This is a genomic window from Brevibacterium permense (assembly GCF_025506275.1).
Classification (GTDB): domain Bacteria; phylum Actinomycetota; class Actinomycetes; order Actinomycetales; family Brevibacteriaceae; genus Brevibacterium; species Brevibacterium permense_A.
Map to the genome: position 1 here is coordinate 1 of NZ_QYCP01000076.1, position 57,671 is coordinate 57,671.

The 57,671-nt window shown below is 64.9% G+C and carries 49 protein-coding genes and 1 tRNA gene (1 of these 50 running past the window's edge); 19 read left to right on the forward strand and 31 right to left on the reverse strand.

Annotated features, from left to right (window positions below):
• Positions 1-25 precede the first annotated feature (25 nt).
• Both D3I60_RS04325 and D3I60_RS19135 read left to right on the forward strand, forming a co-directional pair.
• Positions 26-1,084 (forward strand): LysM peptidoglycan-binding domain-containing protein, encoded by a 1,059-nt coding sequence (locus D3I60_RS04325; RefSeq protein WP_262774966.1) that lies wholly within the window; start codon positions 26-28, stop codon positions 1,082-1,084.
• Positions 1,081-3,321: a protein kinase domain-containing protein gene (locus D3I60_RS19135; protein WP_262774909.1), complete on the forward strand. Its 2,241-nt coding sequence runs from the start codon at positions 1,081-1,083 to the stop codon at positions 3,319-3,321. Before D3I60_RS04325 ends, D3I60_RS19135 begins: the two co-directional genes overlap by 4 nt.
• Before the next feature lie 117 nt (positions 3,322-3,438).
• On the opposite strand, the gene D3I60_RS04335 is transcribed toward D3I60_RS19135, so the two are convergent.
• Genes D3I60_RS04335 through gcvH form a run of 4 tightly spaced genes read right to left on the reverse strand, consistent with a single transcriptional unit; the run spans position 3,439 to position 6,919 of the window.
• Positions 3,439-4,833 (reverse strand): class II 3-deoxy-7-phosphoheptulonate synthase, encoded by a 1,395-nt coding sequence (locus D3I60_RS04335; protein ID WP_262774910.1) that lies wholly within the window; start codon positions 4,831-4,833, stop codon positions 3,439-3,441.
• A gap of 10 nt (positions 4,834-4,843) precedes the next feature.
• Positions 4,844-5,329, reverse strand: coding sequence for a bifunctional nuclease family protein (locus tag D3I60_RS04340; protein WP_262774911.1), 486 nt, complete (start codon positions 5,327-5,329; stop codon positions 4,844-4,846).
• A gap of 10 nt (positions 5,330-5,339) precedes the next feature.
• Positions 5,340-6,515: an FHA domain-containing protein gene (locus tag D3I60_RS19140; RefSeq protein ID WP_346659549.1), complete on the reverse strand. Its 1,176-nt coding sequence runs from the start codon at positions 6,513-6,515 to the stop codon at positions 5,340-5,342.
• Complete coding sequence (gene gcvH, locus D3I60_RS04350) at positions 6,515-6,919, reverse strand: glycine cleavage system protein GcvH (RefSeq protein WP_262774912.1); 405 nt, start codon at positions 6,917-6,919, stop codon at positions 6,515-6,517. Before gcvH ends, D3I60_RS19140 begins: the two co-directional genes overlap by 1 nt.
• Before the next feature lie 230 nt (positions 6,920-7,149).
• Here gcvH and D3I60_RS04355 point away from each other — a divergent pair.
• Positions 7,150-7,226: transfer RNA gene (locus D3I60_RS04355), tRNA-Pro, on the forward strand.
• Positions 7,227-7,338: 112 nt separating this feature from the next.
• Here the strand turns inward: D3I60_RS04355 and D3I60_RS04360 are convergent.
• From D3I60_RS04360 to D3I60_RS04370, 3 genes are all read right to left on the reverse strand, one after another.
• Complete coding sequence (locus tag D3I60_RS04360; RefSeq protein ID WP_262774913.1) at positions 7,339-8,682, reverse strand: tyrosine-type recombinase/integrase; 1,344 nt, start codon at positions 8,680-8,682, stop codon at positions 7,339-7,341.
• Positions 8,679-8,966, reverse strand: a complete 288-nt coding sequence (locus D3I60_RS04365) for a hypothetical protein (protein ID WP_262774914.1) — start codon at positions 8,964-8,966, stop codon at positions 8,679-8,681. Before D3I60_RS04365 ends, D3I60_RS04360 begins: the two co-directional genes overlap by 4 nt.
• A 72-nt stretch (positions 8,967-9,038) precedes the next feature.
• Positions 9,039-9,644 (reverse strand): hypothetical protein, encoded by a 606-nt coding sequence (locus D3I60_RS04370; protein WP_262774915.1) that lies wholly within the window; start codon positions 9,642-9,644, stop codon positions 9,039-9,041.
• A 92-nt stretch (positions 9,645-9,736) separates the two neighbouring features.
• Between D3I60_RS04370 and D3I60_RS04375 the strand changes: the two genes are divergently transcribed.
• The 8 genes from D3I60_RS04375 (at position 9,737) to D3I60_RS04410 (ending at position 17,910) form a co-directional block, all read left to right on the forward strand.
• Positions 9,737-9,931, forward strand: coding sequence for a helix-turn-helix domain-containing protein (locus tag D3I60_RS04375; RefSeq protein ID WP_262774916.1), 195 nt, complete (start codon positions 9,737-9,739; stop codon positions 9,929-9,931).
• Between the two features lie 461 nt (positions 9,932-10,392).
• Entirely contained in the window at positions 10,393-12,774 is a 2,382-nt protein-coding gene (locus D3I60_RS04380; protein ID WP_262774917.1) for a bifunctional DNA primase/polymerase, read from the forward strand.
• 397 nt (positions 12,775-13,171) lie between these two features.
• Entirely contained in the window at positions 13,172-13,600 is a 429-nt protein-coding gene (locus D3I60_RS04385; RefSeq protein ID WP_262774918.1) for a hypothetical protein, read from the forward strand.
• Positions 13,601-13,967: 367 nt separating this feature from the next.
• Positions 13,968-14,429, forward strand: a complete 462-nt coding sequence (locus D3I60_RS04390; RefSeq protein ID WP_262774919.1) for a hypothetical protein — start codon at positions 13,968-13,970, stop codon at positions 14,427-14,429.
• Positions 14,422-14,712, forward strand: a complete 291-nt coding sequence (locus tag D3I60_RS04395) for a WhiB family transcriptional regulator (protein WP_262774920.1) — start codon at positions 14,422-14,424, stop codon at positions 14,710-14,712. The genes D3I60_RS04390 and D3I60_RS04395 overlap by 8 nt, the downstream gene beginning before the upstream one ends.
• Positions 14,713-14,798: 86 nt before the next feature.
• Complete coding sequence (locus D3I60_RS04400; RefSeq protein WP_262774921.1) at positions 14,799-15,758, forward strand: hypothetical protein; 960 nt, start codon at positions 14,799-14,801, stop codon at positions 15,756-15,758.
• A complete protein-coding gene (locus D3I60_RS04405) occupies positions 15,755-16,399 on the forward strand; it encodes a hypothetical protein (protein ID WP_262774922.1) in 645 nt (214 codons plus the stop codon). The genes D3I60_RS04400 and D3I60_RS04405 overlap by 4 nt, the downstream gene beginning before the upstream one ends.
• On the forward strand, positions 16,396-17,910 hold the full coding sequence (locus tag D3I60_RS04410; protein ID WP_262774923.1) for a terminase large subunit domain-containing protein: 1,515 nt from the start codon (positions 16,396-16,398) through the stop codon (positions 17,908-17,910). Before D3I60_RS04405 ends, D3I60_RS04410 begins: the two co-directional genes overlap by 4 nt.
• A 16-nt stretch (positions 17,911-17,926) precedes the next feature.
• Here D3I60_RS04410 and D3I60_RS04415 read toward each other — a convergent pair whose 3' ends face one another.
• The 5 genes from D3I60_RS04415 to D3I60_RS04435 form a co-directional block, all read right to left on the reverse strand.
• Complete coding sequence (locus tag D3I60_RS04415) at positions 17,927-18,712, reverse strand: hypothetical protein (protein WP_262774924.1); 786 nt, start codon at positions 18,710-18,712, stop codon at positions 17,927-17,929.
• Between the two features lie 353 nt (positions 18,713-19,065).
• The gene (locus tag D3I60_RS04420; protein WP_262774925.1) at positions 19,066-20,238 is read right to left on the reverse strand and encodes an MFS transporter; all 1,173 of its coding nucleotides are present in this window, start codon (positions 20,236-20,238) and stop codon (positions 19,066-19,068) included.
• Entirely contained in the window at positions 20,235-21,626 is a 1,392-nt protein-coding gene (locus D3I60_RS04425) for a sodium:proton antiporter (protein WP_262774926.1), read from the reverse strand. Before D3I60_RS04425 ends, D3I60_RS04420 begins: the two co-directional genes overlap by 4 nt.
• A 195-nt stretch (positions 21,627-21,821) precedes the next feature.
• Positions 21,822-22,325, reverse strand: a complete 504-nt coding sequence (locus tag D3I60_RS04430) for a DedA family protein (RefSeq protein WP_262774927.1) — start codon at positions 22,323-22,325, stop codon at positions 21,822-21,824.
• 239 nt (positions 22,326-22,564) lie between these two features.
• Entirely contained in the window at positions 22,565-23,779 is a 1,215-nt protein-coding gene (locus D3I60_RS04435) for a metal-dependent hydrolase family protein (RefSeq protein ID WP_262774928.1), read from the reverse strand.
• Positions 23,780-24,035: 256 nt separating this feature from the next.
• On the opposite strand from D3I60_RS04435, the gene D3I60_RS04440 reads away from it, so the two are divergent.
• Together D3I60_RS04440 and D3I60_RS04445 are read left to right on the forward strand one after the other, a co-directional pair.
• Positions 24,036-28,052 carry a Pls/PosA family non-ribosomal peptide synthetase gene (locus D3I60_RS04440; protein ID WP_262774929.1) on the forward strand — a complete coding sequence of 1,339 codons (4,017 nt, stop codon included), beginning with the start codon at positions 24,036-24,038 and terminating at the stop codon, positions 28,050-28,052.
• Positions 28,045-29,499: a M1 family metallopeptidase gene (locus D3I60_RS04445; protein WP_262774967.1), complete on the forward strand. Its 1,455-nt coding sequence runs from the start codon at positions 28,045-28,047 to the stop codon at positions 29,497-29,499. Before D3I60_RS04440 ends, D3I60_RS04445 begins: the two co-directional genes overlap by 8 nt.
• Before the next feature lie 158 nt (positions 29,500-29,657).
• Here D3I60_RS04445 and D3I60_RS04450 read toward each other — a convergent pair whose 3' ends face one another.
• Together D3I60_RS04450 and D3I60_RS04455 are read right to left on the reverse strand one after the other, a co-directional pair.
• Positions 29,658-30,560 carry a GNAT family N-acetyltransferase gene (locus tag D3I60_RS04450; protein ID WP_262774930.1) on the reverse strand — a complete coding sequence of 301 codons (903 nt, stop codon included), beginning with the start codon at positions 30,558-30,560 and terminating at the stop codon, positions 29,658-29,660.
• Positions 30,557-31,873 carry an MATE family efflux transporter gene (locus D3I60_RS04455; RefSeq protein ID WP_262774931.1) on the reverse strand — a complete coding sequence of 439 codons (1,317 nt, stop codon included), beginning with the start codon at positions 31,871-31,873 and terminating at the stop codon, positions 30,557-30,559. Before D3I60_RS04455 ends, D3I60_RS04450 begins: the two co-directional genes overlap by 4 nt.
• A gap of 407 nt (positions 31,874-32,280) precedes the next feature.
• Here D3I60_RS04455 and D3I60_RS04460 point away from each other — a divergent pair, with 407 nt between their 5' ends.
• Positions 32,281-34,830, forward strand: a complete 2,550-nt coding sequence (locus tag D3I60_RS04460; protein ID WP_262774932.1) for a hypothetical protein — start codon at positions 32,281-32,283, stop codon at positions 34,828-34,830.
• A gap of 384 nt (positions 34,831-35,214) precedes the next feature.
• Here the strand turns inward: D3I60_RS04460 and D3I60_RS04465 are convergent, their stop codons facing one another.
• Both D3I60_RS04465 and D3I60_RS04470 read right to left on the reverse strand, forming a co-directional pair.
• Positions 35,215-36,414 (reverse strand): acetyl-CoA C-acyltransferase, encoded by a 1,200-nt coding sequence (locus tag D3I60_RS04465; protein WP_262774933.1) that lies wholly within the window; start codon positions 36,412-36,414, stop codon positions 35,215-35,217.
• A 51-nt stretch (positions 36,415-36,465) separates the two neighbouring features.
• Entirely contained in the window at positions 36,466-37,209 is a 744-nt protein-coding gene (locus D3I60_RS04470; RefSeq protein WP_262774934.1) for an SDR family oxidoreductase, read from the reverse strand.
• A 446-nt stretch (positions 37,210-37,655) separates the two neighbouring features.
• On the opposite strand from D3I60_RS04470, the gene D3I60_RS04475 reads away from it, so the two are divergent.
• The 5 genes from D3I60_RS04475 to D3I60_RS04495 all read left to right on the forward strand — a co-directional run bounded on the left by D3I60_RS04475 (position 37,656) and on the right by D3I60_RS04495 (position 42,407).
• Complete coding sequence (locus D3I60_RS04475) at positions 37,656-38,870, forward strand: ABC transporter substrate-binding protein (protein ID WP_262774935.1); 1,215 nt, start codon at positions 37,656-37,658, stop codon at positions 38,868-38,870.
• 84 nt (positions 38,871-38,954) lie between these two features.
• Positions 38,955-39,821 (forward strand): branched-chain amino acid ABC transporter permease, encoded by an 867-nt coding sequence (locus D3I60_RS04480; RefSeq protein ID WP_139469740.1) that lies wholly within the window; start codon positions 38,955-38,957, stop codon positions 39,819-39,821.
• A 5-nt stretch (positions 39,822-39,826) separates the two neighbouring features.
• Entirely contained in the window at positions 39,827-40,933 is a 1,107-nt protein-coding gene (locus D3I60_RS04485; protein WP_262774936.1) for a branched-chain amino acid ABC transporter permease, read from the forward strand.
• Positions 40,930-41,703: an ABC transporter ATP-binding protein gene (locus D3I60_RS04490; RefSeq protein ID WP_262774937.1), complete on the forward strand. Its 774-nt coding sequence runs from the start codon at positions 40,930-40,932 to the stop codon at positions 41,701-41,703. The genes D3I60_RS04485 and D3I60_RS04490 overlap by 4 nt, the downstream gene beginning before the upstream one ends.
• Entirely contained in the window at positions 41,703-42,407 is a 705-nt protein-coding gene (locus tag D3I60_RS04495) for an ABC transporter ATP-binding protein (protein ID WP_139908273.1), read from the forward strand. Before D3I60_RS04490 ends, D3I60_RS04495 begins: the two co-directional genes overlap by 1 nt.
• Before the next feature lie 159 nt (positions 42,408-42,566).
• On the opposite strand, the gene D3I60_RS04500 is transcribed toward D3I60_RS04495, so the two are convergent.
• The 15 genes from D3I60_RS04500 to murJ form a co-directional block, all read right to left on the reverse strand.
• Entirely contained in the window at positions 42,567-43,193 is a 627-nt protein-coding gene (locus tag D3I60_RS04500; RefSeq protein ID WP_101546252.1) for an L-threonylcarbamoyladenylate synthase, read from the reverse strand.
• A gap of 147 nt (positions 43,194-43,340) precedes the next feature.
• Positions 43,341-44,711, reverse strand: a complete 1,371-nt coding sequence (locus D3I60_RS04505; protein WP_262774938.1) for an AI-2E family transporter — start codon at positions 44,709-44,711, stop codon at positions 43,341-43,343.
• Positions 44,712-46,223 (reverse strand): ribosome biogenesis GTPase Der, encoded by a 1,512-nt coding sequence (der, locus tag D3I60_RS04510; RefSeq protein WP_262774939.1) that lies wholly within the window; start codon positions 46,221-46,223, stop codon positions 44,712-44,714.
• Positions 46,220-46,879, reverse strand: a complete 660-nt coding sequence (gene cmk, locus D3I60_RS04515) for a (d)CMP kinase (RefSeq protein ID WP_262774940.1) — start codon at positions 46,877-46,879, stop codon at positions 46,220-46,222. The genes der and cmk overlap by 4 nt, the downstream gene beginning before the upstream one ends.
• Complete coding sequence (locus D3I60_RS04520) at positions 46,876-48,054, reverse strand: prephenate dehydrogenase (protein WP_262774941.1); 1,179 nt, start codon at positions 48,052-48,054, stop codon at positions 46,876-46,878. Before D3I60_RS04520 ends, cmk begins: the two co-directional genes overlap by 4 nt.
• Positions 48,051-48,911 (reverse strand): pseudouridine synthase, encoded by an 861-nt coding sequence (locus tag D3I60_RS04525; protein ID WP_139908276.1) that lies wholly within the window; start codon positions 48,909-48,911, stop codon positions 48,051-48,053. The genes D3I60_RS04520 and D3I60_RS04525 overlap by 4 nt, the downstream gene beginning before the upstream one ends.
• Positions 48,912-48,928: 17 nt before the next feature.
• Complete coding sequence (scpB, locus tag D3I60_RS04530) at positions 48,929-49,582, reverse strand: SMC-Scp complex subunit ScpB (RefSeq protein ID WP_262774942.1); 654 nt, start codon at positions 49,580-49,582, stop codon at positions 48,929-48,931.
• Complete coding sequence (locus D3I60_RS04535) at positions 49,572-50,540, reverse strand: segregation and condensation protein A (protein ID WP_262774943.1); 969 nt, start codon at positions 50,538-50,540, stop codon at positions 49,572-49,574. The genes scpB and D3I60_RS04535 overlap by 11 nt, the downstream gene beginning before the upstream one ends.
• Positions 50,541-50,557: 17 nt before the next feature.
• A complete protein-coding gene (locus D3I60_RS04540) occupies positions 50,558-51,424 on the reverse strand; it encodes a ParA family protein (protein WP_101546302.1) in 867 nt (288 codons plus the stop codon).
• Positions 51,425-51,462: 38 nt separating this feature from the next.
• Positions 51,463-52,413: a site-specific tyrosine recombinase XerD gene (gene xerD / locus D3I60_RS04545; protein WP_262774944.1), complete on the reverse strand. Its 951-nt coding sequence runs from the start codon at positions 52,411-52,413 to the stop codon at positions 51,463-51,465.
• A gap of 6 nt (positions 52,414-52,419) precedes the next feature.
• Complete coding sequence (locus tag D3I60_RS04550) at positions 52,420-53,184, reverse strand: NUDIX domain-containing protein (RefSeq protein ID WP_262774945.1); 765 nt, start codon at positions 53,182-53,184, stop codon at positions 52,420-52,422.
• 88 nt (positions 53,185-53,272) lie between these two features.
• Positions 53,273-54,952, reverse strand: coding sequence for a CTP synthase (locus tag D3I60_RS04555; RefSeq protein WP_440588558.1), 1,680 nt, complete (start codon positions 54,950-54,952; stop codon positions 53,273-53,275).
• Between the two features lie 8 nt (positions 54,953-54,960).
• A complete protein-coding gene (locus D3I60_RS04560; RefSeq protein WP_139908282.1) occupies positions 54,961-56,097 on the reverse strand; it encodes a glycosyltransferase in 1,137 nt (378 codons plus the stop codon).
• Between the two features lie 33 nt (positions 56,098-56,130).
• Positions 56,131-57,279, reverse strand: coding sequence for a glycosyltransferase family 4 protein (locus D3I60_RS04565; protein ID WP_262774947.1), 1,149 nt, complete (start codon positions 57,277-57,279; stop codon positions 56,131-56,133).
• A protein-coding gene (gene murJ / locus D3I60_RS04570) for a murein biosynthesis integral membrane protein MurJ (protein WP_262774948.1) crosses the window boundary here: on the reverse strand, positions 57,276-57,671 show its 3' end. 1,362 nt of this gene lie beyond the right edge of the window; 396 of the gene's 1,758 nt are visible here — the last part of the coding sequence; the start codon falls outside the window, past its right edge — the gene reads right to left on this strand; its stop codon occupies positions 57,276-57,278. The genes D3I60_RS04565 and murJ overlap by 4 nt, the downstream gene beginning before the upstream one ends.

A 57,671-nucleotide genomic window follows, 5' to 3' on the forward strand; every position in this document is an offset into this window, starting at 1 on the left:
GTATTCATCGGCCGCCTCGGCGACGATGACGGCCCCGGGCTCTACCGCGTCCGCTGATGATCGGTCCCCCGCCGCCGCAGCAGAATCGGCCGTCCCCGACGATCAGTCCGATGACGGCGTCGAGGACACATCCGACCGTCGCTACGCTGACGAGGAAGCAGCCGCCTCGAGCACCGGTCCGCAGTGGATCTCGGGCACCGCGAGTGCCACCGTTCCCGTCACCCACGGCGGCCGCACGTACAAAGTCAAGCAGGGCGACACCCTCTACGGTGTGGCCAGCAAACACGGCGTCTCAGTGCCCGCGTTGGCCGAACTTAACCGCATCTCGCCGCGTCAGAACCTCCACCGGGGGCAGGTCCTGTCCCTGCCGGAGAAGAACGATCTGCCCGATGATGATCCCTCGCATGTCGTTGCCCCGGGTGACACCCTGCAGGGGATCGCGGCGCGGCACGGAATCTCGCCGGCGATCCTGCGGCAGGCCAACGCCATGGGCGATGATTCGTTCATCACGGTCGGCGAACTCCTCCTGCTGCGTCCGTCGAAGGCCCGCCCGCGTCGCACCCCGGCAGAACCGCCGAGCGACGTCCCCCGCGTCGCCGCCAGCGCGCAGGTCGAGGGCATCCGCCCCTCGGTGCTCCACGCGGCGCGACTGAACAAATACACTCTGCTGCACCGCCGCCATCCGGCCCCGGCTCAGGCGAAGCTGCTCGTCGCCTCGCTGGCTGTCGAACTCGGCGCCGATTCCGCCCTCATGCAGGCCGTCGCCGCCGCGGAATCCGGATTCCAGCACACGACTGTCTCGGCCGGCAACGCGATCGGGATCATGCAGATCACTCCCCGATCCGGTCGCTGGGCGTCCGATATCGTCGGTCGCGGACTCGACCTGCTCGACATCGAAGACAATATCGTCGCCGGCACCGTCATCCTCGGCTGGCTCATCGAAACCGCCGAATCGGAGAACGAAGCCATCGCCGGCTACTACCAGGACCTGCGCTCGGTTCGCGCCGACGGACTGCTGCCGGAGACGAAGGCCTTCGTCCGCGCCGTCCAGCTGCAGCGTGCGCGTTTGGAGGAGGCCCTGTGACCGCCCGCCGAGATCCGCTCATCGGCACGGTGCTCAATGACCGCTACCGCATCGATGCCAAGATCGCCCGCGGCGGCATGGCCATGGTCTACCGCGGCACCGACCTGCGACTCGACCGTGAGATCGCGATCAAGGTCATGCACGAGCACCTCATCTCCGATGACACCTTCGTCGAACGCTTCCGCCGGGAGGCCATCAACGCCGGGCGGCTCACCCACCCGAACCTCGTGGCCATCCACGATCAGGCGCGCGACGGCGACATCGTCTACCTCGTCATGGAATACCTGCCGTCGGTGACGCTGCGACGCGAGCTCAAGCACCGCGGCACGTTCACCCCCAGACAGGCGATCGTCGTCCTCGATGCGATCCTCGCCGCGCTCGAGGCCGTGCACTCGACCGGGATCATCCATCGCGATCTCAAACCCGACAATGTGCTGCTGGGCACCGACGGTCAGGTCAAGCTCGCCGACTTCGGTCTGGCCCGAGCCGTGACCACGGCAACGACGACCAAGACCCTCATCGGCACGGTCGGCTATGTTGCTCCCGAACTCGTCACCCGAGCCGGAGCAGATTCCCGCACCGATCTGTACACGGTCGGCATCATGTTCTACGAGATGCTCACCGGTGCTCAGCCGTATACCGACGACGTACCGATCCAGGTCGCGTACCGTCACGTCCACGACACGGTTCCGCCGCCGTCGGACATCGTCACCCGCCTGAGTCCGCGTCTGGACGCGCTCGTGCTGTGGGCGACGTCGAAGGACCCCGAGGACCGACCTGCCGATGCCGCCGAATTCCGCTTAGCCTTGGCGGAAGCGCGTGCGGAGATGTCCGAGGCCGAGCTCGACCTCGGAGATCCGCAGATCGCCACCGGTGAGCACTCCCCCGTGCTCACCGCGAGCATCGACCTCGGCGAAGAGGTGCCGAAGGAGAAGCGCTCCCGCACCGACGAGATCCCGTATCTCGAAGGCGAAGAGGACGGCACCGAGGCGGACACCGGTGCGGCTGATTCCGACGATGCCGATGACGACGAGTCCTCCGCCGAGGCGGCTGCCGCGGAAGCTTCCCACCACGATGCCGACGGGGTCGACGGTACCGAATCGGACGACTCTGATCCTGACGATGACGCCGATCGTGACGATGACGACCACACGGACGGTGCTGCCGGCGCGGCCGCCGTCGCTGCGGCAGGAGTCGGAGTAGCCGGCGCCGCAGTTGCCGGTGCCGGTGCCGCCTCCGATTCCCCCGACGCAGACACGACAGGAGCCAAAGCGGCAGGTGTTGCCGACGACCCTGCAGACTCGGACGATTCCGGTGATCGAGAGGACGCCGACGACGAACCGGAGTCGAAGGAATCGGATTCCGAACGCAACGATAAGGCTGCGGTGGTCGTCGGCTCCGCGGCCGCCTCGGCGGGGGCATCTCCCGTCCGACGTCGCCGACGTCGTGTCCTCACGGGACTCGTCGCCGTGGTCGCCGTCCTCGCTCTGGTCGCCTGGTTCGTGGTGGCGAACCTGCCTACACCGAAATCCATCGTTCCCGGTGAGTTGGCGGGCAAGCCCGTCGAGGAAGTCACATCGCAGCTGGAGGACAACGATCTCAAGGCCGAGCCCAAAGAGGTCTTCGACGACAAGGTTCCCGCCGGGACTGTCATCGGCACCGAACCCGTCAGTGGTGCGGAGCTGGCCCCCGACTCTTCGGTCACGGTCGTCGTGTCCAAGGGTGAGGAGAAGTTCGCGGTTCCGAAGCTCGAGGGCACGAGCCGCGACGAAGCAGAGGCCGCGCTGAAGAAGGTCAACCTCGAGGTCGGCAAGGTCGAGGAGAAGTACAGCGACACTGTCGCCAAGGACTCCGTCATCTCGGCATCGCAGAAAGCCGGAACCAAGCTGTCGAAGGGCGAGAAGATCAATCTCGTCGTGTCCAAGGGCGTCGCGCCGATCCCGGTTCCCAACGTTGAGGGGCTGACCTTCGACGCCGCCTATGCGACCCTGGCCAAACGCGGATTCCGCGTCGGCAAGGACGAAGTGTTCTCCGACGACGTCCCCAAGGGCAAGGTCGTCTCGCAGTTCCCGAAGAGCACCGAGGCGAAGCCCGCGAACTCGCTCATCATCGTCCGCGTGTCCAAGGGCGAGGAGAAGAAGGAAGACTCCGACTCGAAGGATGACAAGAAGGACGAGAAGGACAGCTCGAAGGACAAGAAGCCTGACGACGATAAGAAAGACGACAAAGACAAATAGGACTCGTCGGTCAGGCACGACGGTCGGTCAGACGAAGATGATTCCCGTCGGTCAGACGACAAAGCCGGGGGCTCCGCAGAGATTCTGCGGAGCCCCCGGCTTTGTCAGTGCTGGCGGTTACTGCCGACGGGTGAGGTACTCGGCGACCTGGAACGCCATCTCCAGCGACTGATCGTGGTTGAGGCGCGGGTCGACGAGGGTTTCGTAGCGGCGACGCAGGCCTTCGTCGTCGATCTCGGTGGCCCCGCCCATGATCTCGGTGACGTCATCGCCGGTGAGTTCGATGTGCAGTCCACCGGGGATCGTGCCCGCATCGCGGTGCGCGTTGAAGAATCCTTCGACCTCGGCCATGACGTCTTCGAAGCGGCGGGTCTTGTACCCGGTGTTCGAGGTGATCGTGTTGCCGTGCATCGGGTCGCAGACCCAGGTCACATGCGGCAGACGGTCGCCGATTCCCGACAGCAGAGCCGGCAGCGACTCACCGATCTGACCGGCACCCATGCGGGTGACGAAGGTCAGGCGGCCGGGCTCGGCGTCCGGGTCGAGTTTCTCGGCCAGGGCCAGGGCGTCATCAGCCGTGGCAGTGGGTCCGAGCTTGACGCCGATGGGGTTGCGCACCTTGGACAGGAAGTCGACATGGGCGCCGTCGATCTCGCGGGTGCGTTCGCCTATCCACAGGAAGTGCCCGGACACGTCGTAGGCTTCACCGGTGCGTGAGTCGATGCGAGTCAGTGCACGTTCGTATTCGAGCAGCAGCGCCTCGTGGGCGGCGTAGAACTCGGTGGTCTTGAGCGCATCGAAGTCGGCTCCGCAGGCATCCATGAAGCGGATGGCACGGTCGATCTCGGCAGCGGTCTGCTCGTAGCGCTGGTAGCCGGGGTTCGATGCGAGGAATCCGCGGTTCCAGTCGTGGACGAATCGCAGATCGGCGAAGCCGCCCTGGGTGAACGCACGGATGAGGTTCAGCGTGGAAGCGGAGATGTGGTACGCCTTGAGCAGACGTTCCGGATCGTGTCGGCGGGATTCCTCGGTGAACTCGTAGCCGTTGACGATGTCGCCGCGGAACGACGGCAGAGTTACTCCGTCACGGGTCTCCACATCGGCCGAACGCGGCTTCGCGAACTGACCGGCCATGCGGCCGATCTTCACCACGGGCATCGATCCGCCGTAGGTCAGCACGGCCGCCATCTGCAGAACCGTCTGCACACGAGCCCGGATCTTGTCCGCCTGGGCTCCGTCGAAGGATTCGGCGCAGTCGCCGCCCGCCAGGACGAAGGCTTCTCCGCGCGAGGCGGCGGCGATCCGCTGCTTGAGCACATCGGCTTCACCGGCGAAGACCAGCGGAGGAGAGTTGCGCAGATCGGTGAGCACCTCGTCGAGCGCGGCACTGTCGAGATACGTCGGCTGTTGCTTCGGATCCATCTCTCGCCAGTCGTCGAGACCGCGGAGATTATCGTGGCCGGCAGCGGCGATTTCTCTGTTGGACAGGACCGGATCGGTGTGGAGACTCAATGTTTCGCTTTCATGGGTTTTCGGGGCCGGTCTCGAAGTCCTCGGCCGAGACATTGTCGAGGAAGTCTCTGAACTGTGCGACTTCCTCTTCATCGGCCTCGGGAGCTTCGATTCCGGACTCTTCAAGCAATTGTGTTTCGACGAACACGGGGCAGTCGGCTGTCAGCGCCAGAGTCACCGCGTCCGAAGGACGCGCGGAGATCGACTTCCCGTCATTCGTATGCAGCTCGGCCAGGAAGATCTGACCGTCCTTGCCGGTGATCGTCACGTCCTGCAGCTCGGCCCCGTACTTTTCGAGGACGTCGAGCAGCAGAGCATGCGACATGGGGCGCGGCGGGGTCAGTCCCCGCTGCGCGATCGAGAGCGCATTGGCCTCGATCGCACCGACCCAGATCGGCAGGTAGTAAGCAGGTTCGCTGGCCTTGAGCAGCAGAATCGGTTGATTGGCGGGCATTTCGATGCGGACGCCGACAACCTCGACTTCGACTTTTGACATTATCCCCCGGTCAGGAGCGCGGACGCTGCTGGAAGATCATTCGGAACTTGCCGATCTGCACATCGGCTCCGTTCTGCAGTTCGATGGAGTCGATGAGCTGACGGCCCACATAGGTGCCGTTGAGCGAACCCGTGTCGCGCAGAGTGAACCCGCTGGGAGTGCGGATGAACTCGGCATGCTTACGCGAGACCGTGACGTCATCGAGGAAGATATCGGCGTTCGGGCTGCGACCCACCGTAACCACGTCAGTGTCGAGCAGGATCTGAGAACCGGAGTCCGGTCCGGAGACGACGACGAGCAGAGCATCAGCGTCCTGCAGACCTTCGAGGTCGGGCACCGGGTGGATCTCGCCGGTGTGCGGATCCAGGATTCCCTGGAACTGCTGGCTGCCCGAATCGTTCATCGGGTCCTGTCCGCCGTTCGTCGGAGCGCCCTGTGGCTGGCCAGACTGGGGCTGGCCGGACTGCGGCTGACCATACTGGCCGGGGCCGGGCTGGCCGCCCTGCTGCTGGTTCGGATCGATCTGGCCGTACTGGCCGGCCCCGTTCGAACCGTACTGCTGCTGGCCAACCTGCTGCGGATGGTTACCGTACTGCTGCTGGCCTTGGCTGCCCTGAGGCTGCGCAAACTGACCGGCACCATTGGAGCCGTATTGCGGCTGCCCCTGGCTGTCCTGCGGCTGGCCGTAGTTCTGCGGCGGATACTGATTCTGCTGAGGCTGATACTGCGGCTGCCCCTGGCTGCCCTGACCCTGTCCGGCATACGGCTGATTCGCCGGCTGCGACGCACCATAGTTCTGTCCGCCCTGCGGGGTGCCGCCGAACTGCTGACCGTTGCCGTACTGTCGGCCACCCTGGGGCGTGCCACCGTAGTTCTGTGCTCCCTGGGGCGTTCCGCCGAACTGCTGGCCATTGCCATAGCTCTGACCGCCCTGCGGCGTGCCCCCGTGATTCTGGTCGTTGCCGTACTGCGGTGCCTGCGGGGCGCCGTCGGCAGGCTGCTGACCGTAGGGAGGGGTGTTCCCCTGACCGTTCTGGTCGACCTGAGGGTTCATCCGAGTCGCCGACTCGTCAGCGCCATTGCCGTTTCCGGCCCCGAACGGGAACTTCTTCGACTGTGGGACCTGTCCGTTGTCATACCAGGGCTGCGAGGGGGACGGACGATTCTGATCGTGGTTCTGCGACATTACGCCTCCTCGGTCTGAATGAGCTCTTTGTACGCTTCGCTGTCCATCAGCGATTCGAGCTGTGCGGGGTCACTGAGTTCGACGAGATACATCCACCCGTCTTCGAAGGGAGACGAGTTCACGGTCTCCGGTGAATCGTCGAGTGAGTCGTTGACCTCTGTGACGGTCCCTGACACAGGTGCGATCAGGTCGGAGACACTCTTCGTGCTCTCGACTTCGCCGCAGGACTCCCCTGCGGCGACCGAATCCCCGGCTTCAGGCAGGTCGACATAGACGACGTCACCCAGCTGCTCCTGGGCGAAATCAGTGATACCCACACGGACTACTGCATTGTCTTCCGTGGTCGCAACCCACTCGTGGTCGCGCGAGTACCGCAAAGACACTGGATAATCCAGATCTGCCATGTCGACTCCTCTAGTTTGTCGGTGTACCAAGCATAGCCGCCTGGGCCACTTTCATAACAATCACGAAACGGAAATGTTACTGAGTCACCCTGTCAGGTATCTGCAAGCCCCACTTCTTCGGTATCTACCTGGGATGATACCTGTTTTTCGAAGGTCACGGAACGCGGTTTTGGCAGTTGGCCTCCGATCGGTATAAGCTAGTTCTCGTTGCCCACGAGGGAGTACGGTAACGGGCTATGGCGCAGCTTGGTAGCGCGCTTCACTGGGGGTGAAGAGGTCGTGGGTTCAAATCCCGCTAGCCCGACCACATCAACCGCTCAACTTGCTTGAATTTAAGCGGAAGAATGCCCCGTCACACTTACTATGTGGCGGGGCATTTCGTTTACCTCTCACAGGGCCTCTCACAAACCGCGAGAGCGTCAGCTCGCTTTCCGACGGCGAGCGCCGAGCGTACTGCCCGCCTGCCCGACTCCATCTGACCCAGCATCCTTGAGGTAAGTGCCGATATGGACCTCGACGGTGTGCCCGAGAAACGCGGCGGCGTCGACGGGAGGCACCCCGAGGCGGTGCATGAGGAACGCGAGAGTGTGACGCACGCTGTGGAGGTGGATTACAGGCACCTTGGCCCGCTTGCAGAGTGCACGGAAGTGATCCGAGTAGAGTTCGGGCCGGATCGGGTGCCCTAGCTCATCGACCACGAGATAGCCCGTGTCGGCGTAGGCCGCTCCCGCCTCCATCTTCTCTCGACTCTGCCGAGTCTTGAGCTTCCGCAACAGAGCAAGCGTGCCCGGCTCGACCTCCTCGACCGGAACGGTGCGACGACGCTGAGGGCTTTTCGTCTCCCCCACGGCATCTCCGCTACCTTTGTCCGCGATCACGCGACCTTGTCGAATCGCCACGGTGCCCGTGTCGAGGTCCACGTCGGACCACCTCAGTCCCATCACGTCGGCACGGGTGAGTCCGCACAAGGTGAGTCGCCATGCCCCGGCGAGGCGCACAAGGTCGGCCTTGGCGCGGAACTTGTCGAGGTCGGCGCACATAGCCGCGCTCCCCCGGCCCGTCGTCTTCCAATGTTCCAGATCGACACCGATAACCTGCCGAGCCGTCGGCATGTCTACGACACGAGCAACGTTGCGCGTAATGATGTCGTCACGGATCGCGTAGTCGAGCGCCTGGGCGAGATGCTTGATCGCACCTCTAACTGTCGTCACAGCGTAGGGCTTGCCGTCCCGGCGGGCGATTTTCCCCGACAGGGCATCAGCCTTGAACTCGTCGACGTGCGACGGCCTGAGGTCACGGACGGGGATATCGCCGAGGGCGTCCGTAATCGGCTTGGCCCGATACAGGTAGTTCTCCGCCGTCGTCTTGCGGACGTTCGAGTGCGAGGCGACGAACTTCTCGACGAGCAACTTCACAGTGAGCGTCCGGGAATCCAACCCACCACGCTCAGACACTTCAGCGCGCACTTCAGCGACGAACTGGCGCGCCTCACTGAGACTGTCGAGAGTCTTGGTCGCTTGCTTGCGCTTGGCCGCGCCTCGGGGCGTGGCATCGACGACGACGCGGAAGCGAACGCCGCGTGCAGTCTCGACTCGACGGATCGGCTCATCCCACATCGGGCAATTGGGGCAGGTGTAGCCGACCACCTCATCGCCCTTGTGGATCGGCCCCCAGCCTTGTCGGCGGTTGCCTCGGGACTCTCCGCACGAGGGACACGTCTTGAGAGCGTCGGCGGGGACTGCTCTGCGGTTACCCGTGCTCATGCCGCCACCTCCTCAGAGGTGAAGCGGACAATTCCGCCTCTCAGGGGCAGAGCACCCTCCGCGATGAGCTGAGCGGCCATCTGCCTCACTCGGTCGTCGTCGCGGCGCTGACCGCCGCCGAGACGGTACACGACGGCGCTGTCAGCGATCCTGGTCAACATGAGGCCTGTGGTGGTATCGACTTCACCGAGGCGGTCGACAGGAGCCTCCGAGCTGTAGATCACGCTCAGGTGTGGCTCTATGGCCTCGGCGAGAGTGAGATAGGTAGGGTGATACGTGGTCATGTTTTCTCCGTTCTGAATTCTGACCAGCGGCCTCGGTGACGTTCTTGGCGGGATGCTCCGGGGCCGTTCTAATTACTTACTGGTGGACTTGGGGCCTCTCGTGGCCTCGGGGAACTCGTCAGGCAGTTCGCGCCGTGCTCTGCGCAACCACTGGTCGACCGTCGAGACCTTGCGATCAAATTTCTCGGCGATGCTGTTCCGGGTGTGCTCCTCACGAATGAGCTGGGCGAGTTCCTGGGCGCTCGGCCTATGACCTCGGGCCACGTCATTGCGGTTATCTAGGGTGACACGCCCGCCCTTTGTGGCGGCGACGACCTCGGCAGTCATCGCCGTGAGGAGGCTCGCGGGTACGCGGTAGACGCTCGGGTCCACGACACCCTCATCCGGGATCACCTCGACCGTGCGCAACGACCGATCCCCAGCCTCACCCTGAAGAGTTACCCGATAGGTGACTCCGCGCTCAGGGTCGTACACCTGAGCGCCGGGGAGTGTCTTAGGCGGCGCGAGCGCGTCGAGCAGTTCGCGCACCTGACCGACGGTCATTTGCACCTGCTCATCGTCGTCTCGGCCACCCAACTCACTGCGCAGGGCATCGAGATACTTGCCGGGCGGAGCCTGAGGCCGCGACTCAACGCGATGCCAAGTCATGGCCTTTAAACTGTCTCGTTTTGCAATCATGCATCCAGTTTACGCGCCTCAAAACTGTCTGTAAAGTCAAGGACGCAGACCAACCGAAACCGAGTCAAACACCACAACTTAGGGAGATGACAGTGACCGCAATTTCCGAAGCCCCCACGATTGAGCGGGTGCTCAAGGTGTCCGAGGTGGCCGAACATCTCGGCTGTACGCCAACGACCATTTACCCACTCATCGCTGAAGGCACGCTCCGCGCTATTCGAGTCGGGCGACTCCTCCGAGTGCCCGAGTCCGCCCTCGCCGAGTTCATCGCCGGGGCCGCGCGATGATGAGTCAGGAAGAGCACCGCCGACAGCTACGTCGGGCGGACATGCTCGCCGCCGTGGAGGCTCGACAACAGGAGCGGCGGCGGCAGGCTGAAGCTCGACGGCGGGAAGTCGAGGAACAAGCACGGCAGGCCGAGGAGGCCAGGCGAGCTGTCGAGGCCCGTATGCAGGCCGCGCCGTCGCGCTCGCCCGAGGAGGTCGTTGCCGCGTTCGGTGACTGGGATCGCCGCAGACAGAGGGGCGGGCGACTTGCATCGCAACGATTCTGAGACAGCGCAGACACACAAGCATTTGCCGCTGAGCGTAAGGGCCGGGCAGTCCGACGAGGGCCGCTCGGCCCTCTCACTTCCGGAAAGGACGACATGAGAGCGACACGAATACGAGAAAGGCCTCCCGTCATCACTCGGGAGGCCTCACCCGCTGACGCGGTGTTCATGACCAGCTCCCCCGCGCCATCTCTGAACTTGAGTGAGAGTGAAAGCGCGGCCCAGGCAGAACCGCTCAAAAACGGAGGAGCACGTACCACGCTACCTCTCGCTGACGTCTCCGCAAGTTTCGACCTCGACGACCTGGTCGCCGAGCTTGATGATGGCCTGGCTTCATCGGCGGCACTCAACGCGGCGACAGCGGCAGAGGCGGGCGTGCCCGTGGTGGCGCTGGTGCCTGAGGGCAAGCAACCCACTCACGCTCAGGGCCTGGGATCGAGGTCCCAGCCGTTCAGCCGCGCCGAACAGGTGCTCGACCATGAGATAGAGGTCCAGCGGACGATGGGGCAACGACCGAACTGGGGCCTCCTCTGCGGTCGTGGCCTGGCAGTGCTCGACCTCGACGGCCCTGAGGGCCGAGCGTGGCTCGATGAGCTGGCCGCAAGGCATGCTGAGGTCTCAGTCTGGGCACGCTCGACCCTCAGGGTAACGACCGGACGCACCGACGGAGGCGTGCACCTCTATGCTGCCGTGCCCGAGGGCGTGGACCTGCTCACGGCTTCTGGTGCGGTGGCCCCGCATGTCGATGTGCGAGGCGCTGGCTTCTACGTCGTCGGTCCGGGGTGCCGTCATGCCTCGGGAGCGTTCTACCGCATCACCACCGACCTCGGCTATCACCTCGCCGCCGCTAAGAAGGACACGGGCGCTGTGCGTGACCTGTTCCCCATCGTCGACGACGACGAGGGAGTGACGATGCTGAGCGCGCTCACGGTGCCCGAGGTGCTTCTCGACCTCATGCGCCGCCCTGAGGACATACGTCAGGGGCAGAGAGATCGGCGACACGACTCGGGTGCGTCGGCAACTGTTGACCTCAGCTTGCCTGAGGCCCGCACGACCGTTCCGAGCGCCTACGTCGAGAAGGCCGTCGAGGGTGTACTCGCTGACCTGCGCGACCTGGGCAACCTCGGCGAAGGTCAACGCAATGAGCGCGGCCACGGCTGGGACATGGGCGCATTCGTGGCGGCGGTGCGCCTGGTCGAGCTGAGCAATGCCGACCCCGAAGGGCACCCACTCGACGACGTGCGCAAGCAGTTTCTCGCGGCCTGTCCTCAGAGTCGACAGTTCGGCTCCAGACAAGCTGAGCACAAGTGGGCGAGCGCCTTCCAGCACGTCGGCGACCGTCCCGCCGACATCAAGAGAGTGGGAACCGAAGGGGTCGAAATCGTGACGACCACGGCTGAGCCCTCCGTCGAGGTGGAAATCGTGCCCGAGACGGTCGACGTGGCCGAAGGCGATCCTGTGGATATCTCTGTGGATGAGCTGGCGAGGTGGCGTCCTGTCGACCTCGACACCATCATCACGGGTCTGGAGTCCGGGACGATCACCCGCGAGCGCCCGACGCTCGGGCGGCTGAGCATGGCGCGCGAGGACGGTACCGCACTGTTCTACAAGGGCCGAATCAATGGCCTCGCCGGAGATAGTGGCTCAGGCAAGTCGTGGACCGCGCTCACGGTCGTCGCGCAAGAGCTGGCCGCTGAGCATCACGTCATGTATCTCGACTTGGAGGACTCCGCCGTGGGCATCGTGGGCCGCCTGTTGGAGGCAGGAGTGCCGGGCGCCTCGATCCGCTCGCACCTCGATTACATCTCTCCCTCAGGCAGGCTCACACCCGCGTGGGAGGAGTTCTCGGCCCGGCTTACAGAGGTTGCCCCGTCGCTGGTCGTCATCGACTCCGTGGGTGAGTCCCTGTCCGACCACGGCGGCGACCCGAACGCCGACAAGGATGCGACTCGGTGGTTTGCCGAGGTGCCCAAGCGCATCGCCGAGCACCCCACCGGCCCGTGTGTGCTCATCCTTGATCACATCACGAAGGCGGCGGCCATCGGCGGCACGGGCGACGGGTACGCGGCGGGAAGCTACCGGAAGAAGGCGGCGATCACGGGCGTCCAGGTCATTCAGAAGGTGAAGAAACCGTTCGCCCGTGGCATCAGCGGCGAGGCGCGTCTCAAGGTAGTCAAGGACAGATTGGGCAACTGGGTCGCGGGGTCCGAGGTGGCCGCGCTCATGGTGTCGGCCACTGGAGCGGCTGAGGGCGTGACCGTCGGACTCGACCTAGTCGAGGTGACCGAGGGCGGGGCCGATAGCAACGCTGGAGGGCAGACCGGAGGTTTCCGCCCGACACGGGTGATGGAGGCTGTAGCCCGCTACCTAGCGAGCGCGCACGGCGAGGACGAGCGCACCGGGCGAGAGGTGCGCAAGAACGTTCGCGGGGCCAATGAGACGGTGGGCACGGCACTGGCCGCCTTGGTCGACGAGGGCTATGTGGAGAAGGCCTCCGGGCCTCGACGGCGAGAGACTTTCACGTTGGTTCGACCGTTCGCCGTCAGCACCGACGAAGGTCCGGAAAAGGGGGTCGACTGATGAGAAGTTCGACTGGTCCGGGGACCGGCCCGCGAGTGGTCCTCAGTGGTCCCCACCTAGGGGTGGGGACCACTCGGGACCACTCGAATTGGTGGGGCTGTGAGTGGTCCCGGACCACTCAGGACCACTCAGGACCACTGAAAATCGAGAAGCGCGATCCGCGAGTTCTAGGGGAAGTCGGGCGTTTGAGTGGTCCCGGACCACTCAAAGTGGATAGGGGCGTTTCAGTGGTCCTGACAAGTCAGGACCACTCACGTATTACCGGAACCACTCAAATCGAGATTCCGAAGACAAGAAACCTTGCTCGATGGGCGAGGCACTCCGCCCCAGATCAGAACACCACTGCACTGCTACCGTCCTCGCGCGTGCGCGAGTCCAAGATTCCGAGGAGATCGCAATGACCAACCACGACCTCAACCACACCCCTCTGAGTGGGAACGAGGACCGACCCATCACCCCCATGGAGAACCTGACAGAGGCGGCCACGACCGCGAGAGATGCCCTCAGGCCCCTGCCTGATCTCGCGAGCCTTACCGCCGGGATCGAGTTCTCACGGTTCGTCGCGTCCATCGCTGAGGCCCTTATCGAGGACCTGAGGGCGAACAGGCTCGGCATTGACGGATGGGTGCACCTGGACGATTTCGGCGACTGGTGCGTCCTCGTCGCTCCGGGCGTGTACGTACTGCCCGACGAGGTCATCGCCGTCGAGATGGAGGATGCCCTTGAGCGCTACGTCGAGCGCTATGCCCTCGGGCGTGGGTGGATCGCGCTGGACTCGGACGGCCTCGGTCTCCGCCTCACCCCCGCGATGAGGAGGACACCATGACCACTCCCCCGCATGAGATGGCGGCGACAGTCCTAGTCAACCTCGTCCGCCTGGCAACCGAGTTCGCCTCGACAGTGGCCCGGCCTACTCCACACACCTGCGGTCGCGTGCACCGGTCACATAGGGCGCTCGCACGGTGCCAGTGGCCGCGCGCCGAATGGGTGATGGGCGACGGACCCCACGCCGTCCTGAGCCACTGCGGACGTGGCCTCACGGTTGCCCTGTACGCGACCGAGGCGGACGCGGGGAAGGCGAGGGCATGGCTGGATTCTTCCCGCTGTGGTCACACCTGCAACGGCCCCGCGTGGCATGAGCTGGTGAGCCTGTCTGCTCGACCTGCCGAAACGAAGGCGAGGAGGTACGCGGCATGAGCGCCGAGCATGGCACGTATGCCCCACTTCCCGAGTGGAGAAGTGGGTCCGACAACTCGCCTACGCCCTCACCTGGAGCGATGCCCCATTCGAACCGGTACTTCTCACAGGATCGCTCACAGGTTTGCAGGGAGGAGGGCGAAACGGCCCCGTCGACCCACGTCCCGAAGCGCTCGAAGCTGTTCGACCTCGTCGAGACGGCGAAGGACACGCCCTGCCCGATCTGCCGGTCGAAGCGCGGTAGCTGGTGCCGAGGAAACCTCGGCTACCCCGCTCGCATTTTCAACGACTGCCACCTGCACGTGATGAGGCTTGAGGCGGCGATCCTGGCCGATGACAGCCGGAGGTCGGGGCAGTCGACCGTCGCGGCGGTGGTGGCCTCGGCAAGCGCCCCACTCGGCGCACAGGGCGCGCAGGACCGAACCGACGCGAGGCTCGGAGGCGAGGACCATGCCTAGACCAAGAATCGGCCCCACGGTGGCATTCTCGCCGCTGTACGACGCGATGGCCGAGGAGCGTCCCGCCTGCGAGGGGGACGAGCGGTTCATCTCAGACCGCACACGGCGCGATGGCGGTCTCCGCGACCACGTCGAGATGAGGCAGACCTGCCGATCCTGCCCACTGCTGGAGTTGTGCCGGGAGTTCGCCACCACGGCGAGACCAGAAGCGGGATTCTGGGCGGGCAAATGGCGCGGCGGGGAGCCTCGACCGCTGAGCCGCAATGGCGGGGATCCGCTGTGATCCACCCCCACGCCGACACCATCAACAATTTGCCACGGCTGACGAGGCTGTGGCGACGACTCACCACCACGACGAAAGGCCCCACCATGATCCAGACCAACCCCTACGCTGAGAACTTCACCCCCATCGTCGAGCTGGCCGACGGCTGGCTCGCCTGCCGCGTCTGCGGTGTGGCGACCGCGCCCACTGTCCAGCACGGGCAGGACACCATCACTTCGTGGGGCAGGGAGTACCGGGGCAATTCCCCGACCCTGCAACGGCAAGCCGCGCAGGAGTTCGAGACCACCATGACCAGGTGCACCACCTGCGAGGAGCGCCGGGAGCAGGCCGTGGCGGTCAACATCGAGCACCCGACAGGGAGAGGGCAGTACCTCGCCGACGCAATAGCGAACACCGCCGTCGAGCGTGCCCTCGCCGTTGCCGCCGTGGCCGAGACCGACCTCAAGCTGACCTCGGCGCGACGAGTCCGCCTCGCCATCCGTCATCTCACGCCCGAGGCCCTGGGCCTGGTGTGGGAGAGCAGATTCGCCCCCGTCGCCGAGGCCGAGGCCAAGGAAGACAGCGGCGCGGCTCTGCCGTGGGCGCACGTGCCCGAGGAGCGGAGGGCGGAGGCCCGTCGTGCAGTGGCCTCCTACTTGCGCGCCCTGACCGAGCGGCCCCAGCCGATCACCGCGCCGACGGGCGGCGGGTGTTACCTCTGCGGGGTCGCCTCGGTCGAGGCCCTGCCCTCGCGGGCATCGAGAGTCTGGGCCGAGGCTCGGGTGTCGCCGTCCTCGCTCGGCGGCACCTCGACCGCCCACCTGAGCGTGTCGGTGTGCCGGACGTGCGCCGATGCCGCTGAGGCGTACGGGGCCTATGGGCAGTCGATGATGGCGCGTCTCGTGCTGGAGGCGGCAGGCATCTCGCGCAAGCTCGGCATCGAGAACGTGCGCCTCGATCCTCCAGCCTGGGGCGTGCTCGACATCGAGCCGAACCCGACCCCCTGGGCACATATCGACCTCGCTGACCTGCGGGAGAAGTTCGAGAGCGGCAGGATCGGGCGATGAGCAGGAAAACGAACAAGGGTCTGACCGCCGCTGAGGTCGCCAAGCTCCCGCCCGAGCAGTGGCCCGGCTGGTACCGCCCGGCGAAAGGTGCAGGCAATGGCTCACCGAAACACCCGGACTTCTCTGAGAACAACGTCGTGAGTCTTCAGAGAGGGCACAGGTCCCCGAGGGTCTACTCGGCTGTGTCCGCCGCCCTCGTGGCGGGCATCGTCGACGACAGGCCCGACCTGAAGAAATACCCCGAGGCCCTGGCGGCATGGGCGGATGCCGAGGCGAGGGCCGCGCTCCTGCGTCGTCACCTCGACGAGGTGGGCATCATCGACGAGGACGGCCTACCGCGCACGTCGCAGGTGCATATGCTCAAGTGGTTCGAGAACAGTGCCACAGCCGCCCGAGACCGCCTCGGGCTGGACCCCCGCTCTGAGGCCGAGCTGTCCTTGCTCAGGGCGAAGGCACTGCGCGAGGGCACTGGCGTGGGCGGCGGCGGTGCCGAACTCGACGCGCTGGTCGAGCAGGGTCGAGCGGTGCTCGACGCTGGCCCCGACCCCGTGATCGCGGCACTTGACCGTGTGCGGGCCGAGGGTGAGGCAGTCGCCACGACATCCACCACCACACCTGAGCAAGAGGAGGATGGCCGATGAGCAGGACACCGACCACCGCCACCGATCCCGCCGCGCTCGACCTCCTCGCGGCCCTGCCGCTGGAGAACGGCGCGAGGTGGGGCGAGAAGGCGTACCCGTTCCAACTGGCTGATGCTCGGGCAGTGCTCGATTCCGGGCCGTCGGCTCCTCGACGGCACTACCTCCTGCGAGGACGAGGGATGAGCAAGACGACCGACATCGCCGGGATCACCCTCGCCCTCCTCCTCACCGAGGCCCCAGCAAACTCAACCTCACTGGTCTATGCCTCAGACGCGGATCAGGCCGAACTGACCATGGAGGCGCTGAGCGGATTCGTCGACCGCGCCGGACTCCGGTCGAGGGCGAGAGTCCTGGGCCGGACGGTCGAGAACACCGCGACGGGTGCCACCCTGACCGTCGAGACCTCCGACGGGGCCTCAGCGTTCGGTAAACGGCCATGGCTCCAGATCGTCGACGAGCTGGCCGTGTGGCCGAACACACCGAACCACAGAACGCTGTGGTCGGCCATCTCCTCAGCGGTGCCGAAGGTGCCAGGGTCGAGGCTGATCGTCATCACGACGGCAGGAAGTCCCACGGGCATCGGTGCCAAGAAGTGGCAGAAGGCCCTGACCTCTCCAGCGTGGAACACCTCCCTCCACCCTGGCCCCTCGCCCTGGTGGTCCGAGGAGGACATCGCCGAGGTGAAAGACGACCTCACCCCCTCGGAGTGGCGGCGGCTGATCCTGTGCGAGTGGTCCGAGGCCGACGACGCGCTGACCACGCCCGCCGACATCGAGGCCGTCATCCGTCCCGGCGACCAGGTGCTCGCCCCCGATCCTCGCCGTGAGTATGTTGCGGCCCTGGACGTGGGCACCCGGCGAGACTTGACCGCCCTCGCGGTCGGCCACGCCGAGGAGCGCACGACGGGCCGGGAGTTCATCATCGACAAGGTCATGAGCTGGCGACCGTCGGACAGCGGGGGTCGCGTGGACCTCGGCGAGGTTGAGGCGGCGACCCTCCGAGTCTGCCGTGAGTACGGCGCGAAACTGAGGTTCGACCGGATGCAGGCCGAACAGCTCACCACCTCACTGGAGCGGCAGGGCATCCGCACCGAGGAATTCGTCTTCTCCTCGGCAGGGGCGAACCGCCTCGCCCGGTCGTTGTGGGGAGCACTCCGGGACCGCTCAGTGTCCCTGCCCGACGATGAGGAGGTGAGGCAGGAGTTCATGAGCGCCCGCATGGTCGAGACCGGCCCCTCGACCGTGAAGCTCCAGAACCCGCCCGGTACCCATGACGACCTCGTGGTCGCTGTGGGCATGATCGTCGCCGATCTCTCATCGCGTCCTGCCGCGCTGACTGGTGGGATCAGTATTCCGGGCAGGACTCCGCCCCCGCCTCCGGACGATGAACACCGTCTACCGACCCCGCAGAGCATCACCCGAGCGCGGCAGAAGTCCACACCGACGGGCGGCCTGATCGGCAGTCCCTACCGGCAGAACACGAGGTACCTCGTCCCACCGCGACGGAGGTAGCCTCGCCCTGAGGCGGCTAGGCGGTGCCGTTCTGGACGGGGTACTCCGTCGGCGAGACGCTGACCTCGGGTAACTTGCCGCTCAAAATCTGAGTGGTGAAGTATGCGATATTCGCCTGGACCGAGGGATCGGTGCATAACATGCCTCTTACTTCCATCTCACGTTGCAGATGCCGGTGCAAGTCGACAAGGCCTTTTCCCTCGCGTTGTCGGTGGACAATTTTTACAGCTTGTTCGACAGCCACTTGGCCCGCGAGGGCGACAATTTCGTCCAAGAACATGAAGTACTCATACGGTCCAACCTTAGTGAAGGTGGCGCGGGAACCGTGGAGCGTATTGTCTAGGCTGACGTGCCGGGTATAGGCAGGATGCAGAGGCTCGCCCTTCTTGAAGTTCCACCGATCACCATGAGCGGCGGCATTTCTGAAATGCCGGGCAAACTGTGTAAGTGGTCGATGCCCTTGACCGAGACCATACCGTTGCACGAGTTCACCAATTTTCATTGCCCCGATGAGCATCGGCCCTGAGAGCAGGTCTTTTTGCACCTCCACACTTGGAAGCTCTTGGACCCTTTCAAACGCCTGTTTGGCTGAAACTCGAAGACCCTCTTGCTCGTCTTGCCTGAGCAGGTCCATCGGGATGTCGGAGTCCTCCGATATACCAGACAACCGGCAGTACCAAGACAAGATTGGAGTGCTTGGATGACGCATTGCGAACAACGCGAGGTACTGAGTGATGAAGACGGCCTTGAGAGAATTGGCCGCTTCCGCGACGTCCATGACGCGTTTGGGATTCTTACTCATCTATGGAGTGTACTCGCCCTCTCACAAACCTCTCACAGAAGGCACGGAACGAGGCAGAATGAGACACGACGAGATAGGTCGGTAGGCCGAGAGAACCGCATGAAATTGGGTCGGACGCGCCGAGGGGCTACGCCTGGTCTTCACTGGGGGTGAAGAGGTCGTGGGTTCAAATCCCGCTAGCCCGACCACTTGGGTCACGACCCGCTTGCAATAGAATGTGTCGCCACTTCGCTGAAACGAAGGAGCGGCACATTTTTCGTTCCCCGAACCTGTCTGCCCCGCGTTACGGCGTCGTCTATTCAGTTCAGGCCAGGGGACTTGACTCGAGCCAGGGAACATCCCGCCCGCACTCGTCAGGTCCGACGGACGTCCAAGCGGTTCGCGAAGACCACCGTCAGGAGGCCGACGAGCACGAGGATGCCGAGTCCCCACCGCAGTCCCCCTCCGGTGGCGATGACCCCGACCAGCGGACTCGTCCCGAGGTACCCCACCCGCATCAGCCAATTCACCAGCGTCACTCCCCCGGCACGCCCGACCCCGGGCAGACGACCTGCCGCTCCCAGTGCTCCGGGTACGAGCGTCGCTGACCCGAATCCGAGCGCTCCCATCGAGACGAGCAGCAGAACGGGCTCCTGGGCTGCGATGACGCCGATTCCGCCGCATGCGATGAGACCGCCACCGAAGCCCGCGATCCTGCCGGCTCCGAACCTCGTCACGAGCACGTCCCCGCTGAATCGTCCGAGGCATTGGCTGCCGATGACGACGCTGAAGGCGATCCCCGCCGAGGCGGCCGGAACTCCTGCGAATTCGACCGCGGCCAGCCCCGCCCAGTTGTTCGCAATGTCCTCGACCGCGGCACCGCAGATCGCGACGATCGCCAAGGGCAGCGCCGCCCAGAGGACCATCCGTTTCGATCGCCCTACGGCCCCGTCTCCGCCACGGCCTTCCGGAGCGGCATCGGAATCGGCGATCCGCCTCGGCGAGGCATAGTCTCCGATGAGGCGGCGTCCCACGATCGTGATGACCACGGCGGCTACGCCGATGAGCCCCAGCCACGCTCGCATATCGGCACCGGAGCTGGCGGCCGCGGTTGCAGCGGCTCCGCTGAGCAGACCGCCGAGGCTCCACAGCGCATGCATCGACGACAGGATCGTGCGACCGGCCCGTTCCTGGACGGAGATGCCGACGACGTTCTGCGCGACATCGACGATGGCATCGCAGCACCCTAACAGGAGCAGACAGATCGCCATCATCACGCCGTTGACCGACCATGCCGTCGCCGAGGCGGCCACACCGAGCATCACCGTCCCGCCGATGACGACTCGGTGCGCTCTGAATCGGGCGATGAGGGCGGCGGGCAGGACCGAGGACAGCAGCGACCCGCCGGCGAAGCAGGCGACGACGAGGCCGAACTGCCAGGAACTCAGTCCGAGTCGGTCGACAAGCAGCGGATACCATGGCAGGAGAGCGGCGAAGACGGCACCATTGCCGGTGAAGTAGAGGCCGACCCCGGCTGCGGCCCTCACTCTGCCTTGACGACTTTCGCCGCGCGCAGGTCACGTCCGGCCTGACCGAGGATCACGAGGGCGACCAGGACTCCGAGCAGAATCCACCACAGCGAACCGGTCATGAAGATGAGCACCATCGAGGCGAGGATCGGCACCAGGCGGCGCAGCGACCACCACACGTAGCCGCCGAAGCTCGGCATCGCGACGTTCGCCGAATCTGCGACGGACTTGACCATGAAGTTCGGTCCGTTGCCGATGTAGGTGATGGCCCCACCCATGACGGCGCCGAGCGAGACCGCGATGAGCAGCGTCTCGGGCACTCCCGCCACCTTCGGTTCGCCCGGAACCTGGGCGGCCATCTCGAAGAAGGTCACATAGGTGGGAGCATTGTCGAGCACGGAGGAGAGTCCGCCGGTGAAGATGAACAGGGAGATCTCGCCCAGCGGGATCTTGTGGGCGATCTGCCCCAGGTACTGCAGGGCCGGCATCATCGTGAGGAAGATGCCGATGAAGAGCGACCCGACCTCGAGGATCGGCGTCCAGGTGAACTTGTTGAGGTTGAACCGGGCACCGCGGTCGCCGACGAGGAATGACGTCATCGCGGAGACGAGCATGACGAGCTCACGCCACGGCACGAAGTCCGAGGCGCTCGCGTGTCCTGTTTCGATCGCATGCATGTCGACTGAGGGGATGAACGCGACGGCCACGATGATGATCGCGAGGAACAGCAGACCGCTGGCGCCGCGCAGGCCGAGCTTCGTCGCATATTCGGCGTCCTTGGCCAGCGCCTCGGCGGGTTCCTTCGCATACATCTTCTTATCGAGCGCGAAGTAGCTGATGAGCAGCAGGGCATTGACGAACAGCCAGTACGGCCAGAGCCCGAACGTCCATTCGAAGGGCACTCCGCGCAGCATGCCGAGGAACAGCGGCGGGTCACCCAGCGGTGTCAGCAGACCGCCGCAGTTCGCGACGATGAAGATCGTATAGATGACCGTGTGGGTGCGGTGCTTGCGGTCCTGGTTCGTGTTGAGGATCGGGCGGATGAGCAGCATCGCCGCACCTGTGGTGCCGATGAACGAGGCGAGCACACCGCCGACAGCCAGGAAGATCGTGTTGTTCCGAGGTGTCGCCTCGATGTCGCCGACGAGGAAGATTCCGCCCGAGGCGACGAAGAGGCTGCCGATGAGCATGATGAATTGGAAGTACTCGAGCAGCGCGTGGATGACGGTCGTCGACTCTCCGCTGAGCAGGAACCACACGGCGATCGGCACACCGAGGATGAGCGCGACGATGAGCTTGACGAGGTTGCGATCCCAGATCTTCTCCGTGGCCGGAATGAGCGGGAGCACCGCGATGCACCCGAGCAGCAGAACGAACGGAATGATGCTCCACCAGGCCACGACCATCCGGGGACTCCTTTACTCAGTGTCGACGAGCAGTCTCGTCCTGTCGACGTTGACGCTGTCTTACTCTACTGAACCCGCGCAGCGCATCGGACCACGGTCTGCCACACGGACGCAGCTTGCCGCACGGACGCAGAGAGTCTCGGGCGAAGATCGTTCAGTTCGCCGAGGCGGCCGGCAAGTCAGCAAGGGTGCCGTTCAGTTCGTCGAGGCGGAGGCCGATTCCTCGGCGGGAGTGCGATCCTTGCGCAGTCCGATGAGCAGACCGCCGATCGCGACGACGAAGACGAGACCGAGCCCGACGGTCAGTCCCGGTTCGGCCTGGTAGGCCTTGGCCACCGCCTTGAAGCCGAGGAACCCGACGGTCGAATAGATGAGCGCCCACAGCGATCCGCCGACGGCGAGAGCCGGGACGTAGCGGCGGTAGCGCATCCCCGTGGTTCCGGCAGCGAGGTTGACCACGGTCTGCAGCCCGACGGTGAGGAAGCTCAGGGCCACGACGGGTGCCCCGAAGCGGTCGATGGTGTCCTCGGCGCGGCGGTATTTGGGTCCGGCCATGATCTTCTCGACCCGGTGGAACTTGCGGATTCCCTTGCGGGCGAAACGGCCGATGACGAATGTGCCGCCGGCGCGGACGATGATGATGCCGAACATGATCAGCCATGTCACTGCGATCGGAAACGACCAGTCGAGCGGATTCATCGGTTCGGCGCATTCCTCTCTCTGGGCATTGCGCTGCGCGGACGCACTGCGGCTTCACGGATCGGTCTCTCTCATCATAGCCCCGTTAGGTTAGGTTTCCCTCACAGAGCGGCCGGTCGAGACCGATCTCACCCACCGAGGCGACTGTGCCGTCAGGCGCCCACGAAGCGGTGCAGTCGGAGCGCCCGAGGCGGTGCCGGAGAATGCCCGGCACCGCCTCGGCGGCGTGCCTCAACCGCTCAGATGAGCCCACCATCGAGGTAGACCGAGTTGACCCGGTCCTCGATTCCACGGACGTCGGCGGTGCGCAGGTCGCCGTCCACGACGACGAGGTCGGCCAGTCCGCCCTCGCTGATTCGGCCGACCCGATCGTCATCGAGCAGGCGGGCGGCCACGGAGGTTCCGGCGGCGAGCGCCTCCGTCGTGGACAGTCCCACCTCGGCCAACAGGCTGATCTCCTCGAGGTTCTCCCCGTGCGGTCCGACTCCGGCATCCGTGCCCAGCGCGATCGGGACTCCCGCCTCGTAGGCACGGGCGATCGACTGCTGGTGCGCCTCGACGACGCGACGGGCTTTGTCCACGACGGAGGCGGGCAGTCCGGCACCGGCGTCGGCGGCCTTGATGACGGCCTGCGGGGCCTGCAGGGTCGGCACGAGGTAGGTGCCGTGTTCGAGCATGAGGTCGATGGCTTCGTCGTCGAGATAGATTCCGTGTTCGATCGAGCGCACCCCGGCGCGGACGGCGTTCTTGATTCCCGGTGCGCCCTGCGCGTGGGACATGACGGACGCACCTTGGGCGGCCGCCTCGGCGACGATGACGGAGATCTCGGCTTCTGTGAACTGGGAGTGGCGCGGGTCGTCACGCGGGGAGAGCACTCCCCCGGTCGAGCAGATCTTGATGTGGTCGGCCCCGGCCCGCAGCAGTTCGCGGGCCGTCTTCCGCACCTCCTCGATGCCGTCCGCGACTCCCGACGGCCTGCCCGGGTGCGGGGCCAAGAACGGCGATTCGGCTCCGGAGACGAGGTGGAAGTCTCCGTGCCCACCGGTCTGGGACATGATGTTGACCGCGATCGTCATTCGCGGACCGCGCACCACGCCGGTCTCCACGGCCACCTTCGCACCGAGGTCGGTGCCGCCGGCGTCGCGCACCGTCGTGACTCCGCCCTTGAGGGTGGCTTCCATGTTCTTCACGGACGTATAGAACTGCAGCGAGAACGGATCGTGGAAGTTCGAGGTGGCTGCCGCGCCGGAGCTCGTGAGGTGGACGTGGCAGTCGATGACTCCGGGGATGATCGTCTTCCCCGTGCAGTCCACGTAGTCGTCACCTGCGTTGTGCGAACCCTGCCCTCCTTCCGCCACCGAGGCGATCCGCCTGCCGTCGATGACGACGTCCCGGGTGCCGGGCAGGAAGCGGGTTCCGTCGAAGACCGTGGCGTGGGTGAGAACTGTGACCATGGATGTGCTCCTCATCGTTGAAAATCAGCTGGTCGACCGCGAACGATCGTCTACTCACATCTATCACGGACGACCGCTTCGTGACGATCAGGGCGGTGACGCGGAGAACAGTGACTTAAGATCAGACATCGGAACCGGAATGCGCACTGTTCGCGCCCCGACCCGTGTTCATGTCCGCGACACCTTCTTGAGTTAGGGTCACCGGCGGCACCGGTCGGCCCGGCGCCGATCAGCTCCCGAACGACCCGGAAGACACGTGAGAGAATACGCGCCGCAGTTCCCGTCCCCCGAACGGCCCCGTGAGGACCGCACCCTCATCGACGTCCTCCTCGAGTCGGCCGCCGCGCATCCCGATCAGCCGGCTCTCGACGACGGCACCCGGGTGCTCAGCTATTCAGAGCTCATCACCGCGATCCGCGATCTCGCACTGGAGATGGCCGAGACCGGGATCGGCCCCGGTGACAAGGTCGGCGTCCGTGTCCCTTCGGGGTCGGTGGATCTGTACCTGGCGATCCTCGCCACGCTCATGCTCGGCGCGGCCTACGTTCCCGTCGACGTCGACGATCCGGATGAGCGGGCGCGCACCGTGTTCGCCGAGGCGGCCGTGACCGGGGTGATCACCGCCGGACCGCACATCGAATCCCGCACCGACCGCGGCCCCCTCGACCGTTCCGAGCTGCGGTCTCCCACTCCCGATGACGACTGCTGGGTGATCTTCACCTCCGGGTCGACGGGCACCCCGAAGGGCGTTGCCGTCACCCACCGTTCGGCCGCGGCCTTCGTCGACGCCGAGGCGGCCCTCTTCTGCGTCGAGGAGCCGCTGGGTCCGGGGGATCGCGTTCTCGCGGGACTCTCCGTGGCCTTCGACGCCAGCTGCGAGGAGATGTGGTTGGCATGGCGGCACGGCGCATGCCTGGTCCCGGCCCCGCGTGCACTGGTGAAGTCCGGGATGGATCTGGGTCCGTGGCTGTCGTCTCGGCAGATCACCGTCGTCTCGACCGTGCCCACTTTGGCCGCGCTGTGGCCGGCGGAGAGCCTCGACAATGTCCGCCTCCTCATCTTCGGCGGCGAGGCCTGTCCGCCCGAGCTCGGGCGCCGGCTCAGTGATGATGACCGCGAGGTGTGGAACACCTATGGTCCCACCGAGGCGACCGTCGTCGCCTGTGCCGCCAAGCTCGACGGATTCGAGCCGGTGCGCATCGGCCTGCCGCTCAAGGGCTGGGACCTGGCCGTCGTCGATGCCGAAGGCGTGCCCGTCGCCGATGGTGAGACCGGTGAGCTCCTCATCGGCGGGGTCGGTCTTGCCCGCTATCTCGATCCGGCCAAGGACGCCGAGAAGTTCGCCCCCATGCCGAGTCTCGGCTGGGAGAGGGCGTATCGGTCGGGCGATCTCGTCGTCAACGATCCGGCCGGTCTCAGCTTCGTCGGTCGCGCCGATGAACAGATCAAGCTCGGGGGCAGGCGCATCGAGCTCGGTGAGATCGATGCCGCCCTGCAGGCTCTGCCCGGTGTCGAAGGAGCTGCGGCGGCGGTGAAGAAGACCGCGGCCGGCACGGACGTCCTCATCGGCTATCTCGCCCCCGGCGCCGGTTCCGGCGAGGCCGATCTTCCCGCATGGGAAGCCCGACTGCGTGACGAACTGCCGGCTGCGCTCGTTCCCCGGCTGGCTCTCGTCGAGGACCTGCCCACGAAGACCTCGGGCAAGGTCGACCGCAACGCCCTGCCGTGGCCGCTCGATGACAGCGCCGAGGCGGCCGGATCCGATGAGATCTTCGATGAGGACACGGAGTGGGTCGCCGAGCAGTGGGCCGCGGTCCTCGGTGCCCGACCCGGCCGCGATACGGATTTCTTCACTGCCGGCGGCGGTTCCCTGGGAGCAGCGCAGCTCGTGTCCCGGCTGCGCACCCGCCACCCCAGCGTCACCGTCGGCGATATCTACGCCCATCCGCGCTTCGGTGCCCTGTCCGGGCTCTGCCTCGGCGAAGAAGGATCCGGCATCGGACCGACGGGTCCCAAGCGCACGATCACACGCACCTCCCGGGGGATGCAGGCCTTCCAGGTTCTGCTCGGGATCCCTGTGCACATCCTCGGCGGGGTCCGGTGGGTGGTGCTGGCGATGCTGGCGGCAAATATCGGTGTCGGGCTCGGCGCGGATCTGCCGCTGACTCCGTGGCCGGTCGTCATCGTCCTCTTCCTCGTCTTCGTCACCGCCTGGGGACGAATGCTCATCTCCGCGGGAGCGGCGCGTCTGCTCATGATCGGGATCCGGCCCGGGGACTATCCGCGATCGGGCTGGGTGCACAAGCGACTGTGGCTGGCCGAGCACATCGCCGATCTGGCTGCGGCAGTCTCGGTGGCGAGCGCACCGTGGGTGACCTGGTATGCAAAGCTGTTGGGCAACCGCATCGGGCCCGATGCCGATCTGCACTCGGTACCGCCGGTGACCGGTTTCCTCACCCTCGGCGAAGGTGCGGCGGTCGAACCCGAGGTCGATCTCAAGGGCTGGTGGGTCGACGGCGATCTGCTGCGCATCGGACGCATCGACATCAGTCGCAATGCCACGATCGGTGCCCGGTCGACGCTCATGCCCGGCGCCGAAGTGGGTGTCGGGGCTCTCGTCGAAGCCGGGTCCGCGGTGACCGGTCGGGTGCGGAAGAATCAGATCTACTCGGGTTCGCCGGCCGTTCGCGTGGGGAAGGCGAAGAAGTCCTGGCCTGCTCCCCCGCCCAGGCGGCGTCTGCCGTTCCTGTTCTACGCCGTCGGCTCCCAGATCAATGCGCTGCTGCCGTATCTCGCTGTGGTGCCGGGCGTCGCGCTCATGCTCGGAGTCTCCGGGACTGAGGTCTTCGAGTCGCCCTGGCAGCTGGTGGCGTGGTCACCGGTCGTGGCCTGTCTGTGGTTCTTCACCACTGCACTGTTCATCCTCTTCGCGGTGCGGATCCTGGCGATCGGCATGGAAGAGGGAGAGTTCCCCGTCCGCTCGGCCCGCGGTTACCGGGTGTGGGCAACGGAGCGGCTGCTCGACATGGCGCGGGACCTGCTGTTCCCGCTGTACGCGTCGATGCTCACCCCGTTGTGGCTGCGCCTCCTCGGTGCGAAGGTGGGGCCGGGCACTGAGATCTCCACCGTTGTCTTCGTTCCGAAGATGACGACGATCGCGGCCGGTGCCTTCCTCGCCGATGACACGATGGTCGCCAGCTACGAACTCGGCCACGGCTGGATGCGGGCCGGGCGCGCGAAGGTCGGCAAACGTGCCTTCCTCGGCAACTCGGGAATCGCCTCCCCCGGTCGCAGGGTGCCGAAGAACTCCCTCGTCGCGGTGCTCTCGGCGGCACCGGCGAAGGCGAAGAAGGGATCGTCGTGGCTCGGTTCTCCCCCGGTGCAGCTGCGCCGGGCCGCCGTGGAATCCGACGAGTCGCTCACCTATGCCCCGACTTTCGGGGTCAAGGCCGCCCGTGCCTTCTGGGAGACTCTGCGGATCGTCTCGATCATCGCCGGCGGTGTGCTCATCACCGCTGTCGTGCTCACCATCTGGTTCTTCCTCGGACTCCCGGGTGGCGTGACCGCGCAGTCGACCACGTTCCTCGCCTCCGTGCTGCTGGCCCTGCTCACCTCGGGGATCGTGATGATGGCCGCCGGTGCCGTGGCGGCGGGACTGGCCGTGGCCGCGAAATGGATCCTCGCCGGTCCGATCCGACCCGGGGAGCATCCTCTGTGGTCGTCGTTCATCTGGCGCAACGAGGTGGCCGACTGCTTCGTCGAGCTCGTGGCCGCTCCCTGGTTCGCCCGGAATGCCGTGGGCACTCCTGCGATCGTGTGGTACCTGCGAGCGATGGGCGCGAAGATCGGGCACGGTGTGTGGTGCGAGTCCTACTGGCTGCCGGAGGCCGACCTCGTCCGCCTCGGGGACAATTCGACGGTCAACCGCGGCTGTGTGGTCCAGACTCATCTGTTCCACGATCGGGTGATGAGTCTCGATGCGGTTCAGCTCGATCCCGGTGCCACCCTGGGGCCCAACAGCGTCATCCTTCCGGCGTCCACTCTGGGAGAGAACGCCACGGTGGGCGCGACGTCGCTGGTCATGCGCGGCGAGTTCGTGCCGGCCCATGCCTACTTCAGCGGCAATCCTGTCATACCCTGGGTGGATGCCCCAGAACTTCCCTCACTCGAAGACGAAGGCCGAGACGAAGACGGCCGCGACGGCGCCGGCGGAAGTGCCGCCGGCGACGACGCAGGCTCCGACGGCGACCGATCGAGCCGATCGCATGCTTGATTCCTATACCCAGGGCGTCGGCAATGCGGACCTTCACATCGACCACTACGATCTCGACCTCGACTATCGGATCGGGCCGAATCGGCTCTCCGCCAGGGCGGTGCTCAAAGGTCGAGTGCTCACGGACACCTCGTCGATCCTCCTCGATCTCACGGGTCTGCGGGTGACGAAAGCCAGCGTCAACGGCAAGAAAGTTCGCTTCTCCGCACAAGGGAAGAAGCTGCGGCTGACGACCCCGGCGCTGAAGAGCGACCAGCCGGTGGTCATCGACATCAGCTACACGGGCAATCCGGAACCGGCGATCGGCACCTGGGGAGACATCGGCTGGGGGGAGCTCGAAGACGGAGTGCTCGTGGCCGGTCAGCCCGTCGGTGCCTCGACCTGGTTCCCCTGCAATGACCATCCCTCGAACAAATCCCAGTACAGGATCTCCGTGCTCGTCGAGTCCGAGTACACGGTGGTGTCCAATGGGTCGCTGACGAAGAAGACCCGAAAGGCCGGACGGACCCGCTGGACGTATGAGTCGACGACTCCCCTGGCGACCTACTTGGCGACGGTGCAGATCGGCCGCTACAAGTACGGGCAGATTCCGTTGAGCTCCGGTGCGACGAGGATCGGCTCCGCGATGCGCGGGGCTGCGAAGAATGCCGTTGCCGGTTCCGCCAGAGATGCCCTCTCCAGCGCTGTCCGAGGAGTCGCCGGCGCTGCCGGCAAGGACGAGTCTGTTCACGATTCGTCGGGCAAGCGTACGAGGCACAGCCGAACCGAGTCCCCTGTTCCCCTCGGCGTCTATGCCGATGATCATTGGGATGCGGCAGTCGAGCGCCTCGGTGTCCAACACGGAATGATGAACCTGTTCATCGACCGCTTCGGACCCTACCCGTTCGACGTCTATGACGTGGTCGTGACCGATGATGTGCTCGAGATCCCGCTCGAGTCGCAGCCGCTGTCCGTGCTCGGTCCCAATCATCTGGGACCAGAGTGGGAGGCCGAGCGTCTCGTCGCCCACGAGATGGCGCACCAGTGGTTCGGGAACTCGCTCACGCCGTCGCGGTGGAAGGACATCTGGCTCAATGAGGGCTTCGCCTGCTATGCGGAGTGGCTGTGGTCCGAGGAGTCCGGGCGTGCGAGCGCCGATGAGCGTGCGCGGCAGTGGTGGGAGGAGCTGTCCGCTCAGCCGCAGGACATCATGCTCGGTGATCCGGGCGGGCCGGACATGTTCGATGACCGCGTGTACAAGCGCGGTGCCCTGTGCCTGCATGCTCTGCGCCTCGAGCTCGGCGATGCGGACTTCTTCACCGCCGTCGGCGAGTGGACGAAGCGGTACCGTCATTCGTCGGTGAGCACCGAAGAGTTCATCCGCTGCGTATCCGGGGTGGCAGACCGTGACATCGCCGAGGTGGTCCGGCCTTGGCTCGAGGATCTCGAACTTCCGGAACTTCCGTAAAGGGGTCAGGGGGCTGAGCAGCTGACTGCGCCGCAGCCGAGGTTGGAGCTTAGCTGAGGTTGCCAGACCGTACTTCGGCCGAGTCCGACAGGGCCGCGGCTGAGACCCGCTTCCGCCGGGCCCGACCCGCTTCAGCCGGGAATGGCCGCGCTGTCTCCTCAGCCGAGCTTGCGGACGAGCACGTCCGAGTCGCCGTTGCGTCCGACGGACACGAATCCGTGGTCGGTGTAGAGTTTCGCCGCCCCGTTGCCGTCCTCGACGGACAGGCTGACGGCGGGAAAGCCGCTCATCCGCGCCAGCGCACAGACCGTGTCGAGAAGGGCTCCGCCGATTCCCTGCCCCTGATGGTCGGGCAGCACTGCCATCGAGAGTTCAGGAATGTCGGCTGCGACCCAGCCGTACCCGGTGAATGGCATCTGCTCATCCGACGGCGTCAGATCAGTGGCTGCTGACTCAGCGGCTGCCGGCTCAGCGGCTGCGTTGTCTGCGTCAGCGGACCCATCGGTGTCGGTGGCGGCCGGTGCGTCTGAACCTGAACCGGCCCCAGCGGCAGCAACAGCGTCAGCGTCAGCCACAGCGTCAGCGTCAGCCACAGCGTCACCCTCGGGCACGACTTCGCTGCGGACCACCTCGGTGCCGGTCTTGTCCAGGGCTGCGGCGAAGTCTCCGCCCACCTTTTCGTCGGCCCTCCCGACGACATCGTCGATATCGGCCAGGCGCACCCAGGCGAGTCCGACGATCGGTGACTGCACATCGGCTTCGGCGTGCGCGGCGACGGCGATATCTCCCTCGCGCCCCCAGCCGCGGTAGTAGAAGACGGCATCGCTGCGGTACCGGAGGTCCTCGAGTTCGATTCGGGGCCTGTCCATCGACCAGTTGAAGCACAGATCGAGGAAGGGCAGGAAGGTCTCATCATCGGTCTCGGCCGGGAGCGGACGGATCCGTCCGCGCAGGGACGCGGCGGCCGCCTCGGCGGAAGTGTCCAGCGAATCGGCGGAGGTGTCCAGCGAATCGGCGGAGGTGTCCTGCGAATCATGAGCGTCAGTTTGTGCAGCGTTCATGAGATTCCTTTCTCGACGGCGCGTTCGATCCACGCCCGGTTGCGTACTCGCCAGCCCAGTGTCAGGGCGCGGAAACCGACGAATCCGATGCAGAAGCCGGCCCAGAGCCCGGGTGCTCCCGGCCAGATGTTGATGATCGGGATGAGCAGAATTGCGTATCCGATCACAGCGACCAATTGTGCCAGAGCCAGATATTTCGCGTCCTCAGCTCCCATGAGCACTCCGTCGAGGACGAAGACAAAGCCTGCGATCGGCATGCTCAAGGCGAGGACCGGCAGGAGCGCGGCCAGTGCCGACACCACGGCCGGGTCGGAGGCGAAGGCACGGGGGATGATTCCGGAGCCGGCGAACAGGACGACGCCGACGACGATGCCGAAGACGATCCCCCACAGGCACAGTCGGCGGTTGATCGCGGCGACCGCCTCGGTGTTCTTCGCCCCCAGCTCGAGGCCGATCATCGCCTGGCCCGCGATGGCCAGGGAGTCGAGGGCGAGGGCGAGAGCGAAGAAGATGCTCTGAGCGACCTGGATCGCGGCGAGGTCCGTCGCGCCCATCGCCGTGGCCAGGAAGACGAGGAGGATGAGGGCAGCACGCAGCGAGGCGTTGCGCACCAACAGCCATCCGGAGGTCTTCGCCGAGGTGAACACGCCTGTCCAGTCAGGGCGGATGCTGGCGCGGAGGCGACGGGCCGCGCGAATGGAGATGGTGAGGTAGACCGCGCACATTCCAGCCTGCGCAATGACCGTGCCCATCGCCGATCCCGCGACTCCCATGTCGAGGCCGTAGATGAAGATGGCGTTGAGGCCGATATTGGCGATGCAGCCGGCGGCCGCGACGAGCAGCGGGGTCTTCGTGTCCTGAAGTCCGCGCAGCAGTCCGGTGGCCGCGATGACCATGAGCATGAATGGCAGCCCCCACCATGAGATCGCAAGGTAGGAGTGTGCGCCCGCAGTGATCATCGGATCCGGGTCGAAGGCCTCGATCGCTGTGTTCAACAGGGGCAGTCCGATGATGATGAGCAGGACGGAGGTTCCCAGCGCCAGCCAGATTCCGTCGAATCCGGCCGTGATCGCGCCCGGACGGTCCCCCGATCCCATCCGTTTCGCCACCCGCGGCGTCGTGGCATAGGCGAGGAAGATCATCAGTCCGAGCACCGTCTGCAGGATCGTCGAGGCGATCGCCAGCGATCCCAGGGCGCCGGCACCGAGGTGGCCGACCATGGCAGTGTCAGTGAGCAGGAAAATGGGTTCGGCGATCAGGGCTCCGAGCGCGGGAAGGGCCAAACGGAGAATGTCTTTGTCGATCGCTGCCACGCCCCGATTCTAGCGAACCGGTGGTGCGGTGAGCCTGTCGCGATGGATCACTTCAGAGCAGCCACGGGCTCATCTCGATCACAATGTCGTGTCAGTACCGAACTGTAGAGTCAGAGGACAAACTTATCAGAGTCGATAAAGATGAGAAACAACCGATTCTGAGTGACTCTATTAGTTTGCTTGTTCTATTTGTAATAGTATTGTTATATCAATTCATAGCGGCAGATCCTATAATTGAGATAGCCGACTTCCCTGACGACTTACTTCCACAGAGGCGTGGAGAGGTGAGAGACCGATGAAGAACATCGGAGACAGCGACGGACAGGCAGTCGGTCTGCCCACCGCTCCCCCCCGCAGAGGCTGACCGTCGAGCTCTGTCCCAGTTCCGCCGTGCTCACGGACGCCGCTTGGAGATCGCCGAGGAGAATGAGCTTGTCGACCTGCTGAGCACCTATGCGCAGAGCAGCCTCGCCCAGGTCAATTCCTTTATCGCCACCAGCCATGTCGTGGCCCAGGATGTCGCCTACGCTCTGGGGCTCATGGGCACTCGGCTCGATACGGTCTACGAGTTCGCATCTTTTACCAGAACCGCTGCCCGGCACCGTCTGCCCGAGGACAAGGGAGTCGATTGCGAGTCCGACGCCGACGACTGCACCGTCGACGTTGCTGCCGACGACGCATTCTCGTCGACCAGAAGCTGGACCCGAAGAGAGACACGTGCATGGGCCCAGGCAGTGGCCACTGTCGAGGCCGAAACCGGGCGGAAGATCGACACAGACAAAGGACGGAAGAAAGACCGCGCTGCCGGTCGCCGCACTCGGCGCGTGAAGAAGCTGGCAAAGCAGCTGCTGACCGACCCCGCTCTGCTGCCTGATTTTCCCGGCTACGACCCGAACCTGACGTTCTTCACGTGGCTGCGCGGCAGCATCGAACCGACCGAGGCCGGGGTCTATTCGAGTCTCCTCGGCGCAACGACGAGTAACTCGCTCAGGCATATGACCTCGTCGATGACGTTGACCCAGGGACTTCCGAAGTTCCTCAAGCGATGCCTCGATGGGGACTTCACGATCGAGCACGTCGATTGTGTCACTCGCGCATGCCGTGACCTGCACTTCGAGCACCTGCCGGAGTTCGACGATTACCTGGCGCACAGGCGCGCCGACATTACGATCGAGACATTCAAGCGCTCGGTCGCCTTGAAAATCGCGGTAATCCAACCGGCCGAGGACACTCTGAAGAGTGTTTCACTGCGTCGGCGGGTCGATTTCAGCAGCGGCGACGATGGGACTGCGTACCTCACCCTGACCGGGCCCGCACCGGAGCTTCAAGCGTGCTTCAGAAGGCTCGACGCCTTTGCCCGGGCAGTGCATAAGAGCAATACGAGTGCGTTCTCAGGTCAGTTGAAGGCTGGAGACTGCTTTGATGAGGAGCGTACGATCTCGGCTCTCATGTTCGACATCCTCACGCGCACGCGTCCGCAGCTGAAGCTGCGCATCATCAGCACGAACGACGTCGACAACTCGTCGACAAGCACCGATTTCCCTCTCGACGGCCTCTTCGCGGGACCCGACGGCACCCCGATGCACGAGGGTGAGTCCCTGCTCGACTACATCGAGCGGGTATTCGACGACATGGACAAGACCAGCGGCCCATCACAGGCTCAACCTGTGCCGACCGATTCGGAAACCTCCGCGCAAGATGGCTCCACCACCGATGCACCCACCACACCGGCCGACCGCGTCTTCGAATCCCAGATGCTCGAGGCCATCCTCAGCAGCAATAGCGCCACAGACCGCGACAAGGTCGACGCGCTCTCAACTTTCATCGGATCGCGTGCCTGCGGAGCTCGCCCCGCAGCTGAGGGCACCGGAGCCGAGACAGCGGGAGTAATCGATGCTTTCGGCAATCCCATCCTCGACGCCGGCGAGCGCCGCATCAGTTTCGAGTTCCTGCTTGATATGCCGACCAGTGAGTATTGGCTGGCAAATCAGGCCAGCACCTTCATCACCGTTCCGCTGCTGACTCTGCTCACCCAATTCCAGTCGGAAGACGGCAGCGTTCCGCCGCCTACCGCCGATCCCCCGGGCGCGCCGCCGCCGACAAACGATCCGCCGGGTCCACCGCCGCTGAGCACCGATCACCCTGATGCGCCACCGCCGCCCATGGGTCCCCCGGACCTGCCGCCCACGGCCGAACCACCGCCGGCACCGACAGCACCGACAGCACCGACCGGCTCAAACACACCGGCTACAGGACCTGACGGACCGCTGACCTCAAATGAGGTGTGCGATCTGGCGGGCATGCTTCCAAACGGGTCGCCGATTCCCGCCGACATGGCGCGGCGGGTCGCAGGATACTCCACCACCTGGACCCGGCTGCTGACCGACCCTGCGACTGGAACACCGGTCGATGCGAAGGCAACGTCATACGCCATTCCCAACAGCGTACGCAGAACTCTCGTCGCTCAGTTCGTTACGTGCACCTTCCCCGGGTGCACTCAGCCGGCCGAGGTGTCAGAGGTGGACCATATCGACCCGTTCAACCACTCCGACCCGACCCAGGGGGGGTCTTACTCGCTTCGGAAATCTCCATTGCCTGTGCAAAGCCCACCACATGCAGAAGACCAACGGCAGTTTCGACGTGCGGATGGCCGAACCCGGCCACCTGGAGTACGTCTTCCGCAAGGGCGTCACCGTGGAGGTCGTCTCACCGGACAACCCGATCAGCGTCGAGCATGCGCGGCTGTTCCTCGAACGATTCGGCGGGGGCCTCTCCCGCATGGGACGAGCAGCAACACCGGAGGAGTTGAGCACAGAAGGTCCTCTGACCCGCGAAAGCGCTCCAACAGCCAAGCACGAGTCCGGCAGCGATCTTGGGTCTGGCGCCGAGACGTCGTCTGCACACAGCGTCGATGCACACAGCTGCGATGCACACAGCGTCGATGCAGACACCGCTGATCCCGCGCCCGGCGATCGGAAGCGAGCACGGGAATGCCCTGAACCGGCCGCGGCCGACGGAACCCCTGGCTGGAGGGAGCTCACCGCCGAGGACCTCTTCGCTTTCACACCCACGTCTGCTCCGAGCAGTTCCGGCACCACAGCTGGCACCGCGCGTACAGACGAGGACAACGCCGAACTGCGCAGCTGGTTCTGGGACAACGGCGAACCTCCACCGTTCTGAGACGACTCCGACGACCCCGCAATGCCCTGAGGCAGGTCCTCTCAACCTGAGAGTCGTCGGTCTCCACATCAACGGAGCACGCAGAAAGGGCCGGCGTTCTCGGTCAGAATGACTAGAGAATCGTCGGCCCTCCGTTCCTGCTGAGCTGCCGGCGGAATGCCTCAGCAGACCTCGAACAGTCCGGCTGCGCCTTGGCCACCGCCGATGCACATCGTGACGACGACGTACTTCACTCCCCGGCGACGCCCCTCGATGAGAGCGTGACCGACGAGACGGGCACCGGTCATCCCATAGGGATGTCCGACGGAGATGCCGCCGCCGTCGACGTTGTACTTCTCCGGATCGATGCCAAGCCGATCACGGCAGTACAGCGCCTGAACGGCGAACGCTTCGTTGAGTTCCCACAGTCCGATGTCATCGATCGACAAACCATGGGTCTTCAGCAGCTTCGGAATAGCGAACACCGGTCCGATGCCCATTTCGTCCGGCTCACAGCCGGCCACGGCCATACCGCGGTAGACGCCCAGCGGTTCGAGTCCGCGACGGCTGGCTTCATCGCTCGACATGACCACCGAAGCAGAGGCTCCGTCGGAGAGCTGCGAGGCGTTGCCGGCGGTGATGCTCGGTACTCTCGACGCCACACCGGGATCGAGCACCGGATTGAGTCCGGCAAGGCTCTCAAGCGTCGTCGATGGGCGATTGCCTTCGTCGGCTTCGAGCAGCACATCCTGACGCGAGGTCTCCTTCGTCTCCTTGTCGACGATGACCTTCGTCGTCGGCAGAGGCACGATCTCGTCATCGAACCGTCCGGCCTCCTGAGCGGCGGCGGTACGCTGCTGCGAAGACAGGGAGTACTCGTCCTGAGCCTCTCGGCTGACGCCGTAGCGTTCGGCCACGACCTCGGCCGTGGCCAGCATCGGGTAGTAGATGCCCGGGTTGCGTTCCACGAGCCACGGATCCTTGGCCCGGAACGTGTTCATCTTGTCATTCTGGACCAGCGACACCGACTCCACGCCACCGCCGACGGCGATCTCCTGGCCGTCGAAGAGGACCTGTTTCGCCGCGGTCGTAATGCCCATCAGCCCGGAAGCGCACTGCCGGTCGATCGACATGCCCGGAACTGTCACAGGAAGCCCGGCTCGCAGTGCCGCCTGCCGAGCGACATTCGTCCCTTGGCTGCCCTGCTGCAGAGCGGCACCGAAGACGACGTCCTCGACCTCACCGCCTTCCAGACCGGCGCGCTCCACAGCATGCTTGATCGCATGGCCGGCCAACTCCTGAGCCTGGGTGTCGTTGAAGGCACCACGGTAGGCCTTGCCGATCGGCGTGCGGGCCGTCGACACAATCACTGCTTCTCTCATGGGTCTCACCTTTCGAAGATGTTCGTGAACTCGTCGTGAGGACGGTGGCGATCAGTCCTTCGGACCGCCGGCGACGTAGATGACCTGACCGGAGACGAATCCGGCGCCCTCGGAGGCGAGGAACGACGCGGTGTGGGCGATGTCCTCGGGCTTGCCCGATCGCGCCACGGGAATCTGCTGGACGGAGGCTTCGACGAACTCCTCGAAGCCCATGCCTACGCGCTCGGCGGTGGCCTTGGTCATATCGGTTTCGATGAAGCCGGGAGCGATGGCATTGGCGGTGATGCCGAACTTGCCGAGCTCGATCGCCCAGGTCTTCGTGATTCCCTGGATACCGGCCTTGGCAGCGGAGTAGTTCGTCTGTCCGCGGTTGCCCTGAGCCGAGGTGGAGGACATCGAGATGATGCGACCGAACTTCTCTTCGACCATGTAGGACTGCACGGCCCGAGCCATGAGGAACGCTCCCCCGAGGTGGACGGAGAGGACCTTGTTGAACTCCTCGTGAGTCATCTTGAATAGGAGGTTGTCACGCAGGATCCCTGCGTTGTTGACCAGAACGGTCGGCGCGCCGAGGGTCTCTGCGACCTGCTTGACCGCGGCGTTGACCGAGTCTTCGTCAGAGACATCGGCTTCGAGGCCGAGCGCTTCGCCGCCGGCTTCCTTGATGGCGGCAACGGTCTCATCGGTGGGGCCCATATCAAGAACGGCGACCTTGAGTCCGTCGGCTCCGAGTCGCTTGGCGATGGCGGCTCCGATGCCGCGGCCTCCACCGGTGACGATTGCTGTACGAGTCATGAACAAGCTCCTAAAGATGATGTTGCTTCATTGCCGTGAGGAACCGAGTGTTTGACTGCGGTTCGCGTCTGCACCGGAACCGATGTGACACAGCTCTCCCATGCAGCTAAGGCCACTGTAGACCAATTCCGTCACTGAACGATTGTTTGCTCACCTTTCAGACATATAGCCGGATCCAGCGCTTCAAAATCTCGACGCCGTTCTGCGAAGCTCGGCTCGCAAGCACCCCGACCTCGCCTTTTGTTCTCCCTGCCCGGCTCGCCCGGCAGATTAACGAACGTTCAAAAATCTAACGCAAAACCATTGACTTCACCAGGGTGATTTGGAATTGTTCACATCAGTCGAAGTCCATTACGGATTGACGACGACTCTGAGAACTGTCATTGACGACGTCTCGGACACCGTGTGGAGCGAGCCCGCTCCAGGAGCTTTTCAAAGGAGAAAAGATGAACTCTGTCTCGCGAAGTCGCCGCCGCAGACTCTCGGCAGCCGCAGTTTTGGGAGCAATCGCGTTGACTGCCACAGCCTGCGGAGGCGGTGGTGGCTCGGGTGAGGGCGACACGGTCGTCATCGGCTACACCGGACCGCTCAGCGGAGGTGGCGCCGCATACGGCGAGAACGTGAAGATCGGTCTCGAAATGGCCATCGACGACCTCAATGCAGACGGCGTAGAGGTCGACGGCAATCCCGTGACACTCGAGCTGAAGTCCCTCGACGACAAATACGCACCCTCCACCGCCGCAAGCAATGCTCAACGACTGGCCGATCAGGACAAGGCCCCGGTAGTCGTCTCCCCGAACGCCGGGGCGATCAAGGCGATTCAGCAGATCAACAGCGGCAGGTCGAACTTCCTCGTCTCCGCCTACACCTCCGACCCGGCAATCGTGCAGGCCGACAACCCTCTGACGATGATGATTCCTCCGAACTTCGAGTCCTATGCCGAGGAATTCTCCGAAACTGCCATGGAGCACGGAGGCAAGAAACTCGCCCTGCTCGGAACTCAGAGTGAGTACGGACAGCAGTGGACCAAATCGATCAAGGATGCGTGGAGCGAAGCCGGCGGGAAGATCGGCGGTGACAACAGCGTCGACTACGCCACCGTGTCCGACTTCGCGGGCCCCGTCTCGAAAGCCCTGTCAGAGAAGCCCGACGCCATCTTCGTCGGCGGACCGTCCCAACCGACAGCGCTGATCATGGAAGAAGCTCGAAAGCAGGGTTTCAAGGGCAGCTTCCTCGTCATGGACCAGGCGAAACTGGACGAAATGGCCACGGTGACGAAGCTCGACAATCTCAAGAATTCGGTCGGCGTCCTGCCGGTCTCCGAATATGAGGATCCCGGTACGGAGGACTTCCTGAAGAAATTTGCTGAGAAGGCCGGAGAGAAGAAGGTCCCGACCAGTGAAACGGCGCTGAACTACCAGGGAATTGCGATCATCGCGAAGGCGATGGAGGCCGCCGGGACAACCGACGACCCCGAGAAGATTCGCGAAGCCATCAGTGAGGCACTGCCCGACGTCGATGACAAATACAAGGTCAATGGCTTCCCCGACGAGATCACAGAACAGGGCCACCTCCTCAATCCCAACCTGGAAGCAACCTTCCTCAATGAGGACGGCAAATACACCAAGGTGCCGATCGAACAGGTATCCGACGAAAAGTAGTCTCCGTCAGCGGCCGTTCTGAAGGTGAGGCGCATCGGTGCGCCTCACCGGGCCGCTCTCATGCCTGCAGAGGACCCGAAAATCATGACCCTCTTCATCCAGCAACTCTTCAATGGCCTTGCACTGGGCGGTGTCTACTGTCTCGCTGCGATCGGGCTGACATTGGTGTTCGGAGTGCTGCGCATTCCCAACCTGGCTCACGGTGCGCTGTACATGCTCGGTGCCTACATCACCTACTTCTTCCTGACAACCGTCGGCGTTCCCTATATCGCCGCAATCGGCATCGCTGCGATCATGCTCTTCATTGTCGGAGTCGGTCTCGAGCGCCTCGTCTTCCACCCCTTGCGCAACTCCCCGCATACTCATCACATGATCGCGGCCGTCGGTGCGATGTTCTTCTTCCAAGCACTGGCTCAAGCGATCTGGGGCGCTGACTTCCGCCGCATGGACACACCGATCACCGGCGAACTCCGCATTCTCGGCGCCGAGATCTCTGCGCAGCGAATCGTCATCATCGTCACCGCTGTGATCGTCTTGGCGCTGTTGGCGCTGTTCATCAAGCGGTCCATCCATGGCCAGACGATCGAAGCGATCGAACAGGATCGCGTCGGTGCATCGCTGGTCGGCATCAACCCGTCGATGGTTTCGATGCTGACACTGGGGCTGTCCGCCCTCCTGGCCACCATCGCGGCGGGCCTCGTCGCACCGATCAACCTCCTGTCCCCGACGATGGGCGACGCGCTCAACCTCAAGGTATTCGCAATTATCATCCTCGGTGGTCTGGGGTCGCTTCCGGGCGCCATCGTCGGCGGTTTCGCACTCGCTATCGCCGAGACGATGACGGCGACCTACATCTCCTCAGCTGTCGGAGAAGCCGTGGCATTCATCGTTCTCGTCGCTGTGCTGGCCATCAAGCCGAACGGACTGTTCACGAAGGCGGTGCAGCGATGAACGCAATGAAGAATCCTCGAATCATCGGCACCACCGCCGTCATCCTCCTGCTCGGCCTGACGCCTCTGGCATTTGCGCAGGAGAACTACGCGATGCGAGTGATCACCGTGGGCATGTGTGCTGCGATCGCTGTCTACGGCCTCAACATCATCCTCGGTTTCACGGGACAGCTGAACCTGGCTCAAGGCGGGTTCTTCGGAATCGGCGCCTATGGGGTCGGGCTGCTCACCACCGACTACGACTGGAGCTTCTGGGCAGCGTTCGTCGTGTCCGTGATCGGGACTGCGGTGATCGGCTACCTCTGCGGGCTGATTGCCCTGCGGACCAAGGATGAGTACTTCGCCATCTTCACCATGGCTATCGGCTTCATCATCTTCCTCGTCATCAGCCGCTGGGAGCCCGTCACCCATGCCCATTCCGGGGTCAACAATGTGAAATTCCCCGAAGGCGGAGGGCTCGTCGACTTCGAATCTCCGGTCGCGATGTTCTACCTGGTATTCGCAATCCTTCTCATCTGTGTCTATACGACCTATGCGATTCGGCGTTCGAGCGTAGGCCGCACACTGCTGACCATCAGGACGAGCGAAGATCTGGCGGATGCGATCGGAGTGCGCGTCGGCTTCAGCAAACAGCTCGCGTTCGCCGCGTCGGCTGTCTTCGGCGGAGTCGGCGGCGGCCTCTACGCAACAGTGGTCGGTTTCATCGGACCCGATGCGGCATCGATCGACAAGACCTTCGAATTCCTCATGTTCATTCTCGTCGGAGGCATGGGCACTGTCGCGGGTCCTCTGCTCGGAAGCATGATCGTGACATTCCTGTTCGAACTCTTCCAGGACTTCCAGGCCTATCGATTCATCGTGCTGGGTCCCATCATCGTCGCCCTCGTGATCTTCGCGCCGCGGGGAATCGTCGGATACCTCGGCGGATTCGTCGACAAACGCAGTCGACGGCGCAGGGCGGAGGCAGCCCGTGGTGCCGACGACGATCTCGATTCGACAGGTGCTTCGACCTCCGGCGGAGCAGGCGACCACCGCGCACGCAACCTCGCGGACGGGATCGAATCGGGTGCCGGCCGGACCGGAGGCACGCCCTCTTCCGAGGAGACGAAATGACAATGCTTGAAATACGAGACCTCGGTAAGCGCTTCGGCGGGCTCGATGCGGTCAAGGACGTCAGTCTGGACGTCGAGGAAGGTCAGATCACCGCAGTCATCGGTCCCAATGGAGCAGGCAAGTCCACGCTGTTCAACCTTGTCCATGGCTTCTATCGGCCCACTGCCGGGACCATCAGCTTCAAGGGTGAGGACATCACACATTCGTCCCCACACCGGACTGTGGCCGGCGGCATTGCCCGCACATTCCAGACAACGAACCTGTTCGATGACAGCACTCTGTTGGAAAACGTTTTGGCCGGTCGAATCGTCCGTTCGAAGTCCAACGTCTTCGACGCGGTCTTCCACACGCCTCGCCATCGTCGTGAATCACGCATCAACGAAGACAAGGCGATGGAAGCTCTTGAGTTCTGCGGGGTCGCGGAACATCGGCACGATCTCGCGTCCAATGTTCCGCAGGAGGTGCAGAAGCGCACCGCAGTCGCCATGGCCCTGGCCACTGAGCCCGAGCTGCTGCTGCTCGACGAACCCGCCGGCGGCATCCCCGAAGAGGAGACCGTCGATTTCGGCAACCTCATTCGGTCGTTGCCACAGCGAGGCGTTTCCGTCCTCCTCGTCGAACACAAGATGACGATGATCATGGACCTCGCGGACACGATCCTCGTCCTCGACCATGGGCAGAAGCTTGCGCTCGGCGCACCGGCGGAGATCCAAACGAATCCGGACGTCATCCGTGCCTATCTCGGTTCGACAGCACAGGAGGAGAACTGATGCTCACGCTCGACAATGTCAGCACCGGGTACGATGCCACGAACGTTCTCCACGGGGTGAGCATCACGGCGAATCCAGGAGAGCTCACCGTGGTCCTCGGAGCGAACGGGTCAGGCAAGACGACACTCTTCAGAACCATCAGCGGACTGATGCGTGTTCGTGCCGGGTCGATCACCTATGAGGGTCGTCAGCTGCAACGAGCTCGCCCGAATGCCATCGTCAAAGCCGGTATCGCGCACTGCCCGGAGGGTCGCCATCTGTTCGGCAAGATGTCGGTGGAGAAGAACCTGCGTCTGGGGTCCTATCCTCACCGGAACAGATCGCGAACAGAAGAGGTCTACGCTGAGGTACTCGATATGTTTCCGATCCTCAAAGAGAAGGCGAAGCAACCGGCAGGATCCCTGTCCGGCGGACAGCAGCAGATGGTCGCAATCGGACGAGCATTGATGTCCGACCCGAGCCTGCTGATCCTGGATGAGCCGTCGATGGGCCTGGCTCCCATCGTCGTCGAGCAGGTGCTCGAGTCAGTCGCCCAGATCAATCGAAACGGCATCGGCGTCCTGCTCAGTGAGCAGAATGCGAAGGCATCACTGGCGATCGCCCACAGAGGATACGTCCTTGCTGAGGGGCGGATCGTCCTCGCTGACGATGCCTCCCGGCTGCTCGACAACCCCGAGGTTCAGGCGGCCTACCTCGGCCTCTGACGAATAAGAGATTCAGCTGTTCAAGAGGGCGACAGTTCGGAACAAACATCTCGCCGGGGCGGCTCGGCCACCTCGGCGAGATTTCGCTGAGTTGATCGTTCCGAACGTTGAGAACGGTCAGTCACACTCATTCAATTCGGTTGGGCGTGCCCGGCCGTCTCACTCATCCTGGAACCGGGAGACGTCCCCAGCTCCGACGCGAGCCACCTCGGGGTATCGCCCGGTGAAGTCGATGACCGAGGTCGGCACAACTCCGGGGACACCGGACTCGATGACGATGTCGAGATCGTTGCCGAGCTGGTCCATGACATCCTCGGCGTGAGTCAGCGGATCCTCATCGCCGGGCAGCAGCAGCGTCGAGGACAGGATCGGCTCCCCCATCGCCTCGACGAGGGCGAGTGCCGTGACGTTCTGCGGAATCCGAGCGCCGACCGAATGCTTCTTCGGGTGCATCATCCGGCGCGGAACTTCCTTCGTCGCCTTCATGATGAACGTGTACGGCCCCGGCGTCATCGATTTGATGGCTCGGAAATCGGAATTGTCGACGATGACGAACTGACCCAGCTGAGCGAAGTCATGGCACATCAGCGTGAAATGGTGCTTCGAGCCGAGATGCCGGATGCGGGTGATCCGCTCGATGCCTTCCTTGTTGTCCAAGGCGCAGCCGAGCGCATAACAGGAATCCGTCGGATAGGCGATCAAGCCACCGTTCCTGAGTGACTCAGCGGCCTTCTCGATCAGTCGGTCCTGCGGGTTCTCCGGATGGATATTCAGTAGTGTCGCCATACTTCATGCTAACCACTCTGCCGTCACAGTGCGAGGGGTTGACGGACAAGTGCCCGGCAATGCGAAAACGGTGGGCTCTTCGAGCCGAAACCTTTTGGCGGCGTCGGGACAGTCCGTCAGCCTCCCAGACCGAGCAAGAGATATTGATCAGTCCGCCGTCACTGGCTTCTTCAGCCCTTTGACAAGTTCGGCTCGGCCGGTGCGCGGATCGGAGGCGAGAAGGATATTCACCCACCTGGCCCGCGGATCCGCGTCAACCAGCAGAGCCTTGATGAGCAGTGTCGCCGGCAGTGCGAGCAGCGCGCCGAGCCAACCGAGGATCCACACCCAGAACAGCAGTGACAGGAAGGAGATCAGCGGGGTCACGCCCACCGACTCACCTGTGAACTTCGGCTGGATGATCGCCTGGATGACGAAGTTGAGCACGCTGTAGGCGATGACCACCCACAGGGCCGACTGCCAGCCGCTGTCGACCAGCGCCAGCACGGCTGGTGGGACGAGACCGATGACGAAGCCGATATTCGGGATGTAGTTCGTCAGGAATGCGAGCACTCCCCACACCCAGATGAGCGGGACGTCGATGATCGCCAAGGCGATGACATCGAGGAATGCGACGATGAGGCCGAACACCGTGGCCACCACCCAGTAGCGGCGGACACCGCTGGCGAAGTCGCCGATCGACGCCGACAGCGAGGGCTTCACATCGAGCAGCATCGCCATCCGCTTGTCGATGCCCATCGAGTCCATCGCCACGAAGAACACCGCCATGATCACCGTGGTCAGGAGGCCCGCAACCGACGACAGATTTGTCAGCAGCGGATAGACGGCGTCGAGGACGGAGCGGACGTCGAAAGCCGAGAGCTGCTGCTGGATCACCGAGGAGGTCACCCCGATGTCCGACAGCAGCGCCAGAGTGCTCTGGTAGGTGGCCACGAGTTCGTTGCTGTAGCTGGGGATGAGGATGACGAGCTCGGCGACAGACCATGCCGTGAGGCCGAAGAACGCGAAGATCATGCACAGCACGAGTACGACCGAGATGCACGCCCCGATCGCCCGCGGCACCTTGATCCTGGTGAGCAGTCGCTGCACCGGGTAGACGACGATGTAGAAGTTGAGCGCGAGGAACACCGGAGCCACGATGTCCTGGAGTCCGCGGAAGAACATCAGCGCGTACGCCAGCCCTGCCAGCGTCACCGCGATCATCAGCGCTCGCGCCGGTGGCCGCGCGTGCCAGGGCCGTGCCTCGCCCGCTGCGTCGGAGTCGGCATCGGTTGCTTCATCGGCCGCCGCGCCCGCCACAGTTCCAGAAGCCGTGCCCGCCGTTGTATCTGAAGTAGTGGATCCCACCGTCACCGAGGCGGCCGAACCGGTCCGGTCCCCCGCTGAGGCGGAACTCCCGGAAGTCTCCCCCGCCGTTTGTGAGGACGGCGCAGGCTCGGCCGGGCGCGCGGCATCGCCGGCTGATCCGGCCGCACCGTCAGCGGCGCCCGACGCCTTCGCCTGCTCGTCCTCGTTCATTCAGCGTCCCCGACGCTTCTCACGGATGCGCATCGACACCTCGATGGGGGTGCCTTTGAAGCCGAAGGTCTCGCGCAGGCGACGGACGATGAACCGGCGGTAACCGGGATCGAGGAAGCCGGTGGTGAAGAGCACGAACTTCGGCGGACGCGACTGCGCCTGAGTGCCGAAGAGGATGCGCGGCTGCTTACCGCCGCGCACCGGGTGCGGGTTGGCCGCGACCAGCTCACCGAGGAACGCATTGAGTCGTCCCGTCGGAATACGGGTGTCCCAACCTTCGAGAGCGGTCTCCATCGCCGGCACGAGCTTCTCCGCATGACGGCCGGTCTTCGCCGAGATGTTCACGCGCGGTGCCCATGCCACATGGCCGAGATCCCGTTCGATCTCCCGCTCCAGATAGAAGCGACGTTCGTCATCGAGCAGATCCCACTTGTTGAACGCCAGCACCACGGCACGTCCCGCCTCGACGGCGGTCGTGACGATGCGGACGTCCTGCTCGCTCAGGGGATCCTGGACCTCCATGAGGACGAGAGCCACCTCGGCGCGTTCGAGCGCGGTCTGCGTGCGCAGCGCTGCATAGAAATCGGCGCCGCTGGCCTGATGGGCGCGACGGCGAATACCGGCAGTATCGACGAAGCGCCACTGCTTCCCGCCGAGTTCGATGAGCTCGTCAACCGGGTCACGAGTGGTGCCTGCGACATTGTCCACGAGTACGCGGTCGGAACCGATGAGCTGGTTGAGCAGGGACGACTTGCCGACGTTCGGGCGACCGACGAGGGCCACTCGACGCGGTCCGCCTTCTTCGACGCGAGTGTCGACGGCCGAGACCTCAGGCAGGATCGTGAGCACTTCGTCGAGCAGGTCGGCGACTCCCCGGCCGTGCAGAGCCGAGACAGTCCACGGCTGGCCGAGGCCCAGGCCCCAGAGTTCGGCGGCCATGAGCTCGCCGCGCTCGTCGTCGACCTTGTTCGCGGCGAGGAGGACCGGCTTCTTCTTCCGGCGCAGCATCTTCACGACCATCTCATCGGTCGAGGTCGGGCCGGTCGTGGCATCGACGACGAGGAGCACGGCATCGGCCATGTCCACGGCGACCTCGGACTGGATCGCAATGCGCGAGGCCATGCCCTTCGAGTCCTGGTCCCAACCGCCGGTGTCGACGAGGGTGAATTCCTTCGTGTTCCATTCCGCCCGGTAGCTCACGCGGTCACGGGTGACGCCCGGAACGTCCTCGACGACGGCTTCGCGGCGGCCGAGGATGCGGTTGACCAGCGTCGACTTGCCGACGTTGGGCCGACCGACGACGGCCAGCACCGGTGCGGCACCGAGCTCTTCGTCTTCGTCCTCGTCGAAGCCGTAGGCGCGCAGCAGCGCACGGTCTTCGTCTTCGAGCTCATAGCTTTCGAGTCCGGCCTCGAGCGCGGTCGCCCGCTGCTCGGCCTCCTCGTCGCTGATGCTCTCGACACGGTCGACGAGGTCTTCGTCGGGTGTCTCGTGGAATTCGGATTCGCTCATTGTGAGTCCTTCACCAGCTGCAGCACCGTCTCGACCACCTGGTCGAAGTCGATGTCGCTGGTATCGAGTGTGAACACTCCGTCGGCGGCCTCTAAGAAGCTCGTCGTGGCGGAGTCCTTGGCGTCACGGCCCGTGACGAGGTCTTGGGTGGCGGCGACCGCCTCGGCGTCGGCATTGCCGTGCACTTCCTTGGCCCGGCGGGCCACGCGGACCTCATCGCGGGCGGTCATGAGGATGCGCACATCGGCATCGGGGGCCACCACAGTGGTGATGTCCCGGCCCTCGACGACGATGCCCTCGGGTGCGGCGGCGATATAGGCCCGCTGCATCTCGATGAGCTCCTCGCGGGCGTCGATGACACCGGAGACCGTCTGCACGTTCGCCGACACGTCCTCACCGCGGATGTCCTCGGTGACGTCGATGTCATCGACGGAGACGAAGAATTCGTCGGGGCTGAGCGAGATCTCCAGATCCGCTCCGCGCACCTGCTCGAGCACGTCGACGGGGTCGGTGACTCCGCGGTTGAGGCACAGCCACGCCATCGCCCGGTACATCGCACCGGTGTCCAGGTACTGGTAGCCCAGCCGACGCGCCACCTCCTTGGCGGTGCTCGACTTGCCCACTCCGGACGGTCCGTCAATGGCTACGACGCTCATGCAGTTCCTTCTTTCTCGATGGCGGATTCGGGGATCTGCCATCCCTTCGACAGCAATCCGATCTCCAGCTCCTGCTGGATGGCCGGGACCACGGACACGTCGACCATGCCCAGTTTCCGACCGGAGGCGTGATCCATCCGGAAGTCCTCGACATTGACGCCGAGGTCGCCGATGTCCTTGAACAGCCGGGCCAGCATTCCGGGCGTATCCGGAACGAGGATCGTGACAACAGCATAGGTGGTCGGCGGCTGCCCGTGCTTGCCGGGAATCCGGTCGTGTCCCTCATTGCCGAGAGCGATCGCCTTGGCGAGCAGTCCCGTCGACCCGGGTCCGAGTTCGAGTGCGCCGATGACCTCGTCGAGCTCGGTGCGCAGATCGATGAGCACGGAGCGGACCTCTTCGGCGTTTCCGGTCAGGATCTGCGTCCACAGTCCCGGGTCCGAAGCGGCGATGCGGGTGACATCGCGCAGTCCCTGCCCGGCCAGCGAAATCTCCTCCAAGGGCGCATGCCGCAGTTGAGAAGCGACAAGGGAGGACACGATCTGCGGCACATGCGAGACCTTCGCGACCGCGGCATCGTGGATGCGCGGATCCAGGTGGAGCACCGAGGCACCCGTATCTTCGGCCATGGCGATGACCTCGCCGAGGCGGTCGGCCGGGGTGTCCTCATCCGAGCAGATCACCCAGGGACGGGCCGTGAACAGGTCCGACTGGGCGGCGATCGCCCCGGACTTCTCGCGTCCGGCCATCGGATGGCATCCGATATAGCGATCGAGCTGAGATTCCGTGACCAATTCGCGCACCGCTTCGAGGAGGCGGGTCTTCACGCTGGCGACGTCGGTGACCGTGGCGTTCGGGTAGTCCTCGAGCGCCGAGGCGATGACCCGTGCGGCGACGTCGGGCGGGGTGGCCACGACGACGATGTCCGGGTGCGCGGCAGGCGATGTCGCGTCGGCGGCGACGGTCGGATCGGCCACCTCGGCGAGGTCTTCGGTCGGATCGGCCACCTCAGCGAGGTCTTCGGTCGGATTGACGACCTGACCGGCGCCGAGATCCGCGGCGAGCTGCTGCGCGGTCGGTGAGGTGTCTTCGAGGGTCACCTGATGACCCTTTGCGCTCAGCGCCAATCCCAGGCTGGCACCGAGCAGGCCGGTGCCGATGATGTGGACTCTCACAGACCGACGGCCTCGAACAGTGCACCGACCTCATCGGAGCGCAACGGGCGGATCTTGCCCTGCTTCTGCTCGTCGAGGACGATCGGTCCGAACTTCAGCCGAACGAGGCGCTCCACCGGGTGGCCGATCTCGGCGAGGAGGCGGCGCACGATGCGGTTGCGGCCGGAATGGAGGGTGAGTTCGACGACGGACTTGCCCGGGGTCGAATCGACGAGCTTGAAGTCGTCGACCTTGACGAACCCGTCTTCGAGGTCGATTCCGGCCTTGAGAATGGCACCGGCATCCTTCGCCAGCTGCCCCTTGACCTTCGCGAGGTAAGTCTTCGGGATCTCGTAGCGCGGGTGGGCCAGGCGGTTGCTCAGCTCCCCGTCGTTGGTGAGCAGGATGATGCCCTCGGTCTCCGTGTCGAGACGGCCGACGTGGAAGAGGCGCTCGTTGTTGTTCCGCACGTAGTCAGCCAGGCAGGGACGGCCCTCGGGGTCGCTCATAGTCGACACGACTCCCGCGGGCTTGTTGAGCACGAGATAGACCTTCTTGGTCTGTGTCGAAATTCTCACTGTGTCCACGTACACGGACTGTGTTTCGGGGTCGATCCGGGTGCCGAGTTCGGTGACGATGGACCCGTCGACCTCGACGCGGCCATCGGCGATGAGCTGCTCACAGGCACGGCGTGATCCCAGACCCGCCTCGGCGAGCACCTTCTGCAGCCGCACACCCCCGCTGACGTGGGCGTCTGATGTCTGACCGGCTCCCGAACCACCCTTGTTGGAGGCCTGATTCGCCGTCGCTGCGCGCTGTTTTCGGCTGGGTCGGTTCTGGCGCCCGCCGGGGGCGCGGTGATCACGGTAGGGACTCATACATCCATTCTCTCAAATCAATCAGCGACTCGTGACATCTCGGCGCCCGAATCGGAGTCATCGTCGAGATCGTCGTCGAGGGCACCGTCGATCTCGGCGAGCACCTCGGTGTCCTGCGAGCCGAGTTCGGCGACGTCGGCGTCTTCGGGCAGGTAGGGGGCGATATCGGGCAGGTCGTCGATCGCGTTCATGCCCATCGTGTCGAGGAACTGCGGGGTGGTGGCGTAGAGCAGCGCCGAGGTGGACGCCTCCTTGCCGGCTTCGACGATGAGTCCGCGCAGCAGCAGGGTGCGGATGACGCCGTCGACGCTGACTCCGCGAATGGCTGCGATTCGAGGCCGGGAGATCGGCTGCCGGTAGGCGATGACTGCCAGAGTCTCGAGCGCGGCTTGGGAGAGCTTCGCGCTCTGCCCAGCCGTGAGGAAGTCCTTGACCACGTCGTGGTAGTCGCCGCGGGAGAAGATGCGGAAGCCGCCGGCGACATGGCGGATCTCGAACCCGCGCTGCCGGTGGTGCTCGTCTCCGTCGTAGTCGGCCTTGAGCGTCTGGATTGCTTCGAGGACGGTGTCCTCGTCGAGGCCGAGGGAGCCCGCGAGGTCTTCGGCAGTGACGGCCGAATCGGTGATCATGAGCACGGCTTCGATACCAGCGAGGATCTCGTCATCGATCATTCTGTGCTCCCCCATCGTCGTCGTGGATCTGACCTGCGTCATCACCTGCATAGTCATCTGCGTCTTCGTCGCCCGCTTCGTCTTCGCCCGCACTATCTGCGGCGGCTTCGTCTCCGCTCCAGTCGCCTTCGGTGCGCAGATCGACTCCGTCTTCGTTCATCTCCGTGCGGTGGATGAGCAGCCGTCCCAGAGGTTCGGGCTGGTCGAAGTCGCACAGACCGACCTTGAACAGTTCGAGCAGGGCGAGGAACCTCGCCACGACGACCAAGGTGTTCTCGGCTGTTTCGAGCAGATCCTGGAAGTCGACGTCTCCAGCGCGCAACAGGGACAGGATGTGCCCGCGCTGTTCGGACACGCTCACGAGCGGCAGGTGGATATGGTCGACGGCCACGCTCGGCGGGGTGTGGTCGCGTTGGAGCACGGTGGCGAAGATCCCGGCGAGCTCACCGGGACCGATGTTCAGCTCCAGCGGCGGCAGCACGTCCTGGAACTCCGGTTCGAGGTCGACATCGCGTGGGGCCCGGATCGAGCCAGCGGCCATCGCTTCGGCCAGGTACCCGGATACGGATTTGTACGCCTTGTACTGCAGCAGCCGGGCGAAGAGGAGATCGCGAGCTTCGAGCAGTTCGAGGTCGAGGACCTCTTCACCGTCTTCGTGCGGCAGCAGCCGTGCGGTCTTGAGGTCGAGCAGGGTCGCTGCGACGAGGAGGAACTGGGAGATCTCGGCGAGGTTCGCCTGGTCCTTCAGTTCTGTGGTGTAGGCGATGAACTCATCGGTCACCTCGGCCAGTGCGATCTCTGTGACGTCGAGGCGTCGTTTCGAGATCAGTCCGAGCAGCAGGTCGAAGGGGCCGGTGAAGTTGTCCAAGCGCACCTGGAATCCCTGTGCGGCATCATTCTCGGAGGCCGTGTCATCGCCGGAAGCGGCCTCGGTCGGATCAGACGCCGCTTCCTCCACGTCAGCTGCGGGGTCGCTCAGGGTGCGCCTCCGCGGGCGATGAGCTCCCGGGCGAGTCGGCGGTAGGCTTCGGAGCCGGCGTGCTTCGGGGCGAAGCTCGTGATCGGTTCGGCGGCCACGGAGGCGTCGGGGAACTTCACGGTGCGGTTGATGACGGTCTCGAAGACCTTGTCGCCGAAGGCTTCGGTGACTCGCGACATGACTTCCTTCGAGTGCAGGGTCCGCGAGTCGAACATCGTGGCGAGGATTCCATCGACCTCGAGTGAGGGGTTGAGTCGGTCCTGGACCTTCTCGATCGTCTCGACGAGCAGGGCGACGCCGCGCAGGGCGAAGAACTCGGTCTCGAGCGGGATGACGACACCATGGGCGGCGGTCAGAGCATTGACGGTGAGCAGTCCCAGCGAGGGCTGGCAGTCGATGAGGATGACATCGTATTCGTCGGCGACTTTCGACAGGGCACGGGCGAGCACCTGCTCGCGGGCGACCTCGCCGACGAGCTGGACTTCGGCGGCGGAGAGGTCGATATTGGCCGGCAGGATGTCGATGTTGTCGAATTCCGTTTCGACGATGACCTCGTGCGGGTCCAGTCGCGGGTTCATCAGCAGGTTGTAGATGCTGATGTCGAGCTCATAGGGGTTGAGACCCAGGCCGACGGACAGTGCGCCCTGCGGGTCGAAGTCGACGAGCAGCATCTTGCGGCCGTAGGCGGCCAGAGCTGCACCGAGGTTGATCGACGAGGTCGTCTTGCCGACCCCGCCCTTCTGGTTGACCATCGCGATGATGCGGGCGGGTCCGTGCGAAGCCAGGGGTGCCGGCTCCGGGAAGTCCTGGGGCTCGTTTGCGGTCCGCTGCTGGGGGATCTCCAACGCCTCTTGCGTATTCATCTCTCGGATGGCCACCTTTCGTTGCTCTACGTCCAACCCTACCGCGCCCGGGGGTGCGAGGTCGCGTACACTTCCCGCAGTGTCTCCTCGGAGACTTTCGTATAGATCTGCGTCGTCGTCACCGAGGCATGGCCGAGCAGCTCTTGGACGACGCGGATGTCCGCACCGCCTTCGAGCAGATGCGTGGCGAACGAGTGGCGGAAGGTGTGCGGAGACACCTCCGCGTCGATCTTCGCCGTCTCTCCGGCATCCTTGACGATCTGCCACGCCGAGACCCGGGAGAGCCGGGTTCCGCGTGCGTTGAGGAACAGTGCCCCGGCCGGGGCCGAGGATCTCGCCTTCGCCGCCATCGACGGACGCACCCGTGACACCCACGCTCCCAGGGCGCGCGCGGCGTGGGATCCGAAGGGCACGATCCTCTCCTTCCCACCCTTTCCGTAGAGCCGGACGAGCGCTGAGTCGAGGTCAAGATCGTCGAGGTCGACACCCACGGCCTCGGAGATGCGCGCTCCCGTGGCGTAGAGGAGTTCGAGCAGGGCCGCGGCCCGGATCTGCACGGGTTCCTCACCGTCGGTGGTCGCGATCATTGCTTCGATCTCGTCGAGTGCCAAGGCTTTGGGCAGCCGCAGTCCTTCCTGCGGTGGGCTGACCTCGGAGGCCGGGTCCGTGGGCGCGAGGTTCTCCCCCAGGGCGAAAGTGTGGAATCGCCGCACCGCGACGAGTGCGCGTGCCCGACTCCGCGGTGCCAGTCCCGAATCGAGCAGGTGGAGCGCAAAGTTCTCCACCTTCTGTCGATCGACCTCGCCGAGGCGGCTCACCCCGTCGTCGGTCAGCCAGGTTCCGTACCGGGCGAGGTCACGAGCATAGGCATCGATGGAGTTCATCGACAGTCCGCGTTCGAACCGCAGGGAAGCGAGATAGGACTCGAAGGCGCGCCGCAGGTCTCCGGGCAGGTTCTCCGGCAGGAGTTCGGCGCCGTGCCGAGCCACAGGGTCTCAGTCCTCGCCCGGGCCGACCTGCGTGGACTGCGCGTCCCCGCCACCGGAGCCGGTCGTCTCCGCCGTTTCCGAATCGGCCGTCTCGACCTGAGCACCACGGCCGAATTCGGGGCGTCCGTCGACGAGTCGCCTCGGCGCATCGACGGGGCGGAACTCCACCGGCGTCCCCGCCGCTTCGGCGCGCAGCACCCGGTCGACCTGGAAGATCGCAAGCTGGGCGATCGCGTTGGTGATCCGTCCATCGGTCACGGCTTCGAGTGCTTCGTCGATGCCGACCCAAGCGTAGCGGAACCCTGCCTCTTCTTCGCCGCGTTCGTGACGGTCGGCTTCGGGAACAGAGGACAGCCCGCGTGCCAGGTAGAGACGCATCGTCTCGGAGCTGCCGCCCGGTGTCAGGCAGGAGTCGCTGAGGACGTCCCAATGGTCGGCCGTGAGGTCGGCTTCCTCGACCAGTTCCCTCTTCGCCGCATTGAGCGGGTCCTCTCCGGGGACGTCGAGCAGACCGGCCGGGACCTCCCACAGCCTGGCTCGGACGGGATGCCGGTACTGCTGGGCCAGCAGGATCCGCTGCTCGTCATCGACGACGGCCACGCCGACGGCACCGGTGTGCGCCATGAGATCGCGAACGAGCCCGGACGCCTCGGGCAGGTCGAAGGTCTCCCTGCGGATATCCCACACTGCGCCTTCGTAGACGACCTCGGAGTTGGTGATCGGTGGGATCACCGGATCGTCCTGCAGGATCTCATCGTGCTGAGTGCTCATCGGCTGCCTCCCGAAACTCGACGGTGGTGGAACGGCGAATGCCGCCGGCGCTCTGGCCGACGGCATTCGCTGTGACGATGGACAACGGTCACTGACGCTCGAGGGCGGCGGCGACCAGACCCGCGAACAGCGGATGCGGAGAGGTCGGACGCGACTTCAGCTCGGGGTGCGCCTGAGTGGAGACGTAGAACGGGTGTTTCTCGTGCGGCAGTTCGACGAATTCGACGAGCTCACCGTTCGGTGAGGTTCCGGAGAACTCGAGCCCCGCCTCGGCGAGCTGGTCCCTGTAGGTGTTGTTGACCTCGTAGCGGTGACGGTGACGCTCACTGATCGTCGTGTCCCCGTACACGCCGGCCACGACGCTGCCTTCGGTGAGCTTGGCTTCGTAGGTGCCCAGACGCATGGTGCCGCCCAGGTCGCCTTCGCCTTCGACGATCGAGAGCTGCTCGGCCATGGTCGCGATGACCGGAGCCGTGGTCTCGGGGTCGAATTCGGACGACGAGGCCGCCTCGATGCCGGCGACATTGCGCGCGTACTCGATGACCATGCACTGCAGACCCAGGCACAGGCCGAGGGTCGGAACGCCGTTGGTGCGGGTGTACTCGAGTGCGCCGAGCTTGCCCTCGATGCCGCGGATGCCGAAGCCGCCGGGCACGCAGATCGCGTCGAGGCCGGACAGTGCCGACTCGGCTCCGGCTTCGGTGGAGCAGTCATCGGACTGGATCCACTTGATCTTGACCTTCGCGTCGTTGGCGAAGCCGCCGTGGCGCAGCGCCTCGGTGACGGAGAGGTAGGCGTCGGGCAGGTCGATGTACTTGCCGACGATGCCGATGGTGACTTCCCGGGACGGGTTGTGCACGCGTTCGAGTACCCAGTCCCACTTCGTCCAGTCGACGTCGCGGAAGGGCAGGTTGAGGTTGCGGATGACGAACACGTCGAGGCCGCCGTCGTGGAGGACCTTCGGAATGTCGTAGATGCTCGGGGCGTCGACGCAGGACACTACAGCTTCGGTCTCGACGTCGCAGGCGCCGGCGATCTTCGCGCGGATCGAATCCGGCAGCTCGCGGTCGGAGCGGAGTACGATCGCATCCGGCTGGATGCCGATGGAGCGCAGGGTGGCCACCGAGTGCTGGGTCGGCTTCGTCTTCAGCTCTCCGGAGGGCCCGAGGTAGGGCACGAGGGAGACGTGGATGAAGAACACGTTGTCCCGGCCGATGTCATGACGGACCTGGCGGGCAGCCTCGAGGAAGGGCTGGGATTCGATATCGCCGACGGTGCCGCCGATCTCGGTGATGATGACGTCCGGACGGTCCGCCTCGGGGCGTTCGGCCTGGGCACGCATCCGCGCCTTGATCTCATCGGTGATGTGCGGGATGACCTGGACTGTGTCACCGAGGTACGCACCGCGGCGCTCCTTCGCGATGACCGAGGAGTAGATCTGTCCGGTGGTCACATTCGCTGCGCCGTCGAGATCGTTGTCGAGGAAGCGCTCGTAATGGCCGATGTCGAGGTCGGTCTCGGCACCATCCTCGGTGACGAAGACTTCACCATGCTGGAAGGGGTTCATCGTGCCGGGATCCACGTTGAGGTAGGGATCCAGCTTCTGCATGGCCACGGTGAGGCCGCGCTGCGTGAGCAGATGGCCGAGGCTCGATGCCGTCAGACCCTTGCCCAACGAGGAGGCGACGCCTCCCGTGACGAAGATGTGCTTTGCCGTATGTGTGCCGCCTGGGCCAGTTCGATTCACCACGGGATTTGATTCTATCAAAGTCCGGCTCACGAATCCGAGACGGCGTCGACCTCGGCGTACAGATCGAGCAGCGTCTCGGAGATCGCCGCACCGTTGCTCACGTCGATGACCCGCTTCTTGGCTGCCACAGCGGAGGTTCCGCGTCCGGCCGGGTCGTCGAGAAGATGATTGATCTCACGCAGCAGCGCCTCCGTGTCGTCGGCGGGAACGGCCTTCGCGGCTTCACCCCAGATGCCGGCGCGGCGTTCGCTGCCGATGAAGACCGCGGGCTTCGACAGCTGCATGAGGTCTTCGTGGGACAGTCCCGTCATCGTCTCGCTGGCGATGACGACATCGGCGGCGGCCGCGACATCGACGAGGTCTCCGGCCGGTGCCACGAGGACTCCGCGGTCGGAGAATTCGCGGGAGATCGTCGAGCGGTCCTTGCCGGTGCCGGTGAGGACGAAGACGACCTTGCGGTCGCGGCGGCGCTGGTTGATCTGGTCGGCGGCGTCGAGGACCGTCGCCAGGGCAGTGTGGTCACGCAGCGCGATGGGGCTTGCGACCATCCAGGTTCCTTGCGCGAGGCCGAGTTCGCGACGGACCTCGGCGCGCGGGGTGCGGACCGTGAGGTCGGCGTCGATGTCCGGGTGGACGAGTTCGGCGCGTTCGACGACCGGGACGCGGCCGCCGTAGTAGTCGACGACGGGTTCGGTCGTGCCGAGCACTGCGGTGGCCGTGCGGCCGACGATCTCGGCTCCGGTCTTCTCGATGACGTTGGCGGAGTCGAAGGATTCGATGGTGGCGACGACCTTCGGGTGCAGGCGGGCGGGCAGACCGGTGAAGGCCAGTCCGGCGAGCGTCGCCGCATGCAGTCCGTGCGCGTGGACGATGTCCACGTGCTGGTAGTACTTGTGAAGAGTGAAGGCGGAGCCGGGGTCAGCGGTCGTGAGTCGGCGACGGGCGGTGAGTTCGATCTCGCGGAATTCGCCGGCCAGTTCCTCAGGGACTCCGAAGGTACCCAGCAGTGACCGGTGCGCGGCGACGGCGACCTTGAAACCGGCCCGGAGGTGACCGAGCACGGCGAGCTTCGCCACTTCGACGACGGGACCGGTGGTATCGGCGAGCACGTGCAGAATCCTCGTGTCTGCGCTCAGTGGGTTGACCTCGCCGGATTCGCTCATTTCCTCATCCTCTTCTTTCGTTCGACGCTGCTTCTAGCCTACCTGGGCAGGCACGAGTTCCGTGTAAAGACCTGCGAGTTCTTCGGCAACTTCCCTCTCATCGGGAAGCTCCCCTCCGCGTGCCCGTGCCCTGGTTCCGAGCTCTGCGCGGCGGGCAGGATCGACGGCGAGTTCAGCCACGGCTGCGGCGAAGGCGGCATCGTCGTCATGGTCGATCAGTATCCCCGCGTCGCCGACGAGTTCGGCGCTGCCGCCGGTGGCGGTGGCCACGATCGCCTTGCCGGAGATGAGCGCCTCCTGGAGCACGAGCGCCCGGGCCTCCCACACGCTGGTGAGCGCGTAGATGTCCGCAGCGGCCGCGAGTTCGGCGATGTCATCACGGGGTCCGAGGAAATGCAGGGCCGGAATCGCCGAGGCGGCTGCGGCGTCGTCGTACTGAGCGCGGACGTCGGCGAGCACCTCCTCATCGGCGGCACCGGCGATGAGGGCGACGATCTCGCCCTGGTGGTTCTCCTCGCCGATGCGGCCGAGTGCGCGCACGAGCATCGGGTAGTTCTTCTGTTTGGCGACGCGACCGACGGCAAGGACGATCAGGGCTCCGGGATCGAAGTCGAACTCCTCTGCCAATCTCGCGCGGGTGGCGGCGGCCGCCTCGACGGATACGGGGGTCACCTCGGGGGCGGCGGCCGGGAGGAACCGGGCGGTCTGCGCTCCGAGTTCGCGGGCGCGGTCGACGAGGTCGGTGCTCGCGCCGAGGACGAGGTCGGCCCCGCGGGCGAGCATCGTCTCGACTCGGGTTTCGACCCGTCCACGCAGTCCCTGCCCGCTGGCCTGGTTGTGGAGGCTGAGGACGAACTTCGGCGGGGTCTTCAGCGTGCGCAGGGTCAGCAGAGTGATGAGCCCGGCCCGGAAACCGTGGGCGTGGACGATCTGCGGGGAGAAGCTGCGCAGCAGTGTGCGCTGCCGACGGATGAGGGCGGCGTCGGAGGCGCCGATTCCGGTGCCGAGTTCGAGGACGCCGAACCGGACTCCGGGCAGCAGCGAGAAGCCGAAGTGTTCGTCGGTGGCGGCCGGTCCGATGACGCCGATCTCATGTCCGGCGGCGGCGAGGTCACGGGCGAGTGCGTGCACGTGGGTGCCGACTCCCCCGGTCGAGGTGCCGATGGTGAAGACGATTCTCATGAGTCTTCCTCCCTGTCGGTGTCGCTGGTTCTGTCGGTGTCGCTGGGTCCGTGGTCTCTGTTCTGCGCTTCAGCGGCGTGCACGGTCGTTTCGTCGTTGACGCCGGCCCGGTTCCGGTCGGCGAGCAGGCCGCGGATTTCGCCGAGGAACCCGCGGTCGACGACGAGCACGATGAGTCCGAAGACGATGCAGCCGAGGAGGGCTGCGACTATTCCGGCGATGACTGCGGAGCTTGCGGAGTTGTCGAGGAGTCCCGCGAACCACTGCGAGGTGACGACTCCGGCGGTGCCTGCGACGATGGCGGCCCCGAGTGCGAGCAGCGACCGACGTCCTACGAGGGCGAGTCCGGTGGGGCCGAGGACGCGGCGCATGTTCACGAGCAGGAACACTCC

Coding starts and splice junctions, on each gene's coding strand:
- D3I60_RS04435 (WP_262774928.1), bottom strand. CDS start 23,779: ATGGTCACAGTTCTCACCCACGCCACGGTCTTCGACGGAACCCGCTTC.
- D3I60_RS04360 (WP_262774913.1), bottom strand. CDS start 8,682: ATGAGCACGGGTAACCGCAGAGCAGTCCCCGCCGACGCTCTCAAGACG.
- D3I60_RS04485 (WP_262774936.1), top strand. CDS start 39,827: ATGAAGAATCCTCGAATCATCGGCACCACCGCCGTCATCCTCCTGCTC.
- D3I60_RS04365 (WP_262774914.1), bottom strand. CDS start 8,966: ATGACCACGTATCACCCTACCTATCTCACTCTCGCCGAGGCCATAGAG.
- D3I60_RS04525 (WP_139908276.1), bottom strand. CDS start 48,911: ATGAGTCCCTACCGTGATCACCGCGCCCCCGGCGGGCGCCAGAACCGA.
- D3I60_RS04410 (WP_262774923.1), top strand. CDS start 16,396: ATGAGCAGGACACCGACCACCGCCACCGATCCCGCCGCGCTCGACCTC.
- D3I60_RS04430 (WP_262774927.1), bottom strand. CDS start 22,325: ATGAATCCGCTCGACTGGTCGTTTCCGATCGCAGTGACATGGCTGATC.
- D3I60_RS04405 (WP_262774922.1), top strand. CDS start 15,755: ATGAGCAGGAAAACGAACAAGGGTCTGACCGCCGCTGAGGTCGCCAAG.
- D3I60_RS04445 (WP_262774967.1), top strand. CDS start 28,045: ATGCTTGATTCCTATACCCAGGGCGTCGGCAATGCGGACCTTCACATC.
- D3I60_RS19140 (WP_346659549.1), bottom strand. CDS start 6,515: ATGTCGCAGAACCACGATCAGAATCGTCCGTCCCCCTCGCAGCCCTGG.
- D3I60_RS04400 (WP_262774921.1), top strand. CDS start 14,799: ATGATCCAGACCAACCCCTACGCTGAGAACTTCACCCCCATCGTCGAG.
- D3I60_RS04465 (WP_262774933.1), bottom strand. CDS start 36,414: ATGAGAGAAGCAGTGATTGTGTCGACGGCCCGCACGCCGATCGGCAAG.
- D3I60_RS04505 (WP_262774938.1), bottom strand. CDS start 44,711: ATGAACGAGGACGAGCAGGCGAAGGCGTCGGGCGCCGCTGACGGTGCG.
- D3I60_RS04490 (WP_262774937.1), top strand. CDS start 40,930: ATGACAATGCTTGAAATACGAGACCTCGGTAAGCGCTTCGGCGGGCTC.
- D3I60_RS04470 (WP_262774934.1), bottom strand. CDS start 37,209: ATGACTCGTACAGCAATCGTCACCGGTGGAGGCCGCGGCATCGGAGCC.
- D3I60_RS04450 (WP_262774930.1), bottom strand. CDS start 30,560: ATGAACGCTGCACAAACTGACGCTCATGATTCGCAGGACACCTCCGCC.
- D3I60_RS04325 (WP_262774966.1), top strand. CDS start 26: ATGACGGCCCCGGGCTCTACCGCGTCCGCTGATGATCGGTCCCCCGCC.
- D3I60_RS04395 (WP_262774920.1), top strand. CDS start 14,422: ATGCCTAGACCAAGAATCGGCCCCACGGTGGCATTCTCGCCGCTGTAC.
- D3I60_RS04385 (WP_262774918.1), top strand. CDS start 13,172: ATGACCAACCACGACCTCAACCACACCCCTCTGAGTGGGAACGAGGAC.
- D3I60_RS04340 (WP_262774911.1), bottom strand. CDS start 5,329: ATGTCAAAAGTCGAAGTCGAGGTTGTCGGCGTCCGCATCGAAATGCCC.
- D3I60_RS04560 (WP_139908282.1), bottom strand. CDS start 56,097: ATGAGCGAATCCGGCGAGGTCAACCCACTGAGCGCAGACACGAGGATT.
- scpB (WP_262774942.1), bottom strand. CDS start 49,582: ATGATCGATGACGAGATCCTCGCTGGTATCGAAGCCGTGCTCATGATC.
- cmk (WP_262774940.1), bottom strand. CDS start 46,879: ATGAGCGTCGTAGCCATTGACGGACCGTCCGGAGTGGGCAAGTCGAGC.
- D3I60_RS04495 (WP_139908273.1), top strand. CDS start 41,703: ATGCTCACGCTCGACAATGTCAGCACCGGGTACGATGCCACGAACGTT.
- D3I60_RS04370 (WP_262774915.1), bottom strand. CDS start 9,644: ATGATTGCAAAACGAGACAGTTTAAAGGCCATGACTTGGCATCGCGTT.
- D3I60_RS04565 (WP_262774947.1), bottom strand. CDS start 57,279: ATGAGAATCGTCTTCACCATCGGCACCTCGACCGGGGGAGTCGGCACC.
- D3I60_RS04480 (WP_139469740.1), top strand. CDS start 38,955: ATGACCCTCTTCATCCAGCAACTCTTCAATGGCCTTGCACTGGGCGGT.
- gcvH (WP_262774912.1), bottom strand. CDS start 6,919: ATGGCAGATCTGGATTATCCAGTGTCTTTGCGGTACTCGCGCGACCAC.
- D3I60_RS04415 (WP_262774924.1), bottom strand. CDS start 18,712: ATGAGTAAGAATCCCAAACGCGTCATGGACGTCGCGGAAGCGGCCAAT.
- D3I60_RS04540 (WP_101546302.1), bottom strand. CDS start 51,424: ATGAATACGCAAGAGGCGTTGGAGATCCCCCAGCAGCGGACCGCAAAC.
- D3I60_RS04390 (WP_262774919.1), top strand. CDS start 13,968: ATGAGCGCCGAGCATGGCACGTATGCCCCACTTCCCGAGTGGAGAAGT.
- der (WP_262774939.1), bottom strand. CDS start 46,223: ATGAGCGAATCCGAATTCCACGAGACACCCGACGAAGACCTCGTCGAC.
- D3I60_RS04550 (WP_262774945.1), bottom strand. CDS start 53,184: ATGAGCACTCAGCACGATGAGATCCTGCAGGACGATCCGGTGATCCCA.
- D3I60_RS04475 (WP_262774935.1), top strand. CDS start 37,656: ATGAACTCTGTCTCGCGAAGTCGCCGCCGCAGACTCTCGGCAGCCGCA.
- D3I60_RS04500 (WP_101546252.1), bottom strand. CDS start 43,193: ATGGCGACACTACTGAATATCCATCCGGAGAACCCGCAGGACCGACTG.
- D3I60_RS04425 (WP_262774926.1), bottom strand. CDS start 21,626: ATGGTCGTGGCCTGGTGGAGCATCATTCCGTTCGTTCTGCTGCTCGGG.